The organism is Butyrivibrio proteoclasticus P6B7, from assembly GCF_000622085.1.
Taxonomy (GTDB): Bacteria; Bacillota; Clostridia; order Lachnospirales; family Lachnospiraceae; genus Butyrivibrio; species Butyrivibrio proteoclasticus_A.
Map to the genome: position 1 here is coordinate 288,358 of NZ_JHWL01000001.1, position 57,671 is coordinate 346,028.

At 42.3% G+C, this 57,671-nt stretch carries 39 protein-coding genes and 1 tRNA gene (2 of these 40 only partly in view); all 40 read left to right on the forward strand.

Going from position 1 to position 57,671, the window contains the following annotated elements; all coding sequences use genetic code 11:
• Positions 1-926, forward strand: the final stretch of a protein-coding gene (locus T541_RS0101335) for a thiamine pyrophosphate-binding protein (RefSeq protein WP_026651005.1). Its footprint begins 934 nt before the window's first position; the window shows 926 of its 1,860 coding nt (coding positions 935-1,860); its start codon lies off the left edge, out of view; its stop codon occupies positions 924-926.
• A gap of 689 nt (positions 927-1,615) precedes the next feature.
• On the forward strand, positions 1,616-1,858 hold the full coding sequence (locus tag T541_RS18470; RefSeq protein WP_051538024.1) for a hypothetical protein: 243 nt from the start codon (positions 1,616-1,618) through the stop codon (positions 1,856-1,858).
• A gap of 288 nt (positions 1,859-2,146) precedes the next feature.
• The gene (locus T541_RS0101345; RefSeq protein ID WP_026651006.1) at positions 2,147-8,152 is read left to right on the forward strand and encodes an InlB B-repeat-containing protein; all 6,006 of its coding nucleotides are present in this window, start codon (positions 2,147-2,149) and stop codon (positions 8,150-8,152) included.
• Between the two features lie 291 nt (positions 8,153-8,443).
• A complete protein-coding gene (locus T541_RS0101350; RefSeq protein ID WP_051538025.1) occupies positions 8,444-8,695 on the forward strand; it encodes a hypothetical protein in 252 nt (83 codons plus the stop codon).
• A gap of 86 nt (positions 8,696-8,781) precedes the next feature.
• Positions 8,782-16,911: an InlB B-repeat-containing protein gene (locus T541_RS0101355; RefSeq protein WP_026651008.1), complete on the forward strand. Its 8,130-nt coding sequence runs from the start codon at positions 8,782-8,784 to the stop codon at positions 16,909-16,911.
• A gap of 220 nt (positions 16,912-17,131) precedes the next feature.
• A complete protein-coding gene (locus T541_RS21780; protein WP_034465547.1) occupies positions 17,132-17,581 on the forward strand; it encodes a hypothetical protein in 450 nt (149 codons plus the stop codon).
• Between the two features lie 20 nt (positions 17,582-17,601).
• Positions 17,602-18,378, forward strand: coding sequence for an alpha/beta hydrolase (locus T541_RS0101365; protein ID WP_026651010.1), 777 nt, complete (start codon positions 17,602-17,604; stop codon positions 18,376-18,378).
• 85 nt (positions 18,379-18,463) lie between these two features.
• A complete protein-coding gene (locus tag T541_RS0101370; RefSeq protein ID WP_026651011.1) occupies positions 18,464-20,038 on the forward strand; it encodes a glycoside hydrolase family 28 protein in 1,575 nt (524 codons plus the stop codon).
• Between the two features lie 81 nt (positions 20,039-20,119).
• Positions 20,120-20,620, forward strand: coding sequence for a ribonuclease domain-containing protein (locus T541_RS0101375; protein WP_081779811.1), 501 nt, complete (start codon positions 20,120-20,122; stop codon positions 20,618-20,620).
• Between the two features lie 37 nt (positions 20,621-20,657).
• Positions 20,658-20,933 (forward strand): barstar family protein, encoded by a 276-nt coding sequence (locus T541_RS18480; protein ID WP_034465550.1) that lies wholly within the window; start codon positions 20,658-20,660, stop codon positions 20,931-20,933.
• A gap of 147 nt (positions 20,934-21,080) precedes the next feature.
• Entirely contained in the window at positions 21,081-22,226 is a 1,146-nt protein-coding gene (locus T541_RS0101385) for a glycoside hydrolase family 88/105 protein (RefSeq protein WP_026651013.1), read from the forward strand.
• Between the two features lie 96 nt (positions 22,227-22,322).
• Positions 22,323-23,594, forward strand: a complete 1,272-nt coding sequence (locus T541_RS0101390) for an SLC13 family permease (RefSeq protein ID WP_026651014.1) — start codon at positions 22,323-22,325, stop codon at positions 23,592-23,594.
• Between the two features lie 87 nt (positions 23,595-23,681).
• Entirely contained in the window at positions 23,682-24,956 is a 1,275-nt protein-coding gene (locus tag T541_RS0101395) for a M18 family aminopeptidase (RefSeq protein WP_026651015.1), read from the forward strand.
• A gap of 76 nt (positions 24,957-25,032) precedes the next feature.
• Complete coding sequence (locus T541_RS0101400) at positions 25,033-26,343, forward strand: SseB family protein (protein WP_026651016.1); 1,311 nt, start codon at positions 25,033-25,035, stop codon at positions 26,341-26,343.
• Between the two features lie 81 nt (positions 26,344-26,424).
• Positions 26,425-27,312, forward strand: a complete 888-nt coding sequence (locus T541_RS20455; RefSeq protein WP_051538026.1) for a chemotaxis protein CheX — start codon at positions 26,425-26,427, stop codon at positions 27,310-27,312.
• 24 nt (positions 27,313-27,336) lie between these two features.
• On the forward strand, positions 27,337-27,690 hold the full coding sequence (locus T541_RS0101410) for a response regulator (protein ID WP_026651017.1): 354 nt from the start codon (positions 27,337-27,339) through the stop codon (positions 27,688-27,690).
• A gap of 107 nt (positions 27,691-27,797) precedes the next feature.
• Positions 27,798-28,520 (forward strand): elongation factor P 5-aminopentanone reductase, encoded by a 723-nt coding sequence (gene ymfI / locus T541_RS0101415; RefSeq protein WP_026651018.1) that lies wholly within the window; start codon positions 27,798-27,800, stop codon positions 28,518-28,520.
• A 141-nt stretch (positions 28,521-28,661) separates the two neighbouring features.
• Complete coding sequence (trxB, locus tag T541_RS0101420; protein ID WP_026651019.1) at positions 28,662-29,597, forward strand: thioredoxin-disulfide reductase; 936 nt, start codon at positions 28,662-28,664, stop codon at positions 29,595-29,597.
• A 193-nt stretch (positions 29,598-29,790) separates the two neighbouring features.
• The gene (locus T541_RS0101425; protein ID WP_026651020.1) at positions 29,791-31,113 is read left to right on the forward strand and encodes an SH3 domain-containing protein; all 1,323 of its coding nucleotides are present in this window, start codon (positions 29,791-29,793) and stop codon (positions 31,111-31,113) included.
• Between the two features lie 126 nt (positions 31,114-31,239).
• Complete coding sequence (locus tag T541_RS0101430; protein ID WP_081779813.1) at positions 31,240-33,165, forward strand: RsiV family protein; 1,926 nt, start codon at positions 31,240-31,242, stop codon at positions 33,163-33,165.
• A 543-nt stretch (positions 33,166-33,708) separates the two neighbouring features.
• On the forward strand, positions 33,709-34,239 hold the full coding sequence (gene hpf, locus T541_RS0101435) for a ribosome hibernation-promoting factor, HPF/YfiA family (protein WP_026651022.1): 531 nt from the start codon (positions 33,709-33,711) through the stop codon (positions 34,237-34,239).
• Positions 34,240-34,444: 205 nt separating this feature from the next.
• Positions 34,445-35,635, forward strand: coding sequence for an acetyl-CoA C-acetyltransferase (locus T541_RS0101440; RefSeq protein WP_026651023.1), 1,191 nt, complete (start codon positions 34,445-34,447; stop codon positions 35,633-35,635).
• A 199-nt stretch (positions 35,636-35,834) separates the two neighbouring features.
• Positions 35,835-36,629 (forward strand): enoyl-CoA hydratase-related protein, encoded by a 795-nt coding sequence (locus T541_RS0101445; protein WP_026651024.1) that lies wholly within the window; start codon positions 35,835-35,837, stop codon positions 36,627-36,629.
• Positions 36,630-36,719: 90 nt separating this feature from the next.
• A complete protein-coding gene (locus tag T541_RS0101450; RefSeq protein ID WP_026651025.1) occupies positions 36,720-37,592 on the forward strand; it encodes a 3-hydroxyacyl-CoA dehydrogenase family protein in 873 nt (290 codons plus the stop codon).
• 117 nt (positions 37,593-37,709) lie between these two features.
• Positions 37,710-38,870, forward strand: coding sequence for an acyl-CoA dehydrogenase (locus tag T541_RS0101455; RefSeq protein WP_026651026.1), 1,161 nt, complete (start codon positions 37,710-37,712; stop codon positions 38,868-38,870).
• A 34-nt stretch (positions 38,871-38,904) separates the two neighbouring features.
• Complete coding sequence (locus T541_RS0101460) at positions 38,905-39,696, forward strand: electron transfer flavoprotein subunit beta/FixA family protein (RefSeq protein WP_026651027.1); 792 nt, start codon at positions 38,905-38,907, stop codon at positions 39,694-39,696.
• 28 nt (positions 39,697-39,724) lie between these two features.
• Positions 39,725-40,774: an electron transfer flavoprotein subunit alpha/FixB family protein gene (locus tag T541_RS0101465; protein WP_026651028.1), complete on the forward strand. Its 1,050-nt coding sequence runs from the start codon at positions 39,725-39,727 to the stop codon at positions 40,772-40,774.
• Between the two features lie 612 nt (positions 40,775-41,386).
• Positions 41,387-42,193 carry a hypothetical protein gene (locus tag T541_RS0101470; RefSeq protein ID WP_026651029.1) on the forward strand — a complete coding sequence of 269 codons (807 nt, stop codon included), beginning with the start codon at positions 41,387-41,389 and terminating at the stop codon, positions 42,191-42,193.
• 44 nt (positions 42,194-42,237) lie between these two features.
• Positions 42,238-42,435: a hypothetical protein gene (locus tag T541_RS0101475; RefSeq protein ID WP_026651030.1), complete on the forward strand. Its 198-nt coding sequence runs from the start codon at positions 42,238-42,240 to the stop codon at positions 42,433-42,435.
• A gap of 50 nt (positions 42,436-42,485) precedes the next feature.
• Positions 42,486-43,625 (forward strand): S-methyl-5-thioribose-1-phosphate isomerase, encoded by a 1,140-nt coding sequence (gene mtnA, locus T541_RS0101480; RefSeq protein ID WP_026651031.1) that lies wholly within the window; start codon positions 42,486-42,488, stop codon positions 43,623-43,625.
• Positions 43,626-43,860: 235 nt separating this feature from the next.
• On the forward strand, positions 43,861-44,883 hold the full coding sequence (locus T541_RS0101485) for an energy-coupling factor ABC transporter permease (protein WP_026651032.1): 1,023 nt from the start codon (positions 43,861-43,863) through the stop codon (positions 44,881-44,883).
• Positions 44,884-44,982: 99 nt separating this feature from the next.
• A complete protein-coding gene (cbiQ, locus tag T541_RS0101490) occupies positions 44,983-45,792 on the forward strand; it encodes a cobalt ECF transporter T component CbiQ (protein WP_026651033.1) in 810 nt (269 codons plus the stop codon).
• Positions 45,793-45,804: 12 nt separating this feature from the next.
• On the forward strand, positions 45,805-46,548 hold the full coding sequence (locus T541_RS0101495; RefSeq protein WP_034465556.1) for an energy-coupling factor ABC transporter ATP-binding protein: 744 nt from the start codon (positions 45,805-45,807) through the stop codon (positions 46,546-46,548).
• A 179-nt stretch (positions 46,549-46,727) separates the two neighbouring features.
• On the forward strand, positions 46,728-47,909 hold the full coding sequence (locus T541_RS0101500) for an acetyl-CoA C-acetyltransferase (protein WP_026651035.1): 1,182 nt from the start codon (positions 46,728-46,730) through the stop codon (positions 47,907-47,909).
• A 69-nt stretch (positions 47,910-47,978) separates the two neighbouring features.
• Entirely contained in the window at positions 47,979-49,106 is a 1,128-nt protein-coding gene (locus tag T541_RS18490; RefSeq protein ID WP_034465559.1) for an HD domain-containing phosphohydrolase, read from the forward strand.
• Between the two features lie 167 nt (positions 49,107-49,273).
• Positions 49,274-49,477, forward strand: a complete 204-nt coding sequence (locus tag T541_RS0101510) for a hypothetical protein (protein ID WP_026651036.1) — start codon at positions 49,274-49,276, stop codon at positions 49,475-49,477.
• Between the two features lie 89 nt (positions 49,478-49,566).
• Positions 49,567-50,664, forward strand: a complete 1,098-nt coding sequence (locus T541_RS21300) for an LppM family (lipo)protein (RefSeq protein WP_155839440.1) — start codon at positions 49,567-49,569, stop codon at positions 50,662-50,664.
• 81 nt (positions 50,665-50,745) lie between these two features.
• Positions 50,746-50,819, forward strand: a tRNA-Arg gene (locus tag T541_RS0101520).
• Positions 50,820-51,302: 483 nt separating this feature from the next.
• Positions 51,303-53,024 (forward strand): methyl-accepting chemotaxis protein, encoded by a 1,722-nt coding sequence (locus tag T541_RS0101525; RefSeq protein WP_026651038.1) that lies wholly within the window; start codon positions 51,303-51,305, stop codon positions 53,022-53,024.
• A gap of 302 nt (positions 53,025-53,326) precedes the next feature.
• On the forward strand, positions 53,327-57,671 hold the 5' portion of the coding sequence (locus T541_RS20460; protein WP_051538027.1) for a pectinesterase family protein. Its footprint extends 3,074 nt past the window's final position; the window shows 4,345 of its 7,419 coding nt (coding positions 1-4,345); it begins with the start codon at positions 53,327-53,329; the stop codon falls past the right edge of the window.

Sequence of the window (57,671 nt, forward strand, 5' to 3'; positions counted from 1 at the left end):
TCATGGTAGATATCTCAGAGGCTGAGATGGAGAAACACACACTTCATGTTGATCTCAAGATCCATGCTGATGCTAAGAACTTCCTTGAGAAGATGCTTAGTGCATTAAATGATTCTACAGTTGATTCTACAGCTGCTGGCAATGACCAGACATACTACAGCAACTGCCCAGAGTGGCGCACCCAGTGCCAGAACTGGAAAGAGAAGTACCCAGTTGTATCTCCGGAGCAGAAGAACACAGGCTCAGAGCCAGTTAACGTATATGGCTTTATGAGAACTCTTTCTGAGAACCTTCCAGAGGGCTCACTTACAGCAGTTAGTAACGGAGCTTGCTGCGTAGCAGGTCACCAGAGCTGGTTCATCAAAAATGGAACAAGATTTATCAACAATAATGCTGTAGCCAGCATGGGATACGGCCTTCCAGCTGCAATCGGACTTTGCATAGCAGCAGGTAAGAAGCCGACAGTATGTCTTGAGGGTGATGGAAGTATCATGATGAACCTTCAGGAGCTTCAGACCATTATTACCAATAAGCTTCCTGTTAAGATTTTCCTTATTAACAACAACGGATATCACTCAATAAGACTTACACAGAATAATCTCTTTTCAGATTATTCTAAGGTGGGAATTGGCCCAGAAAGTGGAGACCTTGCATTCCCATCCTTTGATAAGATTGCTGCAGCCTTCGGTTATAACTACATCTCTATTAAGACAGGAGATGAGCTTAATGCTAAGGTCACCGAGGCTATTAACAGTCCAGAGCCTCTCTTCGTAGAAGTCTTCACAGACACAGAGCAGGTTTGGGCACCTAAGAGCTCCGCTCGTCGCGAGCCTGACGGAACACTTACAAGCCCTCCTCTTGAAGATCTTGCACCATTCCTTGATAGAGACGAGCTTAAGAGCAACATGTATATTGATATGCTTTAAAAAAGATTTCGAAATTGGAATTGATATTACTAATATAAGAAGAGCTTCTGTTCAGCTTTGAACAGAAGCTCTATTTTATTCTGCAATATTTGTTATCTCATCTTAGGGGGAGAAGGCAATTTAGGGTAATATCTCCTTTTTTTTCTATATTACCCAGAGGAGACTGCTATAGCTTGGGTAATATTGCTTGTTTTTCCAATATTACCCGAAACTAATTTGGTTTCATTGGGCAATATCAAACAAATCGGCCATATTACCCAGATAACTTATCATTGCCATGGGCAATAGTGTTGATTCTTCTCATATTACCCAAGGAACACCACTACGCCATGGGCAATAGTGTTGATTCTTCTCATATTACCCAAGGAACACCACTACGCCATGGGCAATAGTGTTGATTCTTCTCATATTACCCACAGAACGCCATCATACTCCGGGCAATAATGAGCTCTTTTTCTATATAGGAGTTTAAAAGAGCTGAAAAACCGCTGAAAAGCGCTGAAATAGGGTATCCCCCACCCCCCCACAACATATTGTGTTTATATTCCTATTTTCTGTACATATTTTGTTTATTATCTCTTTATTTTCTTTAGGATTCTTTAAGCCAAATCCACAATTTAAGCCCCTCTTTATGATGTCGGATATGATTGACATTTTTGTAGAATATCAACATGAAAGGAAAATACTATATGGTGAACACAAGTAGAACTCATTCAAGGGAACCAAATAGTGAAAAGAACCGGGCAACCTTCGTAGTAAAAATTGAGTACTGTCAGAACAGAACCTGGCAAGGACGAGTTGTCTGGGCAGACGAAAACAGGGTGGAATTCTTTAGAAGCGCCCTGGAGCTAATCAGGATCATGGATGAAGTTATTAGTCAGGGAGCAATGCTACAGATCCCAGACCAAAGCGAAGAATCCTCCGTATCTTAAACAAATTCTAGTAACTATCAATCAGATCAATCAAACAGATCAGTCTCTAGTAACTATCAATCAGATCAATCAAACAGATCAGTCTCTAGTAACTATCAATTAGATCAATCAAACAGATCAGTCTCAAGCAACTATCAATCAGATCAATCAAACAGATCAGTCTCTAGCAACTATCAATCAGATTTCAATCAAATCATTCAGTCTCAATAATTTAGAAAACAACATCTACAAACTTTTGGCAGGGAACACAAGTTAACACACTCGCAAATCTTATGAGGAGGTTACGATATGTTAAGACAGTGGAACAAATTTTTAGCAATTATCCTCGCGATGACAGTTATAGCAACCACATTCAACTCCAACATGGCAACGGTACGTGTCATGGCTGAAGATGAAGTAGATGAGAGCTATAGCGAGCCAGCAGACGAGGGCGGAGCTCCTGAATATCAGGAATCCAACGATGACAACGGCGGCGACGGCGGCGACGACGGATATTATGAAGGCGGCGATGATTATAGTGATGATCAGGGTGGCGATTATCAGCCAGAAGGCGGCGACGACTATCAGGTAGAAGCTCAGTCAGAAGGACAGCCTGAGGGACAGCCAGAAGGTGAGAACCCTGACGCAGCAGCAACAGAAATAGCAGCAGAAGGAAATACAGTTGAAGGCGAAGAGCCAGTAGAAGGCGAGACAGAAACTGATGAGTCCGCAGAGGCAGCAACACTTACTTCAGAAGATGCAGCTACACTTGCTTCATCAGAAGAGATAGTAATTGAAGTTGTAGAGCCTAAGCTCGTAACAGTTAAATACATTGCAGAGCTTGGCGGAAAAGTTTCTCTTTCAGAAGAGACAGTAGATGTTAATGATAAAGAAGCTACATTCGAAGGATCAACAGCTTCAGCAGTAAGCAGCTACTATCAGTTCGTAGCTTGGGTAGATGGAAGCGGAAACGTAGTATCCTCAGAATCTACATTCGTTCCATCCGACCTTGAAGAAGATGCATCCTTTACAGCAACATTCATGAAACTCACAGAGATGCCAGCACAGAGCTTTGAAGGCTCAGCAGGCGGAATGAACGTATCAGTAACAGCTGACGAAGGCATTTTCCCAGAGGGAACAACAATGTCAGTAACAGCTATATCTGATGACGAAGCCCTTGACGCAGCTAACGACGCACTTGATGGCGAAGCTAAGCAGGCTAAGGGCGTTGACATTACCTTTAAAAACGCTGATGGCCAGGAAATTGAGCCAGCAGATGCAAAATATGTACATGTTTCAATTTCACTTGGAACAAGCCTTGAAGGTGAATCCTTCAGCGTAATCCACAAAGATGATACAGGAAACGCAGAAGTAATCAGCGGAGCAAGCTCAGACGGAGCAAGCTTTGATACAAACTCTTTCTCAATCTACATCGTAGCTTCTGCAGATACAACAGATGAGCGTAAGGTTGAGACCTATATCTTTAAGGTATATGACGGAACTAACTGGAACGTAGTATCCGAGCAGTTCATCAAGACTGGAGAAGTTCTTGAGAATCCTGGAATTCCATCCCTTGGACCAAATCAGGAGTTTACAGGATGGTACGTACAGGGATCATCAACTCCGCTTACTTTTGGACCAAAAGATGATATCTCTGCAAGCGCAGAATATATCGTAGAAGCTAAGATCGTTTACACATATTATGTAACACTTAAGGGAATATCAGGTGAAGTAGTTCAGGTTCTTCACAAATCAGTAGAAAATGACGGAGATGCAAAGGTTACTTTAAATGTATCGGTTACACCAAAGCTTGATACTCAGGCATTCATGGGTTGGAAGAACCTTGCAGACGAAGAATTTGATTATGGCGAAGAGATAAACGCAAAAGATCCTAACAACGCAACTCTTACAGCAATAATCAAAGACGGATTCTGGGTACACTTTGAAGAGAACGATGGTGGTGTTGGCGGCGGCGCTTCCTATACTAAGCCAGAGTTTGTAGCAGACGGTGGATATGCAACAAGACCAGCAAAAGATCCTACAAGAAGTGGATATGACTTTACTGGCTGGTATACAACAGCAGCATGTGACACAGAATTTGCATTTGAATCAACACCAATCCACGCTGAGACAACAATCTATGCAGGATGGGAAGAGGGCAATGCACCATTTACAGTAGTTATCTGGAAGCAGAATATCGGCGACGCTGTAGATGCAGCAGATAGCGCTAAAACATATGATTATGACAGCTCTTTTGTAGTATCAGATAAGAAGATTGGAACAGAGATAACAACAGCAATCCTCAATGGAGCAACAACTAAGACCTACAAGGGATTTACCTATAGGACATTTGAAGTAGAGAATAAAAACGCTTCTGATGGAAATAAAATTGCAGCAAATGGCTCCACAGTTGTAAATGTTTATTATGACAGAAATAAGTACAAACTTGACTTCCAGGTAAGGAAGAATGGTTCGTGGACAACTGTTCATTCTATAGAAGCACTTTATGAGCAGAATATATCTAATCACTTCCCGATTACCGGATATACAGATTACAGATGGGAACCACAGGACAGTGACACCTTCAAAGAGGTTCTTGTAATCATAGATATTATGCCTGCAGAGAATATAGTATTCCATGCAAGTAACAAGGCAGACTATAAACAGATAATGGAATTCTACGTAGAGGCACTTCCTGGGGCAACAAATACAGTTCAGTACAATGGAAAGACCTTTGTAAAGCTTAACTCAGTAGAAGCTCATTACAATTACATTACTTATGAAGAGGACTTCATTCTCTTAAACGGATTTACAAGATTTGGTTCAGTACCTGGCTTCTCATATGTACAGGGAGTAGGTAACGTAGCTCTTTATCATAAGAACGGAACAATCAAGTTCTACTATACACGTAACTCCTACAACTTTACTTTAGAAAGTGCCATTGATACAAATCCAATTCCTAAATATGAGAAGGAATATCAGCTTAAGTACGAGGAGCCATTAGTAGATCAGAAGACAGCAGCAATCCAGTATGCTAAGTCATTAACACCTCCTGAAGGATACGAGCTTAAGACAAATGCAAATTACGAGGCAGTTCTTTGGGCAGATCCAGCAGGAACAACAGAGTTCGACTGGTCCAGAACAATGCCAGCAAGTAATGACGTAAGAGCATACATCGTTTGGACTAAGGCTTGGTACAATGTAAAACTCGATCTTAACGTAGATAACGATCAGGATCCAGCCACAACAGAAGGCTATGGAAGAGTAGAGATCTCTAACAACCAGTCAAGAGACTTCTGGGTACCATATCATGATTCAGTAGATAAAGACTCTATCATGAACAGATTCAAACTTGCCGGCTATGAGCTGGTTGGATGGTTTGTAGCAGAAACAGGTGAGCCTTACGACTACGGCAAGGTATCAGCAGATGTTAACCTCTACGCTAAGTGGAGAAGAACAGGTGTAGTAAAAGTTAAATATGATGAGAATGGCGGAACACTCCTTGATTCTAACAGAGATACAAATAACTACGCTGGAGATTCAACAGTAATAGTTACAGCACCTCCTACAGCTCCAGAAGGAAAGGTATTTGCAGGATGGATGCTCCTTAAGAGCGATGGAACAGATTACCAGCGCCTGTATCCAAACAGCAACTTCGACATTACAGATCAGCTCATAACAGTAATTGATGGAACTAACTACGTAATACTTAGAGCAGAATACGACGATATAGGTCTTAATCCTGACGATAAGTACGTGACAATCACTTACGATTCAAACGGTGCAGGAGCAGCACCAGTTACAGTATCAACCAACGAAGGTGGTCAGAGACTTAGAGTCAATGAAGCTATCACAGCTTGGGATCTTGCTACAGCAACTTCTAATGGTTTTGTAAAAGAAGATTACGACCTGGCCGGATGGAACACTGACAAGACAGAAGCTGATAATGGCGTAGTAATGGTAGCTCTTGGAAAGAAGTACATCATAGCTGACCATGATTCAATAGAAGGCAATACAGACGCCAATACTCTTTACGCAGTATGGAAGAAGCAGACTGGAACATATACAGTTCAGTATTACAAAGATACAACAGATTCCTATAACAAGATAGGTGAGTCAGATCCTGTAACAGTAGAAGTTAAGACAGTTATCACACTTTCAGAAAATGAACTTAATGCGTTCAAAGATGTTGCAGGAACAGGTTACCACGATGGCGAGCAGGTTGGCGGACCATACACAGTTGTTAAAGGAACTAACGTAATCTACGTAGTATACAAAGCAGTAAAGATCACAGTTACAGTAAACGGTACAGAAGAAGAGTACACCTACGATGGAGAGACACATGAAGTCGATGGCGTAGTTCTTAAAGCAGTTGATGAAAATGGTACAGAAGTAGACTTCACAACTAGTGACTACACATTTACTGATGACGTTAAAGTATCAGCAAAACACGTAAGTGAGTCTACAGAGAAGGCTATCGATGTAAACGCATTTACAAGTACTGGTGCAAGATACCATAACGTAGAATTCGTAGCAGGTACAGTTACAGCAAATAAGATCACAATCAATAAGGCTCCATTAACAGTAACTACAGGAACAGAAAGAAAGCTCTACGACGGAGAGCCTCTCGTAGGAACAGCACAGGTAACAGGCTTTGTAGCTAATGAAACTGCAGATATCACAGGAACAACAATTACAGATATATCAGTAGTACCTAACAACTATGATATTGACTGGGAGAATGCAACAGCTCTTGAAGGTGACTACCAGATCACATCTGAGACAATTGGAGAACTTGAGATTTATGCAACTGAGGGTGAAATCATCCTTGAAGCAGCTTCTGATAGCAAGGTTTATGACGGAACACCACTTACAAATAGTACTGTAAAAGCTTATAACCTTCCTGAAGGAGTTGAAGTAATAGCAACAGCATCTGGAACAATCACAGACTTTGGTACAAAGGAGAACGTAGTAGATGATGGCTACGTATTCATGAAGAACGGTAGAAACGTTACAAGAGCATTCCTTAACGTAAGAAAAGTAAATGGTACTCTTGAAATTACACCTCTCACAGTTGAAGTAAAGATCACAGGACATACAGATGAAGTAACCTATGATGCAGAAGTACATGAGGTAAGAGGATATGATGTAGTAATAAATACAGATCTTTATACAGAAAATGACTTCGCATTTGACTTTGATGGAGATGGAACACCTGATACTAAGGATGATGCAATAGCTAAGGGAAGCGCACCAGATACTACATACGAAATGGGACTTGGAGAAGGAAATTTCGCAAACATAAACGAAACTGGAAACTTCACAGTAACATTTAAAGTAGATGATGGATGGCTCAAGATTAAGTCAAGAGATCAGAAGTACATCATCAGAGCAATAACAGTTGACACATCAAGAGACTTTACCGGTGAAACATATTCAGGATTTGGATATGACTTAGAGGTATCTGGATCTAGGACAGTAGTAAATCAGGTTACAGATCTGCTTCAGGAAGCATTCAGATTCCTGGCACCACTTGTAGTAGATGCAGCTGGACCTACTGAAGACGGATATACCTTCGAAGTAGATGGAAAAGAATATACAATAACTGGTCTGTTCGTAAGTACAACAGCAAGAAACGTTGGAACATATGACCTTATAGTAGCTGGTCAGAACAATGCAGTTATTACAGACGCTAATGGCAACATAGTAACAAGTCAGTTTGAGTTTGGAGAGCCAACGGTTGGCGTTCTTACCATCAATCCTATGAAGGTAACAATCAAGACAGAATCAGATTCTAAGGTTTATGACGGATCAGCACTAACCAATTCAGAAGTAACAATTATTCCTGGATGGGGCGTAGGAGATACAATCGAAGTAGTAGCTACAGGTTCACAGACACTAGTTGGAAGTAGCGAAAATACATACGAGATCACATATGTAGACGCAGATCCTGTAAACTATAGTATCGAAGATGATCTTGGAATCCTTGAAGTAACAGAAGGTGGTGGCGGAGATGATCCAGATCCACAGCCAGACCCAGGACCAGGACCAGGCCCAGGACCTGGACCGGGACCAAGCGGCGGAACAACTATAACTGATGCACCTACACCTACAGCACCAGCACCTGCACAGGAAGTTCTTGGAGCAACAAGAGAAGAGCCTGCAGATGGCAGAGCAGTTCTTGGAGCAAGAAGAGGTAAGACAGAAGATGCTACAAATACAACAGCAAGAATCTTCGCAATCATCCTGGCAGCAGCTGTAGCGGCAACAGTAATCGTAGTTGGAAGGAAAAAAGAGGACGAACAGGACAACTGAAAAAAATTAACGAAATAATGAACGAAATACAGATTAATATTATCGCTGTACAAAGTGAAAATTAACGGTTTATAAAATTTTAAGAATTACTGTTAGCCAAGGACTGGTGGGAATTCCCCACCAGTCCTTTATTTGCGCGAATGAAATTTTAATTCCAAATTATGTCCAAAGTGTGAAATATAGTTTAGAATAATACTGTCGGATTTTCTAAAAGAAAATCAAAAATAATCGAAATTATGATGGGTCGTATGATAGGTCTTTTTCTAAAATGGTTACAGTGAGGTTTTTACCATGAGAAAAAGTAACGATTCAAAAAACGATTTCTCCAATAGAACCACGAAGCAGGGGGCTACTTTCGTGGTGAAGGTTGACTACAGCCAGCGCGGTACTTGGCAAGGCAAAGTGGTATGGGCGGACGAGAATCGCACAGAGCATTTCAGAAGTGCTCTTGAACTCATCAAATTGATGGATTCAGCGATCGTTGCCACTAATAGTCAGCTTAATGAGGAGAACGAGGGCGACGCTTCAAGCGGAACAGCATAAGACAATTACATAACAAATAACACCTGAATCTAATAACGCACTTGCAAACATTTTTTATAGAAAACTTTATGAGGGAGGTTTTTCAAATGTTAAAGAAGTGGAACAGATTTTTGGCATTTCTTCTTGCATTGGCATTGATCACAACCATGTTTGGTAGTGATCTTGCTTCAGCGCACGTTTATGCTGCAGCAGAAGAAATAGTAGACGACACATCTTCTAATGATGATATCTGGGAAGACGTTCCAGAAGTAGAAGAGACATCAGAGGATGTAGCAGAGCCTGAGGTTATAGTTGAGGAGACAGATCCTACTATAATCGATGAGACTCCTGCAGAAGAAAATAATGAGGATGGCGATAAGCCAGAATCATTAGAAGGAGAGGACGCAGCTTCAGCAGGAACTGACGTAGCATCAGAAGATGTTACTAATGAGACTGATGATGCAACTGTAGATGAAGACACAGATGCAGCAGAAGCCAGCGATTCATCTTCTCTTGCTTCTTCAGAAGAAGAGGCAACTGAGGCTTCTTCAGAGGCTTCTTCTATCGAGGAAATCGTAGAGGAAGAGGAAAAAGAGCTTCCATTCGAAGAGAGTGATGGTGGTGTTACAGTTAAGGCTGTAGCAGAGCCAGGTGCGTTCCCAGAGGGAACAATCATGGTTGTCAAAGCTCTTACTGAGTCTGAAGCTAAGGCAGCAGCTGACGATGCATTTGAAAATGCGGTAGCTGAGGCTAAGGGTGCTGATATTACTTTCTATTTCAAGGGCGCAGAGATTGAGCCTGCAGAGGGTAAGTCAGTAAAGGTTACAATGTCATTCGACACACCACTTGATGGTGATTCTTATAAGGTTGTGCACGTTGAGGATAATGGTGAGGCAGCCGTTATTGGTGATGCTTCTTCATCAGGTGCAGAATTCACAACCGATTCTTTCTCAATTTATGTTGTTGCAAAAGAAGATGATGACAATGTAGAGCGTAAGATTGAGACCTATACATTCCAGATTTATGAAGATGGTGAGTGGAAAACAATATCAGAGCAGACTGTAAAGTCTGGCGATATTCTTAATAACCCTGGTATACCTGATCTTACTTCTGATGAAGAGTTCAAGGGATGGTTCATATATGAGAATAATGACTGGGGCGCTGAAGTATCATTTGGCGAGAGACAGGAAGCTGATATCGTTCCATACAAGGAGTATATTGTTAGAGCAAAGATTATTACAACATACCATGTTGTATTTATTGGTGTTGGCGGACAGGTTGTTCAGGTTAAGAACGTAACTGTTAAAGCTGGAGAAACACCTGAGCTTACACTTGATGTTACTGTAACTCCTGCAAAGGATACACAGAACTTCACAGGTTGGACAAATAAGGAAGATGAATTCTTCGAAGATGGCGAGCTAATTGATCCATCTAAGGAAAAGAACCAGACACTTACAGCAGTTATTGAAGATGGTTTCTGGGTACACTTTGATGAGAATGATAACGGAACAGGTGGTGGAGCATCTTATACAAAACCTGAATTCGTTAAAGAGGGTGGCTATGCCACAGAGCCAGCTGATCCAACTAGAAATGGTTATAGATTCACTGGCTGGTACACAACTTCAGATTGCAGCACACTCTTTGATTTTGAGAATACTATAATTGAGGATACCACATGGGTATATGCTGGATGGGAAGTTTCTGAAGCTTCATTCACAGTAGTTATCTGGAAGCAGAATATCAACGATAGCAAGACTGCAAATAATTCTGAAAAAACATATGACTATGACGATTCATTTGTGGTTGATAGCTACGAAGCACTCAAGGTAATTACAGATAGCATGCTTGGTGGTGCCCTTAATAAGGTTACATCAGACCCTGAGCATTTTGGTGGATTCCAGCTTAGAAGTGATAAGTATGAAGTTAAGAACGCAGATGCTTCTCTTGGAAATAAAATTTCACCAAAGGGCGATACAGTTGTAAATGTATATTATGACAGAAAACTCATCACATACAAGTTCTATACATGTAATGTGGGAAGGAATGGTGCATATAATATAAAGGCGTATTCACCAGCTTCCATGTCAGGTCTTTATGGACAGCCATTGTCAAAATATACCTATACATGGCCATCTACAAGAGTTTGGCACGAGACAGATGCTGTTGATTCATACAGTGACTGGGGTGGAACGTATTATTACTTAAGCGGAACGCAGATGACTTTCCTGGCACAGTTTAGTACTACAACAGATGTGGATTTCTACAGTACAGATAGTGCTTCAGGATACTATCATTTCTATCATTATAAGCAGAATTTGAATGGTTCATATCCTAATACAGCTACTAATAGCGTGGTTAGTACCGGATCTGGAACATGGTATTTCTCAAATAAGTATGATGGATTTTCAGTAAAGTATTATGCAAAAAGTAGTAATGGACCATGGTCTGAAATAAGTGTTGACGACAGTGTTGTGTATCAAAATACTTCACTTTATATTCGATACGTACGTAATAGTTATAATCTGACAATTGCATCAGTTATAGAGCCTATCGATCCTATGACCGGTAAGCCTGTATCATCTTCAGTAGACGTTCAGAAAGTTTATAGCCTTCTTTATGAAGCAGCTCTTTCTGGTAAGAAGACAGATGCAGAGAACATAGCAAAGAGCTTTGATGCACCTAAGGGATATACAGTTAAGACAAAGGATGGAGTATATCTTTGGGCTGACCAGGCAGGTACAGTTCCATTTAACTGGAACCAGACGATGCCAGCAAATAACAATACAAGAGCATATATTGTTCTTACAAGAGCAGAATACCCAGTAGTTCTTGATCTTAACGTAGATAATGACTTCAATCCTGATACAAAGACTGGATATGATGAGGTTAATACAAATGGACAGTCAACAGGCTGGTGGTCATGGCACGGTGATACAATTGATAAGGATTCTATCACAACTAAGTTTAAGAGACCTGGATATGAGCTTGTTGGTTGGTTTAACGCTAATGGCGAGCCATATGACTATGGTAAGGTAGAATCTGCAGTTACAATCTATGCTAAATGGCGTAGAGTTGGTGGCGTAAGCATTGTTTACCTTGAAAAAGGAACTGCTACAGTAGATGGTGTAGTTGTAGAAGTAACTGGTGAAATGGATCCATCTGCATTAGATACATACAACTATGCAGCGGATTCAACAGTTGTTGTAACTAAGGGACCAAAGGCTCCTGAAAAGTATACCTTTATTGGATGGGAACTCCTTGATAACGAAGGCAATGTTGCAGAACTTTATTATCCAAATGCTCACTTTGATATTGTTGATGATTATATTGTTTCCAGAACAGAGGGTGAGACAGTTATTAACGAAGTATTCCTTCGTCCACTCTTTGAAAAGACTGGTGCAGGAACAGATGATGTATATACATCTATCTGGTATGATCCTGGAAAAGGACAGGGTACAGCAACAGAAGTTTCTACAATTGATGGAAACAAGATTCGTGTAAATCAGGCAGTAACAGCTTGGACATTAGAAGAAGCAACAGCTAAGGGATTCAATTATCCTGGTTATGAGCTAGTAGGATGGAATATTGATCCTGAAGCAGCAGCAAATGGTGAAGTTCTTGTTGCTCTTGGCCAGAAGTATATTATTGCTGATAACGTAAACAGAGAAAACGAAGGTAACCCATATCCTAACTATTTATATGCTGTATGGGAAGCTAAGTTTGGAACATATAAGGTTAACTACTATGTTGGAAGCGTATCAGAGGACAATTATAAGGGAAGTTCTAAGAACTATATAGTTCAAGTTGGCACAAAGATTACACTTACAACAGAGCAGACTGATGATCAGCCTACAATTAACCTTTGGAAGCCTGATCAGGGCTACGTAGATGGCCGTCAGGATAACGAGCTCACAGTTGACGTAGATACATTTGATGCTCAGGGTAATGTAATTCCTCAGGTTATCAATGTAATCTATGATCCTATCGAAGTAACTGTAACCGTTAAGGGTCTTACAAAGACTTCTGATTACACAGGAGTAGAACAGACCTATAAAGAATACGAAGTAGTTCAGATCGAAGGTGAAGGCTACACAGCAGACTACTTTAAGCTTAAGGATGGCTTTGCTGGTGCACATGGTACCGATGTTGATACATATGACATGGGTCTTGAGGGCACAAGCGAAGATGGTGCTACAGCAGATACTTGCAGCTTTGTAAACACTAACGAGAACTTTACTAACGTTAAATTCGTAGTACAGAGTGATGGATCACTTACAATTCAGCCACTTAAGATCACAGTTACAATTGTTGGTGATCAGGTGAATGCTACATACGATGGCAATCCACACAAGGCAGAGGGCTATACAGCAACAGCATCAAGCACACTCTATGATGTAAATGCTGATTACTTTGTATATTCACACAACCAGCAGACAACTGTTGATGAGAATGGTAAGCCATATGTTTCAAGAACTAATTCAGGAAAGTCTCCTATGGAACTTAGACCTGGAGATTTCGAGAACACAAATAATAACTTCACAATCACTGAGTATGATTTAACTGATGGATATGTAAATATTACTGGTTCAAGTGATGAGCTTGTTATTACAATTACTGGTAATCATACAATCGCTGATTATGACAGTGAAGAGCATACAGCAGTTGGATACACATTTGAGTCTTCATCAGATCTTTTCACAATCGATATGCTTAACTGCGATTACGATAGTGAGACTGAGCCTTCAGTAGAAAGAACTGATGCAGGAACAACTAATATGAACCTTTCAGAGGATAACTTCTCTGTAAAGGATGAGTACAAAGATAACTTCTCAAAGATAACAATTAACGTTACAGACGGATATGTAAAGATCAATCCTCTTAAGGTAGATGTTACTGTAACAGGTGACAACATTACTAAGGATTATGATGGAAGTCCATATTCAGCACAGGGATATAATGTAACAGCAAGTAACGACCTCTTTACTAAGGATGACCTTGCTTACACACCTGGCCCAGATACAAGAATTGAGAATGATGAGCCATACGTAGAGGGAACAAACGCAGGCGATTATCCTATGGGGCTTGCAGTAGGTCAGTTTGCACTTAAAGAGAATTCTAACTTTGAAATTAATTCTCTTGACGTAGTAGACGGATTTGTAAAGATCAATGCAATCGAGATCACAGTTAATATTACTGGTAATACAAACACCGGTAATGTATACGATGGTCTTAAGAAGAAGGCTACAGGATTTAATGTAGAAGTTGATGGAAAGCCAAATATGTCTTACGTAGTTGGCGAGGACTTCACATTTACACCTTCAGAAAACGTAACAGTAGATGATGCAAATGTGCCTTACGTAGAAGCTGCTGATGCAGGAACACATTACATGAATCTTGCAGAAGATCAGTTTGTAAACACAAACCAGAACTACAGCAAGGTTAAATTCAATGTAGTAGATGGTTATGTTGAGATTACTCCTATTTCAGGTGTGGAAGTTAAGATTACTGGTAACTATGATATAGTTACATATGATGGTAATCCACACACTGTAAATGGATTCACAGCAACTACTACAGATAAACTGTATAAAGTAAGTGGCGCCAATGTTGATTTCAAATTTAATGGTAACGCTACTATAACAGAGACCAATGTTAAGACTGAAGGTGGTCTTCAGTACAAGATGGGTCTTAAGACAAGCGACTTTGAAAATAAGAACCCTAACTTCACAGATGTTAAGTTCACTATTAGTGTAGATGGCTTCCTTCAGATCAATCCTCTTGGCGTTACTATCACAGTTACAGCTAACAGTGATGAAGTAAGTTATAACAGAGAGAAACATTCAGTTTCTGGTTACACTGTAGAAGCTTCTACTGAGCTCTACGATGTAACAAAAGTAGAATTTGATGCGCCAGAAGGTATGACAGTTGATGAAGATGGTATGCCTATGGTAGAGGGAACAGATGCTGGCGAGTATCCTTTGGATCTTGATAAGTCGATGTTCGCTAATACTGATACTAACTTCAATGAATCATTTGTTGTAAATGATGGCTTGTTGAAGATTAACAAGATTTCAGCTACAGTTGTAATCTCTGGTAATACTGATACTAAGGTCTATAATGCAGGTCCTCAGAGAGTAGAAGGCTACACAGTTGGCGATATCTCTTCAGATTATTATGAAGAAGGAGATTTCGAATTTGTTTCAACTGATGACGTTACATCTGAAGATGGTCAGCCTTACGTAGAAGGAACAGATGCTGATACTTATGAAATGCATCTTACTTCAGCTAACTTCAAGAATAACAACGAGAGTGTTGATGTTTCATTTGAAGTAACTGATGGTTGGCTTATCATTACAGCATCTGAGGATGAGATTGTTGTAACTATTACAGCAGATACAGTAACTGAGACTTATGATGGAACAACATATTCTGTAACTGGCTATACAGTAAAGACAAATAACGATAACTACACAGCGGCAGACTTCACTTATACTCATGGAGACAAGACAGAAGTTGACGGAGACGGAATACCATATGTAGAGGGATCTGATGCAGGAATTTATGAAATGCATTTGTCAAAAGATGACTTTACTAATATAAGTGAAAACTACTCTAACGTAACATTCGAAGTAACAGATGGTAAGGTTATCATCAATCCTAGAAGCGTAACAGTAACTGTTGCTGGTAAGACAGCTTCAGAGCCATACAATGGCAAGTTACAGGAACTTGATGGCTACGAATACGAAATTAAAGATGAGTACTACACAAGAGCTGATTTCGAAGTTGATGAAGATGACGCTCATGCTGAAGGAACAAGTGTTGGCTCATACGACATGGAACTTTCAGAAGATAGCATCACAAATACTAACTCTAACTTCGAAGTAACCTTCGCAGTAACAAATGGTAATCTCACAATCAACAAGCTTGCTATTACAGTAAATATTACTGGTCATGAGGCTGCTTTCGACTTTGATGGAAGCGAACATGAGGCTAGAGGCTATGATGTAAGCTTCGAAGATACAACAGCAGCTTCAACAACTGGCGCAAGTGGATTTGTATACTTTGACGCAGATGAGATCAAGGCAATCTATGATGAAAGCAATATCGTATTTGACTTTGATGGTGATGGAACACCTGATACAAATGATGATGCTGTAGTAACCGGAATTTTACCAGATGGTACTAATGATAAAGACTATCCAATGGGACTTGTTACTGCAATGTTTGGTAACAGTGACGATAACTTCAAAGTATCATTCGTAGTAGAAGATGGTAAGCTCACAATCAGACATAGAGAGAATCCAATTGAAATAGCTATTAGTTCAAATGATGTAGATAGCGTTTACAATGGTTACATCCAGGAATACAGAATCACAGCTAATGTAGGCGTTGAGGATACTCATGGAGTAGCAGCTGTAATCGAGACCATCAAGAATGCAATCAAAGACTTCTTCTCAATTGGAGTATTAGTTGCTCATGCAGAAGATGGCGATGTAGAGTTTACAAAGGACGGTGTAACATACGTATTTAAGGGAGCTGTTGTAGAGACAAGCGGAAGAGAAATTGGATCATATCCGTTCAGACTTGCAGGCGACTACGACATCATGCTTGATGGTGTAAGCGTTAAGTCTGAGTTCACTCTTAACCGTGACAACCTTGGATACCTCAATATTGCACAGGCTCCTCTTACAATCACAGCTGATGATAAGGCTAAGTATGTAGATGAGACAGATCCAGAGTTTACAACAACTATTGTTGAACTTCTTGGAGAAGACGCAGGACTTGAAGTTCCTACATATTGCATCAGAGATGATGGAGATGCTGTAGGACAGTACAAGATTCATCCATATATTGGATATGCTGAGGATGCTGATATTCCTATCGAAGAATTAGATGAAGAAATATTTGCAATCCTTGAGAATTACAATATAGAGTTTGTTGACGGTACACTTACAATTAGTAATCGTCCTACACCTCCTGATAACCCACCTTCAGGTCCAACTGGTGGCGGTGGTGGAACACCTACAACTGATGCACCAGCACCTGCACCAGCTCAGGCAGTACTTGGTGCAAGAAGAGAAGAAGGTAACGGCCAGGCTGTTCTCGGCGCAAGACGTGGAGGAACAGACGATTTAACAAATACTCCTTCAAGAGTAATTGCTATCATCGTTGCAGCCGCTATCGCAGCTACACTCTTTGTTACTTCCAAAAAGAAAAAGGAAGAAGAGGAAGGCTGATAACTAACTTTACCCACTCTTAACATTCTATATAGGGGCCGGCCAGAGTTCTTCTGGCTGGCCTCTTTCTCTTTTGACAAAAGAAATACATAAAATTTATAATTAATTGTGTGGATGGAATTATTCCCAATTGATAATGATCAGTGGCTATATGGCTGATTATGTTGACTTTAGATACGAATTTGATATTAATTTGACAATATGGCGAGGATAACATATTATGGCACAGGCTCTTCTTTTTGCCAGAAATCTTATTTGTATATGCATTGATGGCAATGAGGCTAATGATTATCAGGGCAGGATATACCAACAATACGACAAGGAAGCTATTTCTTTTTCCGGAATTATTGATATGCTTGTTTCTATAGATAATCTTTATGATGAGTGGGATTTCCCACAGGATGCTCTTGAAAAGAGACATTTTAATAAGGAAAAGAGAAGTGGTAAGAGGCGCGACAACACCACACTTAAGATAGACAGTATAGCGCAAAAGAGCTCTGTACAAAATGTTCAGAATCAGAAGGGCGAAAAGGCTACATTCTTTGTTCAGACCAAGTACAGGCAGGATGCCACCTGGCAGGGCGTCGTTGTCCTTAAGGAAAAGGACGAGAGCCGTGAGTTTCAGAGTGCTATGGACCTTATCAGGATAATCGATGAGGTTTGCGGTTAGGGAGATATATTTTTTGCCATATGAGTAAGACTAAGTTTAAGAAGATCATTAAGTGGATATGTTTGATACTATTAGTTGCCTTGATCGGCGCTGGTATTGCTTTTAAGATCTATACAAGCAAATACTACAGGGCTGATGAGGCAACTATTAATGTGATAAAAGAGAAATATAAGGACACAGTAAGATCTTATTCAGACAATAAGGGAGAGGTTTTCCTCCCTGTGGATAAGGATATCAGGGCGGTCATAGTTTTTTATCCCGGTGGAAAGGTAGAATATACTGCCTACGAGGGACTTATGTATGAGCTGGCTGACAGGGGGATTGTATGTCTTTTGCCTAAGATGCCTGAGAATCTGGCGTTCTTTAGATTGAATGCGGTTGAGAGTATTCAGAAGGGCTATGAAGAGGAGACTGCTCTAGCAGATGGTGTAGACTGGTATCTGGCTGGTCACTCTCTTGGCGGAGCTGCGGCAGCTAAGTATCTGTCCAAGAATGTTGATAGTGATAAGAATTATAAGGGGCTTATTCTGTGCGCGTCTTATAGCGTTGATGATCTGTCTGATACAGATTACAGGCTCCTTTCAATATATGGATCTAACGACAGGGTTTTAAATATGATCTCTTATAGACTTAATAAGCGCAATTGGCCTAAGGATGCTACGGAGATCGTTTTTGGTGGTGGAATACATTCTTATTTTGGCTGTTATGGCATTCAGAACGGTGATGGGAAGCCGGGTCTGACTAATCTTGAGCAGATAGAAAGAACTGCAGAGTATATCAGCAATTGGATTGATTGATGAGGATTAGATAGAATGCGGTTAGTAGCAGCTATATGTGTATGAATGCTGCAATTGAATATAGAAAGAATCGGGGAATGAAGGTATGGAATTTAAGATTGTTGATGTGTTTAAGAGGAGCGTTACGATAGAGCTTGAGTCGGATACATGTTTCTGTCAGGAAAAAACATATGATATCCGAATTGACGATAGAATTATTACCACAGATAAGAATGTGGTTTCTGTGACAGGTCTTTTACCAGATCACGAATATGAGATTGTTGTTGAGTTTGACGGGGTTAAGAGTAACAGGTGTTTTAGAACACAGGCAGAGTCTTATCTTCTGAACGTGAAGGCTTTTGGAGCCAAGGGAGATGGGATAACAAATGATACTCCTGCCATTCAGGCCGCTATCAGTGCCTGTCCTGAGAATGGTACAGTTCTTTTACCAGCTGGTACCTACTATGTGACTCCGCTGTTCCTTAAGAGCAATATGACGTTGTGGCTGGATGAGGGAGCAACCCTGCTTGGCGATAATAACAGGGAGCATTATCCGATTATGCCAGGAATGGTGCGCTCTACAGATGAGAAGGATGAGTTCAATCTTGGAACCTGGGAGGGCAATCCTCTTGATTCCTTCGCTTCTCTGATTACTGGTATTGATCTTGAGAATGTGGATATTGTGGGACCTGGAACCTTGGACGGCAATGCCCAGAATGCTGACTGGTGGGTGAATCCAAAGGTTAAGAGAGTGGCTTGGCGTCCTAATATTTTGTATCTTTGCAGATGTAATAATGTGAGAGTTCAGAATATCAAGGTGCAGAATTCACCTGCGTGGAACGTGCATCCTTATTACTGCGATAATCTGGCGTTTCTTAATCTTCATATCCAGAATCCATCAGATTCTCCTAATACGGACGGTCTTGACCCGGAGAGCTGCAAGGATGTGCTGGTGCTGGGAACGGTGATCTCTGTAGGTGATGACTGTATGGCCATCAAGAGCGGCAAGTACTACATGAGCCTTAATCACCACAAGGCTACTGAGAACATGGTTATCCGAAATTGCAAGTTTGAGAAGGGCCATGGCAGCGTGACTGTGGGATCTGAGGCTGCTGGCGGTGTTAAGAATATCAGGGTTTCTCAGTGTATCTTTGATGGAACTGACAGGGGACTTAGAATCAAGACCCGTCGCGGACGAGGTGAGAGATCAGTCCTTGATGATATTGTATTTGAGAAGATTAAGATGAATGGTGTTCACATGCCATTTACTGTTAATATGTTTTATTTTTGTGATCCTGATGGGCACAGCGACTATGTTCAGAGCCAGAAAGAGGCTCCTGTGGATGAGATGACACCTGTTATCGGTTCCATTATAGCGCGCGATATTGTTTGTGAAGACGTTAATGCCTGCGTGCTTTGCGCTGTGGGACTTCCAGAGAGGCCTATTGAGAAGCTTGTGCTTGAGAATATCAAGGCCAGCTTCCTGCCTGAGTCAGAGCAGGTGCCAGAGCGACCTGTAATGATGGACAATTTCCAGGAGATGAAGGGCAGAAGCGTTTATGCCAAGAATGTGTCTGAGCTTGTGATCAGGAACGTGACTATCCAGGGTGCTTCAGATTCTGAGCCAGAGTGCATTGGAGTTGCGAAGACCGACGTGGATGGGCTTAGATACGATGGATGAGTGTTGGAACGCATGCCTTAATGAGAATATCTGAACAGATATTTGAGATGGAAAATACATAAAGGAATATCACATTACATAATGAAAATTATAAAGAATAGAATTAGGAATAGATTTGTCGCAGCAGTGCTGTTACTGATGGTGGCCTTTGCGATGGTGGGATGTCGTGGCAAAGTCACACCAGAGCAGGCAGTCACTGGGGCTACAGAACAGGCTACAGAGTCAGAATCCCAAGAAGCTCAGCTGGCAGAGGATGGCGTTTACACCACCAAGGAGGATGTAGCTCTTTATATACATATTTATGGACATCTTCCTGACAATTTCATTACCAAGAAGGAGGCCAAGGCCCTGGGCTGGCCAGGTGGATCTCTCGAGGGATACGCAGATGACAAGTGCATTGGCGGCGACTACTTCGGTAACTACGAAGGAGTTCTTCCAGAGGATAAGAAGTACCATGAGTGCGACATCGATACGCTGGGCAAGGACAGCCGTGGAAGCAAGCGAATTGTTTATTCGGATGATGGATACATCTACTACACAGAGGATCACTACGAGACCTTTGAGTTGTTATACGAGCCTTGAGCAAGCAGAAAAAGCAATACAAGTTAGGAGTTATTTAGTGGAACAGGTTTTTTATATTGATTTATCAGAAGTACTTACAATTGAAGATTTTCAGGAGGCGCTGGCCAAAGAGCTGCCTCTTCCGGAATATTATGGAATGAATCTGGACGCCTTCAACGACGTTCTTATTGAGTTTGGTTCTGAGTGGAACCTTATCTTTTACAACACAGCCAGGGCGGAGATGTCCCTTGGCAAGTATTTTGTTGCCTTCCAGAGACTATGCGCAGATGCCTGCGAAGAGTTCCCTACAATGAAAATCCGTTTCTTTAATTAAAAATCTTTGCCGTTTCCGTGAAAATCCTTTGACGGAGACGGCTTTTTTTGATAAAATGTAAGCGCTTACATAGAGAACACAATTGGGGAATAAGTGAACCAATATAATACAACAAGAACTGTCTAATCACACAATATCGGGGGTCTTATGACAAGAGAAGAAACTTACAAAATGCTGGATGAATACGTGGATTTCCTGCTTCAGAATTCTGATGCGGAGCATCCATACTGGAATATCGAGAAGGTTCGCAGTGGCAAGCCTAACAAGTGGAACTATGTGGATGGATGCATGATCACCAGCATTCTTTCCTTATATGAAATGACGGGCAAGAAGGAGTATCTTGATTTCGCGGACAAGTTCATGGACTGGTTCGTTCAGGAGGATGGCCAGATCAAAACCTATGATGTTGCAGAGTACAATCTTGATAACATCAATCCTTCCAAGAATCTCTTCAAATTATATGAGTACACAGGCAAAGAGAAGTACAGAAAGGCCATGGACACTGTAAGAGCGCAGCTGGACACAATGCCAAGGACCAAGGAAGGCAACTTCTGGCACAAGAACATCTATCCAAATCAGGTGTGGCTTGATGGCATGTATATGGCTCAGCCTTTCTATATGGAATATGAGACCAGATTCAACAAGATGCAGGGCTGCCTTGATTCCTTCAAGCAGTTCAAGAACGTTGAGAGGCTCATGAAGGATCCTAAGACCGGGCTTTATTACCATGGCTACGACGAGAGTCGCGAGATGTACTGGGCTGACAAGACTACAGGCTGCAGTCCTAACTTCTGGCTCAGAGCTCTTGGCTGGTTTACAGTGGCTCTTGTTGATACTGCTGAGGCTATGCATGAGTCCATGTATTATGAGTACCGCTATCTCCAGACTATGTTAAAAGAGCTATGTGACAGCCTTCTCAAATACCAGGACGAAAGTGGTATGTTCTATCAGGTTGTGGATAAGATGGAGGATGACAGGAACTACCTGGAGACCTCTGGAACAGCTCTTATTGCTTACGGAATGCTTAAGGGCGTGCGCCTTGGATACCTTCCTGAGAGATTTAGAGATGTGGCTATGAAGGCCTTTGATGGAATTACTTCCAAATATCTTTCAAGAAATGAGGACGGTTCTCCAAGACTTGGAGGTATTTGTCTTGTGGCTGGTCTTGGAGGCAAGGACCACAGGGATGGTTCTTTGGAATACTACTTCTCAGAGCCAGTTGTAGAGAACGAAGCGAAGGGTGTAGCACCGCTTATTCTTGCCTATACTGAGATTCTCAGATGCTCTAGATAGTAGTGGATAATCAATTGATTTTGTGCGATAATAGGTTTCGAGTCTGTCCTTTTTTACAGATGAGAAACCTATTTTTAATTGGATTGGAGAATAAAATTGAAAACACCAGCAATTATCTTATTTGTACTTATGTATGTACTTATGATACTGCTTCCTAAGAGAAGAGCCATCGTAGCTCTTTCTACAGCAGCTATCTTTGTTATTGTAGGAATCCTTCCTGTTGGTCAGGTATTTGGAGCCATTGACTGGAACGTTCTTATGATGATTTTCGGAACTATGGTAATCGTAGATTACTTCATAGAGTCCAAGATGCCTAATAGAATTGCAGAATCTCTTCTGCGTATCTCACCTAACGTAATGTGGGTAACAATATTCATGTCACTGTTCTCAGGTATCATTTCAGCGTTCATTGATAACGTTGCAACAGTTCTTATGGTAGCACCTGTTGGACTTGCCATTTGTAAGAAGCTTAAGATCTCACCTGTTAACATGATCATTTGTATCGCTGTTTCATCTAACCTTCAGGGCGCAGCTACTTTGGTTGGTGATACAACATCTATCATGCTTGCTGCTGCAGCTGGTATGGACTTTAACGACTTCTTCTGGATGCAGGGTCATCCTGGTATCTTCTTTGCTGTAGAGCTTGGTGCTCTTGCAACTGTACCTATTATGATGTTTATCTTCAGAAAGGACAAAGAGCCTGTTACTTCAGAGGAAAGAACAACTGTAACAGATTACGTTCCAACAATCATGATGCTTGGACACGTTGTTCTTCTTGTTATTGCATCTTTCTTCCAGAACAAGCCAGAGATCACAAACGGTGTTATCTGTATGGTTTGCGGAATCATCAATATTGTATGGGAGATCTTCTTATCTAAGGGAACTGAGAGTATGAAGCACTCACTTAAGGCTATCGACTACGATACAATGTTCCTTCTTGCTGGTCTCTTCGTTGTAATTGCTGGTATTACTAATGTTGGAGTAATTGACGAGCTTGCTCAGATCATCGCTGATGCAGGAAAGGGCAATGTATTCCTTCTATATACAGTTATCGTATTTGGTTCTGTTGCTATTTCAGCCTTTATCGATAACATTCCTTATGTAGCAACAATGCTGCCAGTACTTGCCAGTCTGTCAGCTGTTATGAATGTAAGTCCACTTCTTCTTTACTTCGGACTTCTCATTGGTGCTACTCTTGGTGGTAACCTTACTCCTATCGGAGCTTCTGCTAATATTGCAGGTGTTGGTATGCTTCGTAAGGAAGGCTATGAGGTTAAGTTTAGAGACTTCATGAAGATCGGTGTTCCATTTACACTTACAGCAGTTGTTATGGGATATCTTTTCATCTGGTTCTTCTACGCAGGTTAATGATCAGGCTTGGTCGTTATCCAGAATAACGCATGTATTCTGAATCGCGTGTTATGCGATAAATAATATAATTTTCGAGGTTTAACCATGAAAAAGACAAATGTAACTACTGAAATGCTTGAGTTTATAAATGAGAGCCCTACTTGCTTTCACGTTGTAGACAACCTTAAAAAGCGCCTGTTATCTGAAGGCTTTAAAGAGCTTAAGGAGACAGATGAGTGGAAACTAAAGGCTGGTAAGTATTTTGTTACCAGAAATGATTCTTCAATCATTTCCTTCAGAATTCCTAAGAAGGATTTCAAGGGCTTCTACATGACAGCAAGCCACAGCGATTCTCCATCCTTCAAGATCAAGGAGAATCCTGAGATGGAAGTATCTGATGCTTACATCAAGCTCAATGTTGAGGGCTACGGCGGAATGCTCTGCGCTCAGTGGTTTGACAGACCTTTATCTGTAGCTGGAAGAGTTATCATTGCAGATAAGAAGGGCGGTATCAAGACTAAGCTTGTTAACGTAGACAGAGATCTTCTTATGATGCCAGCTCTTGCTATTCACATGAACAGAGAAGCTAACAAGGGCTATGAGTACAATGCTCAGAGAGATATGCTTCCTGTATTTGGCGATGTTAACTCCAAGGATAAGTTCTTTGAAATAATTGCAAAGAGCGCAGGAGTTAAGAAGGATGAGATTATCGGACACGATCTCTTCTTATATAATAGAGTGAAGTACACAACCTGGGGCGCAGACAATGAGTTTATCTCAAGCTCAAGACTTGATGATCAGGAGTGCGTATTTACTACATTTGATGGCTTCATCAAGGCTGCAGATTCTGACAATTGTCAGGTTCATTGTGTATTCGATAATGAAGAGGTTGGCTCAGGAACCAAGCAGGGCGCGGCTTCTACCTTCCTTAAGGATACACTTACAAGGATTAATGCAGCTCTTGGAAGAAGTGAGCAGCAGTACTACACAGCAGTAGCTAACAGCTTTATGATCTCTGCTGATAATGCTCACGCAGTTCACCCTAATCATACAGATAAGGCTGATCCTGTTAATAAGCCAGTTATGAACAAGGGAATTGTTATTAAGTATAACGCTAATCAGAAATACACTACTGATGCGGTTTCTGCAGCTACCTTCAAGATGGTCTGCAAAAAGGCTGGCGTTCCATTCCAGACCTTTACCAACAGATCTGATATGGCTGGTGGTTCAACCCTTGGTAATATTTCTACATCACAGGTTGCAGTTAACACAGTAGATATCGGACTTGCGCAGCTTGCAATGCATTCTCCTTATGAGACAGCCGGCAGCAAGGACGCTGAGTATCTCGCAAAGGCTTCTCAGGTCTTTTACGAGAGCTAATATAGTATTAAGCGGCATTTAGAATATCATCTGATAGCCGTTATGTAATAAAGAAAGGTATTTAGGAAAGAAACAGATGGGATTATTTAATTTATTTGGCGGAAAAAAATCTGATGACAATCAGGAGGCTTTAGAGCAGGAGGCACTTAAGAGCAAAGAGAAGGCTCTTGAGGAGCTTAAGGAAGCTCATTCAGAGCTTTCATGGCCTACAATTCAGAGACTCAATCCAGTTAATGTTAAGGACTCTGAGAACGAGGGCATGGAAGAGACTGTAGATGAGGCTAGAAAGGAAGAGATTGGTCCACACATCTATGATGAGGACATTGATATCGAATATATCCAGAGCCTTAACGTACAGGAAATGCTTTTCCTCCTTACAGCCATGGAAGTATACAACAAGAAGGCAGCTATTCCTTCTTTTGAAAAGAACCACAGAAAGGTTTACAACGAACTTCTGGACAGAATCAGAAATGCCAAGACAGTATTCGTTCTTTATGATGCAGCAACAGGCTATCCTTTCGTAGACCACGGCTTTGCTAACATCTACTTTGAGAAGGAACTTGCTGAGAAGGCAGTAGCTCTTTTTGCAAAACAGTACAGAAAGCTTGCTGTAAGAGAGTGCACAGTGGAGAACGACGTGATCGAGGGCAACAAGAAGGGATTCTTCGATTATCTCTACTATATTGGAATTGAGAACCTTATCGTTGATAATGGCGCATACAGAGCTAGATTTAAGAGAAATGAGATCGTAGCAGCTCCTGGAGACTGGGGTGCTAAGCTTGATCAGACACCTACAAACCCAGCTCTTAACTTCGCTATGCTGGACTTCCTTGCTGAGGTTAGATGGCCAGTTAACTACGAGAAGAGACCTGATATCGTAAAGGCTAAGGAGATGCGCATGGTTTCTCTTATCAGAGATTCCAAGTTCATCGTTCCTATGCAGCATGAGGGTGAGGCTGAGAAGCTTGAAAACGGCGGTGTTAAGTTTGGACCTGACACTAAGTTCAAGTTCCTTGTTCAGAAGACTAAGGATGAGAAGCAGTTTATTCCTGTATTTACAGATGCTATCGAGTTCAGCAAGAGACTTCACGGTTCAGGCTGGAACGCAGCTGTGTTTAGCTTCAAGGATATCATCAACTTCGTCAAGGATAAGGACGGAATCCGCATCAATCCTGATGGACAGGGAATCATTATTCCTAAGGACAGAATGATCGCTCTTGAGCTTGCAGGCCAGCAGGTGGATGCTATTAAGGGTAAGAAGCCTGGTAGCGCAGTTCCTACAGGTGTAAGTGCTGAGGATGCAGCTATTCAGAAGACTCTTTCTCAGGCCCTTGCTAGAATGAACGAGAAAAAGGACGAAAACGAGTTTCAGGACTCTGAACAATAAATAGCTTGTTTATGTACGTGTAATAGTCTAAAATTAATATATGCAGTTGGCGTTAGTATTCTTAAATAGGAGCGACACCATATGTTTGATAGATTGATTGGAATGTACATGGTGGAAAAGGGGAAGATTGACAAGAACAAGCTGACCCAGATTTTCCATGAACAGGAGACGAAAAGAGCTAAGCTTGGCATCATTGCTGTGGCTGAGAAGCTTATGACCATTGCTCAGGCTGAGCAGATCAATATGCTTCAGGCTACTAATGATAAGCGCTTTGGTGATCTTGCTATTGAGCGGGGATATCTCACTGACACACAGGTGGGAAGACTTCTTGAGCTTCAGGGCAATGAGTATCTTATCTTTGCTCAGACCCTGGTGGACATGGGGATTATGACCCTGGAACAGATCAATCAGACAGAGGAAGAGTATCAGAGGGAATACGGATTTACTGAATCAGACATGGCTATTCTTAAGTCTGGTGACGTGGAGAAGATAGGCACTGTATTCGCAGAGACTGATAACACTGTCTATAGAGCAATGTTCTCTATGGGCATAAAGAATATATACAGACTTGTGGATCACCACGTATTTGTGGGCAAGGCCTACAAGGTATCGAACCTGAAGGATGAGGTTTTGGGCTATCAGAAGTTCCATGGCGATCAGAATTATACAGTTGCCATTGCAGGCAAGTTTGAAGACGTCAAGAAAATGGCTATAGCCTATACTAAAGAAGAATTTATCGATACAGAAGAGGATGCACTTGATGCAGTTTGCGAACTCATCAATTGTATAAATGGACTTTATGCTACAGAGCTTAGCAGAAAAGATATTTCTGTGGAGCTTGAGCCACCTAACTTCCATGTTACTTATTCAGAGAGTACCGGAAGCGATATGATGGTGATGCCGGTTTATATCTGTGGCGGACAAGTTAAATATCTAATTGCTATTTCTAGTGACTTTGTTTGTAAGTAAGCTTTTGAATGAGGGGGCAAATAGATGAAGAGTGTATTGATAGTAGATGATTCAAGAACATCACGCAGGATTTTAAGAGATATATTAGAAAGAGCTGGTTATAACGTTGTTGGAGAGGCTGTTAACGGACAGGAGGGATTTGACCAGTACGTTAAGCTTACACCCGACATTGTGACAATGGACATTACAATGCCTGAGATGGACGGTATTGAATGTCTTAAGCTAATTAGAAAGAATAATCCTAATGCTAAAGTAGTCATGGTTACCGCAGCAGGCCAGAAGGAAAAGATGATGGAAGCTGTTAAGATCGGAGCGGCAGAGTTTGTTGCTAAGCCATTTGTAGAGGAAACCGTGCTAGATGCTATTAAGAAATGCTGAGCAGATCGGCAGACAATAAGTAAGACATAACAAGCAAAAGGGTTTGATCACAAGTCAGACCCTTTGTTGTTACTTTTAGATTTTAAACTGGGGATGGAAAAAGTTAAATGGGGAGAAAAATTCTTATCACAGGCGCATCCAGAGGGATAGGCCGTGCAATTGCTGAGCAATTTGCGAGCCTTGGTGATGACCTGTATCTTACCTGTATCCATAACAAGGAGAAGTTGGAGAGCTTATCTAAAGAGCTTTCTGACAGATATCACGTGCAGTGCAAGACCTTCGTCTGCGACTGCGGAGATTCCCCAAGTGTAAAAGAGCTCTTTTCACAGATAGGCGATATTGATGTGGTTATCAATAACGCTGGCGTGGCCCACATAGGTCTTTTGTCTGATATGACAGATGATGAGTGGAGAAGGCTTATGTCCACCAATCTGGACTCTGTGTTCTATACAAGTAGAGCTGCCATTCCACTGATGCTTAAGAAGCACAGCGGAAGAATTGTTAATATCACATCAGTGTGGGGAAGCGTTGGTGCTTCCTGTGAAGTGGCTTATTCTGCCTCCAAGGGCGGCGTTAATTCTTTTACCAGAGCCTTGGCAAAAGAGCTAGCCCCATCTGGAATTGCAGTGAATGCCGTAAGCTGTGGTGTGATAGATACTGATATGAATAGAGACCATTTATCAGAGGAAGACCTGGAAGAACTTAAGGGTGAGATCCCTGCGGACAGATTGGGAGACCCTAAGGAAGTGGCTCAGGTTGTGGCCAAGGTCTGTGAGATGCCAGTGTACATGACAGGGCAGATAATTACTGTGGATGGCGGATGGATTTAAATTTATGCTTTACAAAATAAAAATATGTGATAAGATTAAATTGCACACAATCTAATTCAGGAATTAGATAAGGTACGAAATAGTGCTAATTTGGTTTTGAAGATCAATTTGGATATATTGATCTGGATTTAGGAGGTACATATGCGCGATTTAGTTATTATCGGTTCTGGACCAGCAGGTCTTTCAGCAGCTGTTTATGCCAAGAGAGCTGGCCTTGATATGGTTATTATAGAAAAGAATCCTGTAAGCGGAGGACAGATAATCGATACCTACGAGGTGGATAATTATCTTGGAATCCCAGGGGTTAATGGTTTTGACCTTGCCATGAAGTTCAGGGAGCATGCAGATAAGCTTGGAGCTGAGTTTGTAGATGCTACAGTGACCGGAATCGACGTGGTTAAGGAGGGTTCTGATACAGAGGCTCCTATATATAAGGTTAAGACAGATAATGGGGGCATTGAGACCCGCACAGTTATTCTTGCTACGGGAGCACACCACTCCAAGCTTGGAATTCCAGGGGAAGAGGAGTTTATCGGAAAGGGCGTTTCCTATTGTGCTACCTGCGATGGCGCTTTCTACAGAGGTAAGGTTACTGCTGTAAACGGCGGCGGTGATGTGGCTGTAGAGGATGCTATATTCCTTGCAAGATTTGCTTCTAAGGTTTATCTCATTCATAGAAGAGATGAGCTTAGAGCAGCCAAAATCCTGCAGGATGAGCTCTTTGGCCTTGATAATGTTGAGGTTATCTGGGATAGCGTGGTCAAAGAGGTAAAGGGCGAGGATAAGGTTAATAAGCTCCTTATTGAGAACGTTAAGACTAATGAGGAAAAGGATCTGGAGGTAGATGGCATTTTTGTAGCCATTGGAATTCGTCCTTCAACAGATCTTTTTGCTGATATAGTCGAATGCGACGAAGGCGGATATGTAGAGGCTTTAGAGGATGGAGCAACATCTAAACCAGGCATATTCGTAGCTGGCGATTCAAGGAAGAAGAGACTACGCCAGATAGTTACAGCGGTGGCCGACGGAGCCAACGCAGTCACATCAGTTCAGGACTTTCTGGTTGGAAAAAAATAATCGGAAACGCTGGCCTGGATTGAATATTTGTTGCTGCAAACAAACGCTGAAATGCTCTGTCTTTGATAGGGTATGAGGCTGGAAAATGTCGTAATTACGTTACTTCTTTCCCTTTTGGGGTTGACAAAAACGGGATAATGGCGTATATTTTTAAAAGATGTAACAAATTCCGTAACAATTTTGGAGGTATGTTTTGAGAAAAGCAAATATGCAGCTCGCTGCTTTAGGTATTGCGGCTGTCGTATCTTTTTCAAGCTTCAGTATTGACGCGTATGCTTCATCAAACAAAGTAACTAGCGTGTTACCACAGGCTGGTATCACTTATGCACTTGGTAATAATCAAGTATCACTCTCTACATTACAGCAGTCAGTAGAACTTGAAAATTCAGCAGCTGAAGATTCAGCTAGTGCCTCAAAGGCATCTACAGCAGAGGATAACTCTTCAGCAGCATCAACTACAGATGTGACACCAACAGCTTCCAGCCTTACAGATAGCATCCTTGAGGATCTTGAGAAGGCAACAGGAGCAGTAATCAATAATACAACAGAGGGTTCTGAGGAATCTGCAGAACAGTCAGAGGAAGAGTCCTTCAAGTCCCTTGTTATAGCTAAGGTTAATGATTATGTTAACGTTCGTAGTCTTCCAAGCGAAGATGGCGAGATTATAGGTAAGTTGTACGATAAGTCAGTTGGTACCTTTATTGAAGAGGACAACGGCTGGTACAAGATTAAATCTGGTTCAGTAGAAGGTTATGTTAAGGCAGAGTACTGTGTAACAGGCGATGATGCCGTAGAACTTGCCAAGGAAGTAGGAACCAGAATTGCTACAGTAACAACTACTACACTTAAGGTTCGTAACGGCCCAAGTCTTGAGGCAGAGGTGCTTGGTCTTGTTCCTATCGAGGACGAACTTGTTGTTGTGGAAGAGCTCGATGGATGGGTTAAGGTTAACATCGAGGAAGGTGATGGTTACGTATCAATGGATTACGTTACACTTTCCACAGAGTTCGTAGAAGCTGAGTCCAAGGAAGAAGAGGAAGCTCGTCTTGCTAAGGAGAAGGCAGCAAGAGACGCTGCTAATGCCGCTGCTAAGTCAGGTACTTCAAAAGAGTCATCTTCTAGCGGAGATAAGAGTTATAATTCAGCTAGTTCATATACTACAGAGACAAGCTCAATTGGTAGTGCGGTTGCACAGTTTGCGCTCCAGTTCGTTGGTAACCCATATGTATATGGTGGTACATCACTTACAAATGGTGCTGACTGCTCAGGATTCGTAATGAGTGTATACGCTAACTTCGGTGTAAGTCTTCCACACAGCTCAGGTGCTGACAGATCAGTGGGAGCTGCAGTTGATGGACTTGCTAATGCACAGCCTGGTGATATCATTTGCTACTCTGGTCACGTTGCTATCTACATTGGTAATGGTCAGATCGTACATGCTTCAACAGCAGCTACTGGTATCAAGGTTTCTAACGCAGATTACAGAACAGTTCTTGCAGTAAGACGTATCTTCTAATCGCGACATATTGAGAATTTAATCCCTCCACTTAGGTGGAGGGATTTTTTATATGGGTATTTCTGCAACAATTTAGAGGTTTTATCTGTTAATATATTAGACATAGTAAGAGAGGAGTTTTTTGCCATGAAGAAAAAGATATTATGTGTATTATTATCGCTAACAATGACCCTTCCTATGGCTGGTTGTGGCCTTGATAATGTTTTTAGTTTTAGTTATAAAGATGATGCTGCGAATGAAGAAGAGTCCTCTGAGGAGGAAGAAGAGGCTTCTGATGAGGCTAGCGAAGAGGCTTCTGAGGAAGAGGAAGAAGAGGCTGTAGCTGAAAATGACGTGGTGATTGTTAATGCTGATTATAATGATGAGTATCTCTTTGATACTGATGGCAATTTCATCAGGCATCTGGATGATCAGGAAATCCTGGATGTCCTTAAGCTTAGTAATGATGACTCATATGCCCATCTGGAGGCTGCAACAGGGACCATTCTCTTCTACCAGGTGACAAGATATGACAATGGCGTTGCCTCCAGTGAGTTTATAGCCTTTGATTATGAATCAGGAGAAGTTGTCCAGATTCAGGATTGGAGGGAAAAGACATCTTATGGACAAGCTGAGGTATATAAGGGAAAGATTTTCTTTACTGAATCACATGGATCTGACGAAAGTAATTACAGATGCTATGAGATTGATCAGGATAATCTGGAATTCACAGAGAGCGCCTCAGACTATGTGGATGTTCTTGCAGAGGTTAAAGGCTATAACATTAATTGTAAGACCTGCTATGACCATCAGCTTGATGAATATGGTGTTATGCTGGCAAGGAAGGATGATTCCCATTACGCCATCTATAAAGACGGCACAGTGAAAGAGTTAGAAGGACTTACAACAGGGATGTCTTCAAGCTATATGGATCAGGAGAGAGTTCTTTATACACAGTTTGATACAGATACCTATGAGCACCTGGGCCTCTTTGAGCTTGACCTTGAGAGCGGAGATATCAAGCAGATCACAGACAAATACGTTTCTTTGATTGCCTACGAGGATGGCGTGCTGTATTACCTTTTTAAGGATGAGATTGAGTTTGAGGTTTTTGACTGCACTGCATATCGTTATGATGTGGAGTCCGGAGAGGAGACAGCTCTTTATACAAAAAGATCTGTACCTGGCGTTGAAAACTACAGTTATCCTGGAGATTATGCCATTTCCATAAAGGGCGGAAAGGCTTACTATCTTGATTTTGCAGATGGTGAGGTTACCTTCAAGAGGGCTGATGTTGGAGAAGAGGGCCTTGAAAATGAGGAGGATACCGGAGTTGTTGTTAATTCCTACTCTGCCTTTGAATATGGAACAATTGATTATGAGACAACAGCTTCATACTGTGAGAACTGCGGAATTCCATTTACACAGTGCTATGTAGAGTACTTTAATCTGGATTCTAAGTATTCTGAGTACGCAGATGTGATCAATGAAAAGCTCCACGAAAAACCAAAAAATCTTCTTGCTACGTATTCAGAGCCAACCTATGATCACAGTGATGAAGACTGCGAGGAGCATGCTGAGTATCCGCAGGCCTTTAATGAGACAGATACTTATACTATTGAGGATGTGGGAATTCTTGAGGATAAGTACCTCTATGTAACAAGAGGAGGCTACTGGTATGGCGGTGGTGCTCATGGTATGCCAAACAGAGGTCAGCAGTTATTTGATCTTACTACTGGAGAAGAGCTTCATCTTAGCGACTTCTATACAGGAACTGAGGAAGATTTTAAAGAGCTTGTGGCTACCAAGACAAAAGAGGATTTCGAAAGTTACGGTGAGGCGGCATTAGAAGGAGGTTCTCCATATTTCCAGACAACTCCAGAAGATGTGTATAATTCAGCTTATGAGTGTGTTCAATATGCGGAGGATACAGACTATAGCTGGTATTTCCAGGAAGATGGACTTCTTTTCTTCTACTATCCATATGATATGGGATCTTATGCAACTGGTTTCATTGAGATTTTCATTCCTTATGAGGAGCTGCTGGGAAGAAGTACTCTTTCTGAGAACTGATTGTGAATTGATGGCATTAATTAATGTCTGATTGTGGATAATTGATGTGATTATGACGGAATCTACTGTTATTAGTTGACGTATATGACGCAGAATATTAAGTTCATTAATTTTACGGAAGTAAAGAAGAGAATCGAAAATATTTTGTTTTCTCCGATATGCACATAAATGCAAAAGTCAACATATATTAATAACTTTTTTTTCACACATTTTTTAGAAGTTATCCACAATCCACATTTTGAAAAGGGCGATTTTTGGACTTTTGCACAAAGTTATCCACATTGTCCACAGAAAACCACTTTTTACAAGTAAATTTTATGCAATAGAAAGCAGGAGATATTTTTTGTGCATAATGCACAAAACAGTTCTTTTGAAACATTTATAAATATCATTTTAGGGATTATAAATTGCATGACCTCTTCATAAGATGGTATAATATCGTATAGACAAAAGGCGGTAGATTTGCTAAATTGTCTTAAATATTCGCATAGAGATAGTTCTTTTCACAGAATTATCCGATGCGGCAGCAAAGGGGATGATTGCATGAAATTCACTATCGTTGGTAAGAACATTGATGTAACACCTGGCCTTAGAGCCGCAGTGGAGGAAAAGATCGGAAAACTCGAGAAGTACTTCACACCAGACACACAGGTTAACGTTACACTTAATGTGGACAAGGAAAGACACAAGATTGAGGTTACCATTCCCGTTAAAGGTAAGATCATTCGTGCAGAACAGGTCAGCAATGATATGTATGTATCAATTGACCTGGTAGAGGAGGTTATCGAAAGACAGCTTAAGAAGTATAAGAGCAAACTGGTAGATAAGCAGCAGGCTGAAGCCAGCAACTTTAAGAAAGAGTACATCGAGACTGATTATATGGATGAAGAAGAGATCAGAATCGAGCGTATGAAGAAGTTCGAGCCTAAGCCAATGTATCCAGAGGATGCATGCGTACAGATGGAACTCTTAGGTCATAATTTCTTCGTATTTGTCAATGCGGATACCGATCAGGTAAACGTAGTATACAAGAGAAAAGGCAACACTTATGGCCTTATAGAGCCCGAGATTTGACATTTAGTTAAATAAATATCAAATTATAGAATTTTTATAAAATAGCTCCCAATTGGGAGCTATTTTTGTTGCATTTGCCTAAGTGCTATGTTACAATTGATTTGTTCTGATAAAAATTTATCAATCAGAATTTTCTAACGGTTTCGCAAGGAAAAGTTAATAAAAAAATGGACATAGACATGTCCCAAAATGGAGGTAATACTTTATGGCACAGAAAGTAGTTTTAGCAGGCGCAGTAAGAACTGCTATCGGCAAGATGGGTGGAGCTCTTTCAAACACACCAGCTGCAGAGCTTGGTTCTATTGTTATTAAGGAAGCACTTAACCGTGCTGGCGTTAAGCCTGAGCAGGTTGATGAAGTTCTTATGGGTTGCGTTATCCAGGCTGGTCTTGGACAGAACGTAGCTAGACAGGCTTCTATTAAGGCTGGTCTTCCTATTGAGACTCCTGCAGTTACTCTTAACGTAGTATGCGGTTCAGGTCTTAACTGTGTTAACATGGCTGCTGACCTTATCAAGGCTGGTGAGGCTGATATTGTAGTAGCTGGTGGTATGGAGAATATGTCTATGGCTCCTTATGCACTTCCTAATGCACGTTTCGGATATCGTATGAACAACGGTACAGTTGTAGATACAATGGTAAACGATGCTCTTACAGATGCTTTCAATCACTATCACATGATGATCACAGCAGAGAATATCTGCGATAGATGGAACCTTACAAGAGAAGAGCTCGATGAGTTCTCAGCTAATTCTCAGCAGAAGTGCGAGAAGGCTATGGCAGAAGGCAGATTCAACGACGAGATCGTTCCTGTTCCTGTAAAGGTTAAGAAGGAAATGGTTGAGTTCAAGGTTGATGAGGGTCCTCGTGCTGGTACAACAGTTGAGTCACTTTCAAAGCTTAAATGCTGCTCAGGTAAGGAAGGCGGACTTGTTACAGCAGGTAACGCTTCTGGTATCAACGACGGTGCTGCAGCAATCGTTGTTATGAGCGAAGAGAAGGCTAAGGAACTTGGCGTTAAGCCTATGGCTACATGGGTTGGCGGTGCTCTTGCAGGTGTTGAGCCTGAGGTTATGGGTATCGGACCAGTTGCAGCTACTAAGAAGGTTCTTAACAAGACAGGTCTTTCACTTGACAATATCGATCTTATCGAGGCTAACGAGGCATTTGCAGCTCAGTCAGTTGCAGTTGCTAAGGACCTTGGATTCGATATGAGCAAGGTTAACGTTAACGGTGGTGCTATCGCACTTGGTCACCCAGTTGGAGCTTCAGGATGCCGTATCCTTGTTACTCTTCTTCACGAGATGGCTAGAAGAGACGAGGCTAAGAAGGGTCTTGCTACTCTTTGCATCGGTGGCGGAATGGGTTGCGCTACAATCGTTGAGAAATATGAGTGATATAGGGATTCAAACTGAAGCAGTCTTCCGTGCTTGCACGGTTAAGACTGCTTTAGCTTGAAGACCGAACAGACATGAGGAAGTAGGCAGATATGCCGGATTCCGAATGCATGTAGCATGACGAGAGCGTTAGCGCAGTCATGCGTATGTCACGAATAAGTAGTGGGAATCACTACAACATATATAGGAGGAATTTAAAATGGGTTTTGTTAATTGCGAAGTAAAAGAAAACATCGCTGTTGTAACAATCAACCGTCCTGAGGCGCTTAACGCACTTAATTCTCAGGTTCTTGATGACCTTGCAGCAGCATTCGATAGCATTGACACAAACGTTGTCAGAGCTGTTGTTCTTACAGGCGCAGGTGAGAAATCATTTGTTGCTGGTGCTGACATCGGGGAGATGAGCACACTTTCTAAGGCTGAGGGCGAGGCTTTCGGTAAGAAGGGTAATGATATCTTCCGCAAGATCGAGCAGTTCCCAATTCCAGTTATCGCTGCAATCAACGGATTTGCTCTTGGCGGTGGATGTGAGATCTCAATGAGCTGCGATATTCGTATCTGCTCAGACAATGCTATGTTTGGTCAGCCAGAGGTTGGTCTTGGAATCACACCTGGATTTGGTGGAACACAGAGACTTGCTCGTCTTATCGGCGCTGGAATGGCTAAGCAGCTTATCTACACAGCACGTAACATTAAGGCTGACGAGGCTTACAGAATTGGTCTTGTTAATGCAGTATATCCACAGGAGGAGCTCCTTCCTGCAGCTGAGAAGATGGCTAGCCAGATCGCTGCTAACGCACCTATCGCTGTTCGTGCTTGCAAGAAGGCTATCAACGATGGACTTCAGGTTAACATCGATGAGGCTCTTGTAATCGAAGAGAAGCTCTTTGGTTCATGCTTCGAGTCAGAGGATCAGAGAGAGGGAATGGCTAACTTCCTTAGAAAGAAAGACGACCCAGCTAAGGTTAAGGTTGTAGCCTTCAAGAATGCGTAACTAATCGCGTACTTCTTTGTTCTGGTTTCAATATGTGAGAGTAGAACATAGTTAGAATACAAAATACACAATAAATAGGAGGAACACAAAATGAAAGTAGCTGTAATTGGCGCAGGTACAATGGGATCAGGTATTGCTCAGACATTTGCTCAGGCTGAGAGCGTTGAGAAAGTATATCTTTGCGATATCAAGACAGAGTTTGCAGAAGGCGGATTTGCTAAGATCAAGAAGGGCCTTGATAAGCAGGTTGCTAAGGGAAAGAAGACTCAGGAAGAGGCTGATAAGATCACAGCTAAGATTCAGACAGGTCTTAACGACATCTGTGCTGATGCTGATCTTGTAGTTGAGGCTGCTCTTGAGGTTATGGACATCAAGAAGAACCTTTTCAAGGAGCTTCAGGACAACATCGTAAAGAACCCAGATTGCATTTTTGCATCTAACACATCATCTCTTTCAATCACAGAGATCGGTTCAGGACTTGCTAAGCCTATCATCGGTATGCACTTCTTCAACCCAGCTCCTGTTATGAAGCTTGTTGAGGTTATCCAGGGTGCTAACACACCAGATGAGTACGTAGAGAAGATCAAGAAGATCTCTGAGGATCTTGGAAAGACTCCTGTACAGGTTAACGAGGCAGCTGGATTCGTTGTTAACAGAATCCTTGTTCCTATGATCAACGAAGGTATCTTCGTATATTCAGAGGGGGTTTCAGATATCGCTGGTATCGACACAGCTATGAAGCTTGGATGTAACCATCCTATGGGACCACTTGAGCTCGGTGACTACATCGGACTTGATATCGTTCTTGCTATCATGGACGTTCTTTACTCAGAGACAGGCGATTCTAAGTATCGCGCTTGCCCACTTCTTCGTAAGATGGTTCGTGGTAAGAAACTCGGCGTTAAGACTGGAATTGGCTTCTACAATTACGCTGATGGAAACAAGGTTCCAACAGATAAATGATAATCACTTGCTGAGGTTTTTTCGAAGCTAGTGAGTATTATTGTTCTGGCGAGTGCTTTAGCACGAGAGCAGAACTTCATTGTGAATTATTAAATAAAAGATTTGGAGGAAAAAATAATGGATTTTCAGCTTGATCAGCAGCATGAAATGGCGAGAGCTCTTTTCAAAGATTTTGCAGAAAAAGAAGTAAAGCCAAACGCAATAGAGGTTGACGAGACAGAGGTTTTCCCAATGGAAACCGTTAAGAAGATGCAGAAGTATGGTTTCATGGGTATTCCTATTCCTAAGGAGTATGGCGGACAGGGATGCGATCCTCTTACATACGTTATGTGTGTAGAGGAGCTTGCAAAGGTTTGTGGTACAACAGCAGTTATCGTATCTGCTCACACATCACTTTGCTGCGATCCTATTCTTACATATGGTACAGAAGAGCAGAAGCAGAAGTACCTTGTACCACTTGCTAAGGGCGAGAAGCTCGGTGCATTTGGTCTTACAGAGCCTATGGCTGGTACAGACGCTCAGGGCGTTCAGACAAAGGCAGTTCTTTCAGATGATGGTAAGGAGTGGATCCTTAACGGTTCTAAGTGCTTCATCACAAACGGTGAGGTTGCTGATGTTTACATCATCATCGCTTACACAGATATCGTAGAAGATAAGAAGGGTAGAAAGCAGAAGAAGTTCTCAGCATTTATCGTTGAGAAGGGAACACCTGGTTTCACATTCGGAACAAAGGAGAATAAGATGGGTATCCGTGGATCATCCACATACGAGCTTATTTTCCAGGATTGCCACATCCCAGCAGAGAACCTTCTCGGCACACGTGGTAAGGGATTCCCAATCGCTATGCATACTCTTGACGGCGGACGTATTGGTATCGCTGCTCAGGCTCTTGGTATTGCTGAGGGTGCCCTTGATAGAACAGTTGAATACGTAAAAGAGAGAAAGCAGTTCGGTAGAGCTATCGGCGCTTTCCAGAACACACAGTTCCAGCTTGCTAACATGGCAACACAGTGCGAAGCTGCAAGACTTCTTGTTTACGCTGCAGCAGATGCTAAGAAGAAAAAGGATGTTTACTCTGTAGAAGCTGCTAAGGCTAAGCTTTTCGCAGCAGAGGTTGCTATGGATGTTACAACTAAGGCTGTACAGCTCCATGGTGGTTATGGTTACATCAGAGAGTACGAAGTAGAGAGAATGATGCGTGATGCTAAGATCACAGAGATCTACGAAGGTACATCAGAAGTTCAGAGAATGGTTATCTCTGGTGCTCTTTTAAAGTAATCACTACTAATTAAATTATAGAAGGAGAATAAAAATGAAAGTTGTAGTTTGCATTAAGCAGGTCCCTGATACAAAGGGCGGCGTTAAGTTCAAACCCGATGGAACATTGGATAGAGGTGCAATGCTTGCTATCATGAATCCTGATGATAAGGCAGGTCTTGAGGCAGCACTTAGATTAAAAGATCAGTATGGCGCAGAGGTTACAGTACTTACAATGGGTCTTCCTAAGGCTGATGCAGTTCTTAGAGAAGCTCTTGCAATGGGTGCTGACAAGGCAATCCTTGTAACAGATAGAGTACTCGGCGGTGCTGATACATGGGCAACATCATCAACAATTGCTGGTGCCCTTAGAAATATCGATTATGATCTCATCATCACAGGCCGTCAGGCTATCGATGGTGATACAGCTCAGGTTGGTCCTCAGATTTCTGAGCACCTTCACCTTCCTGTTATCTCATACGCTGAGGAAATCAACGTTGATGAGAAGGCTGGAACTGTAGAAGTTAAGAGACAGTTCGAAGACAGATATCACATTGTTAAGGCTAAGATGCCTTGCCTTGTAACAGCTCTTTCAGAGCTCAATGATCCAAGATATATGACTCCTGGCGGAATTTTCGATGCATTCGAGAAGGAAGTTACAGTTTGGGGCAGACCTGATCTTAAGGATGTTGACGATTCTAACCTTGGACTTAAGGGCTCACCTACACAGATTGCTAAGGCTTCTGATAAGGTTAAGAAGGGTCAGGGCGAGAAGGTTGTTCCTGATTCAGCTGATGAAGCAGTAGATTATATCGTAGGTAAGCTTACAGAGAAGCACGTTATTTAAAAATTTTTATCGGTAAAGGAGAAAAGTCATGTCTTTAGAAGAATATAAGGGTGTATTTATATTTGCTCAGCAGGTAGACAATGAGCTTTCAAGCATCGCGCTTGAGCTTCTTGGTAAGGCAAAAGATCTTGCTAACGACCTTGATGAGAAAAAAGTAACAGCTGTACTTCTTGGTAGCGATGTTAAAGGTCTTGCAGACAAGCTCGCTGAGTACGGCGCAGATAGAGTAATCGTAGTTGATGATCCAGCTCTTAAGGATTACAGAACAGAGCCTTACACACACGCTCTTGCATCAGTAATCGATGAGTTCAAGCCTGAGATCCTCCTTGTTGGTGCTACAGCAATCGGTAGAGACCTTGGCCCTAGAGTATCATCAAGAGTACATACAGGTCTTACAGCTGACTGTACACAGCTCGAGATTGGTGACTTCCCACTTGAGCCATCACCAGCTAGAGAGACAAAGCATAAGCAGCTCCTTATGACAAGACCTGCATTCGGTGGTAACACAATCGCTACAATCGCTTGCCCAGACTTCCGTCCTCAGATGGCTACAGTTCGTCCAGGCGTTATGCAGAAGATCGATCCTATTAAGGGCGCTAAGGCAGAGGTTGTTGAATTCAATCCTGGATTCGAAGAGAACAACTGCTACACAGAGATCCTTAAGATCGTTAAGGAAGCTTCTTCAGTTGCTGATATCCAGGCTGCTAAGATCCTTGTATCTGGTGGTCGTGGAGTTGGTTCTGCAGAGAACTTCAAGATCCTTGATGACCTTGCAGAGGCTCTTAACGGAACAGTATCTTGCTCACGTGCTGTTGTAGATTCAGGCTGGAAGCCAAAGGATCTTCAGGTTGGTCAGACAGGTAAGACAGTTCGTCCTCAGCTCTACTTCGCAATCGGTATTTCTGGAGCAATCCAGCACGTTGCAGGTATGGAAGAGTCAGACATCATCATCGCTATCAACAAGGATGAGAATGCTCCTATCTTCGATGTAGCTGACTACGGCGTAGTTGGAGATCTTAACAAGATCGTTCCTGCTCTTACAAAGAAGATCAAGGAAGCTCTTGCTGCAAAGAACTAATATTCATTAGTGATAATCAATCTGCCATTCCTTTTGGAATGGCAGATTTTTTGTGCTTAAATCAGAGTTATGTTTACAATTCTAATTTGATTTGATAATATCTAATACATTCTAATGTTTGTTTCAAGCGATGGCGTTCTGCTATCGAGCAAATCCCATTGGATTAGGCTTATGGTGAAGGTGTAGATGTTCGTAAAATACTTGCTTCGGAGCATGTTTAAGAGAATCTGAGAACCACCGACAGATTTAGTGGAGTATTCGGTGTTTTCAGGAACATGTGGAGAATACACTAATGGAAAAATAACTATTATCGGGGATATAACAATGCTATTAAATATGCACCGAAGAATAACAAATGTGATTCGGTGCTGGATCATATATGCATGTAAAAAACCGAGAATAGTAGGAGGTATTTCGGTAAGTAAGATAGAGAATAAGAAATACACCGAGAGAAGGGTGTCGGTGTTCGGAGGATTACTAAAAAGAAATAAAACCATCCGAAATAATGCGCCAAAAAGTCGGTGCATTAGCTGGAGACCTATTAAAGACACCGAAGGATAGAAAAAGAGAATACTAAAGAGGATACTAAAGAGGATAGAAAAGAGGATACAAATGATAAAAGCAGTATTAGATAAATTACAGATTGAGCATAAATCGCTAATTTGCATAAAACAAGAGCTTGAAAAGGAGGTTCAGAAAGCTCCGGAAGGCTCTTTAAGGGTGGATAGATGTCATAATGACATATACTTCCGATGTTATAAAAAAGAGGAGAAACATGAGCATAAGAATGGCCAATATATTCATAAAGACAACAAACAATTGGCAATTGATCTGGCTCAGAAGGAATATAATAGAAAGGCGCTGACAGGAGTCACAAAGCTTGAGAAGGGCCTGGATAATCTGTTGAAATGTTATGAACAAAATAACCTCGAAATAATATATAATGGTTTGGGTGAAGTTAAGAAAAGTATGATAACTCCCATTGTTCTTCCTGATGATAAATACATTGATAAATGGAAAAAAGAAAAGAAGACAGATATCAACACCTATGAGAATGTAACCAATATATTCTCGGAAATTGGTGAGCACGTCAGATCAAAGTCAGAAAAGATCCTGGCGGATAAATTCATGATGGAAGGCATACCTTACGTCTATGAGCCCAATGTTGTTCTTAAGGATGGTTCTCAGATATTTGCGGATTTTGCACTGTTAAATGTAAGAACCAGGCAAGATTATTATCTTGAACATTTCGGCATGATGGATAATCCAGAGTATGCACGGCGTGCAGTTCAAAAGATGGAAATGTATTATCAAAATGGGTATTATATGGGAAAGAATATAATCTATACTTTTGAAACTAGCGATATAGGACTCGGAAAAGACGTTATTGATAGAATTGTTCGAGAATACTTAAAATAAACTAATGGCTAATTAGTTTCAAATATGATTAGAAAGGAACACAAATGGATAAAAAACAGAAATTACTTGATCTTATAGATAAGGCAGGCAAAGGCAGCATCGAGGCCGCAGAGGCCATAGCACTTGGCTACTACAACGGCGATTTCGGTGAAAAGAACTATGCAAAAGCCAAGAAGTGGGCTTCCTACGCAGCCAAGCACGGAAGCGAAGCAGCAGCTGAGCTTATGGGCAAACTTCAGTAAGCAGCACAAGCAATTAATGAGCAAGTACTAAAACACAGGAGACAACGCATATGAAAAGCATTCTTGATTACGAAACAGTAGCACTTATAGATGAAGACGACGCAATAGAGATCATTGACCAGACCCTTCTTCCAGGCACCACCAAGATGATCAGACTTCACACAGGCCAGGAGATCTGGGACGCAATCTACCTTCTTCAGGTAAGGGGGGCGCCTGCAATTGGCGTAACAGCAGGCTTTGGCCTTTATCTTCTCATGAAGCACTCACAGGCCGCCACCTATGATGAGTTCGTAAAAGAGCTAAGAGAAAAGAGCGACTTCCTGAATTCTTCAAGACCTACAGCCGTGAACCTTTCATGGGCACTTAAGCGCATGGAGAACCATGTGAAGGGCTTTTATGGGGAACTTACAGGAACTAGCATTAATGCACAGGAACAGCCAAGCGCTGACAATAAAGAACACAGCTCCTTCGAGGCAATCCTTCCTCAGCTCATTGCCGAAATGCGCGCAGAATCAGAGCGTATCAAGGAAGAAGATATCGATGTTTGCAGACGTATCGGTGAATATGGCTTAACGCTCATTAAGGATGGCTATGGTCTTCTTACTCACTGTAACGCAGGCCAGCTTGCTACCTGCAAGTACGGTACAGCTACAGCACCTATGTATCTGGCTCATGAGAAGGGCTATAACATCAAGGTTTACTGCGACGAGACAAGACCACTTCTTCAGGGTGCAAGACTTACAGCCTACGAGCTTCATTCAGCAGGCATTGATACAACACTTCTTTGCGACAACATGTCAGCTTCTCTTATGAGAACAGGCGCCATCAATGCAATATTTGTGGGCTGCGACAGAGTTGCTGCCAACGGTGATGCTGCTAACAAGATCGGAACCAGCATGGTTGCGCTTGCTGCCAAGAGATACAACATCCCATTCTATATATGTGCACCAACCTCAACTATTGATATCAACACCCCTACCGGAAAAGAGATCAATATTGAGCAGAGAAAGCCTGAGGAAGTTACAGAGATGTGGTACAAAGAGCGCATGGCTCCAGAGGGAGTAAACGTCTTCAACCCAGCCTTTGATGTAACTGACAATGATCTCATCACAGGAATTGTCACAGAGCATGGCGTTCTCACAGCGCCATACGATCAGGCAATTAAAAAGATATTTGAAAACAAGAAATGATCGCATAAAACCTGCCACTAATTACACTGATAATTAGTGGCATTTTTATGCATTTATAACCCCCTAGGGGGCTTGTGAGCCCCAATTTGCAAGCTTTATAATTATTGTGTTGCCAAGGTGTGTAGGCCCACATTTTTCGTCCGGTGATTTGTGCGTCGACACACCCTTTTCACGAAATGCGGAGCTTAATAGCTCACAAATATAAAAACAAAAGGCGTGGGGGAGGTAAATTATTATGCATATGGCAGATGCGCTGGTAGTACCAGCAGTTGCAGGAACAATGTACGTTTTATCAGGAACTGCAGCAGGAGTTTCAATCAAGAAAGTAAGGGAAGAGAATGATCCTAAGAAGATTCCTGTAATGGGAGTTATGGGGGCATTTGTATTTGCAACTCAGATGCTGAACTTTACAATTCCAGGAACAGGTTCATCAGGACATCTTTGCGGAGGCATGATGCTTTCAGCAATGCTTGGACCATTCGCTGGATTTATCACAATGATCGGAGTACTCCTGGTTCAGGGATTATTATTTGCAGACGGAGGTCTTCTGGCACTGGGCTGCAATGTCTGGAACATGGCCTTTTACGGGTGTTTCCTGGGGTCCTTCCTATTCTGGCGACCAATGATGAAAAAAGGTGCCAGCAGAGCTAAGATTATTATTGCTTCAATCCTTGGATGTATAGTAACATTGCAGTTAGGAGCATTTTCAGTAACATTAGAGACTTTAATATCAGGTGTAACAGAGCTTCCATTCTCTGCATTCCTTGCAGCTATGCAGCCTATCCACCTGGCTATCGGCCTTGTTGAAGGCCTTATCACAGCAGCAGTTCTCGTATTCGTATACGAGGCAAGACCAGAGCTTCTGTGGGGCATTGGCGGCGAAGACGTAGTTAAGGAGAAAAAGGAAGGCAAGCTTTCCTTCAAGAATACAATTATCGTCCTCGCAGTTCTTGCAGCAATTGCAGGTGGAATCGTATCTCTTTTTGCATCAGCATTCCCAGATGGCCTGGAGTGGTCAATGGAGAAGGTTGCTGGAACATCAGAGCTTGAAGCAGCAGGCGGAGCCTATGATGTAGCCGCAGGAATCCAGGATACAACATCACTTCTTCCAGACTACGCATTTAAGGGAAGTGAGGCAGCCATCGGCACCAGCTTCTCAGGAATAGTTGGAGCCCTTGTGGTTGTGGCCCTCATGGTTGGCCTTTGCTATGCATGCAGATTCTTCCTTAAGAAGAACAAAGAGGATAAGGCTGCCTGATAAGCCGCATTTAAGATAGAAATCCAGCGTGATAGATGCTGGATAGCCATCATGAATGACAAACTAGAGTCTCAATATTAATCTGGATGAATTATTCACATGGCGTCAATTGATAAGCAGTTAAAAGAACTAAATAAAATCCAGGACTTACAGCAGCGTTCTCAGTGGATGAATATCCTTCACCCACTGGGGAAGCTGCTTCTTAGCGTTTTCTACATAATAATCACAGTCTCATTTGGAAAGTACGATCTGGTTCCGCTGATCATCATGAGCATTTACCCGATCTTTGGCTTCATCCTTGGAGAGCTGTCCTTTAAAGACGGCCTCTACAGAATGAGACTGATCCTTCCACTGGTACTTCTGGTGGGCATATTTAATCCATTTTTTGACAAGAACATACTCTTTTACATAGGTGGCACCGCAGCTGAAACAGGGGCTGCAGTTCAGGGAGGCTTTGCAGTAACAGGCGGCATGGTATCCATGGTAACTCTGATGCTAAAGGGTTTTTACTCAGCGCTGTCGGCCTATATCCTCATCGCCACCACCTCCATCGACGATATCTGCTACGCTCTAAGATGTCTTCACATGCCTAAGATGATCGTAATAGTCATCATGCTGATTTACAGATACTTTGGCGTCATGGGAGCAGAGGCAGAGCGCATTATCACAGCCTACAAACTAAGAGCCCCATCCCAGAAGGGAATTCATTACAAAGCCTGGGGCACGCTGGTGGGCCAGTGGCTACTTCGCAGCATGGACAGAGCAGAGGATGTGTACGAGAGCATGCTGCTTCGCGGCTTTAAGGGGGACTTTTTTACCAGTAAAAAGAGCTATGGGCTCTTAGATATACTCTACGTCATAATCTGGACCATGATCCTGGTCCTGATTCGCAGCAGAGTTATTATTTGATTGGAGAACGCTATGCACACAGGAATACACGGAGAAATACTAAGAATAGAGAACCTGAGCTTCACCTACGAAGACAACAACCATGTCCTTGATGACATCAACCTTGTTGCACACGACGGCGAAAGCATCGGAATCATCGGAGCCAACGGAATCGGAAAGTCCACACTGATGAAGCTTTTAGTGGGACTGCTTCTTGATTATCAGGGAACAATTGAGGTGGCAGGCCATCCTGTTAATAAAAAGAACTTAAACCATGTCAGGGAGCATATCGGCTACGTTTTCCAGGATTCAGATAGTCAGCTCTTTTTATCCACAATTGAGGACGATGTGGCCTTTGGCCCTAGGAACTACGGGCTTTCAGAGGAAGAGGTAAAAGAAAAAGTGGATGCAGCCCTGGCTAAGGTTCATATCAGCGACCTTAAGAACAAGCACATTTACAAGCTTTCCGGAGGTGAGAAGAAGCTGGCGGCCATAGCCACGATCCTTGCCATGGAGCCGGATATTATCATCATGGACGAGCCTTCAATTGCGCTGGATCCAAGGAACAGAAAGAACCTGATCAGCATTCTTAACGATATCCATTCCCTTAAGCTGATCACATCCCATGACCTGGATTTCATCATGGATACCTGTGAGAGGACAGTCCTTTTGGACGATGGAAGGATAATTGCCAACGGCAAGACCTCGGAAATCCTGTCTAATAAAGCTCTTTTAGAGGATCACGGACTGGAACTTCCGCTGAGACTTCAGAAGTAAGAGCTTTGTAAATTACAAAATCAGAAATAATGATCACTACGAATTGACGACATAACGTACAAAGCATTGAGAACAAATCAATAAAATGATAAAATATTAATGGTATGTACTAGCATACGTTAACTGGATCTATTGCAGATCTACACATATAATTCAAGGCATAAACGGAGGAAAAAAGTATGGCAAGAAAAGTAGTTTTGGCAGGAGCATGTAGAACAGCGATTGGAACTATGGGCGGAACACTTAGCACAACCCCAGCTCCAGCACTTGGTGCAATTGTAATCAAGGAGGCGCTTAAGCGTGCAGGCGTTAAGCCAGAGCAGGTTGATGAAGTATACATGGGCTGCGTTATTCAGGCAGGTCTTGGACAGAACCCAGCCAGACAGTCAGCAATCAACGCTGGAATTCCTGTAGAGGTTCCAGCTACAACAATAAACGTTCTTTGCGGATCAGGTCTTCACTGCGTAAACCTGGCTGCTAAGCTCATTGGAATGGGCGATGCTGACATCATCGTTGCTGGTGGTATGGAGAACATGTCAATGGCACCTTACCTTATGCAGCAGGGTCGTTACGGATACCGCATGGGATCTGGAGAACTTCAGGATGCAATGATCAAGGATGCCCTTACAGACGCATTTGGCGGCTATCACATGGGTATCACAGCTGAGAACATCGCTGAGCAGTGGCATCTTACAAGACAGCAGCTTGATGAGTTTGCTGCATGGAGCCAGAATAAGGCTGAGAAGGCTATTGCAGAGGGCAAGTTCAAGGAAGAGATCGTTCCTGTAGAGATCAAGAAAAAGAAAGAGACAATCATTTTTGACACAGATGAAGGCCCACGTAAGGGCGTTACCGTTGAGGGTATTTCTGGACTTAAGCCAGCATTTAAGAAGGACGGCGGTGTTGTTACAGCTGCTAACTCTTCAGGTATCAACGACGCAGCTTCTGCAATCATCGTTATGAGCGAAGAGAAGGCAAAAGAGCTTGGAGTTAAGCCTCTTGGAACATGGATTGCCGGTGAGCTTGCCGGTGTTGAGCCTAGCATCATGGGTATCGGACCTGTTGCTGCAACCAAGAAGGTTATGGCTAAGGCTGGTTACTCAATTGGAGACTTTGATCTTATCGAAGCAAACGAAGCTTTTGCAGCTCAGTCAGTAGCTGTACAGCATGATCTTGGATTTAGCAATGACGTGCTTAATGTAAATGGTGGCGCTATTGCTCTTGGACATCCTGTAGGATGCTCAGGCAACAGAATCCTTGTATCACTTCTTTACGAGATGCAGAGACGTGACGTTCACAAGGGACTTGCAACCCTTTGCGTCGGCGGTGGAATGGGATGTGCAGCGATTGTTGAAAGGTGAGATAGGAAATCTTTGATTTCTGTGATCGAACCTTGTTCTGGCGAGTAACTTCATTATTGGAGGGTACAAATGGCAGACCGCTCAATTCTTGTGGTAGATGACAACGAAATCAATAGAGGCATCTTGGGCGAGATCTTCAAGGACAAGTACAACATCCTTGAGGCTGGCGATGGAAAAGAAGCCATGAAGATGATGGAAGAAAATGAGGACAAGTTGGCCGCGATTCTTCTTGATATCGTAATGCCTGAGATGGATGGTTATGCTGTTCTGGAGGCCATGGCTGAGAAGGATAATCTAAACGATTCCATCCCAGTCCTGATGATCACGGCAGATACCTCTACAGAAGCAGAAAGAACCAGCTACCAGAAGGGCGCTGCCGATGTTATCCACAAGCCCTTTGATCCGGTTATTGTAGACAGACGTGTTTCCAGGAACATTGAGCTTTACGACCATAAGAACAATCTGGAGACCCAGGTTGATGATCAGACCCGTGTTCTTAAGAAACAGTTCATTTATCTTAAAAAGCAGGAAGAGCGCCTTCGCAGCAGTAACGAGAAGGTAATCGATACCATCGCAACCATAGTTGAGTTCCGTAGCATGGAATCCAGCTATCACCTTAAAAGAATTAAGGGCTTTGTCCGCATCCTTGCGCTGACAGCCATGAATAACTATCCTGAACTTGGCCTTACGCCTCATCTTATTGATGTTATTACCCAGGCATCAGCCATGCACGATATCGGCAAAATATCTGTTCCTGATTCAATACTTCTTAAGCCAGGGCGACTTACTAACGAGGAATTCGAAGTGATGAAGTCCCATACTACAAGGGGTAGCGAAGTTATTGAGATGTTAAAAGATGTCCAGGATAAAGAGTATTATGAGATGTGTAAGGACATTTGCAGACATCATCATGAAAGATATGACGGCGGCGGATATCCTGACAGGCTTAAGGGTGATGAGAACTCAATTGGAGCCCATATAACGGCCCTTGCGGACGTATATGACGCTCTGGTAAGCGACAGAGTATATAAGGCAGCATTCCCAATGGATAAGGCCTATGACATGATCAAAAATGGAGAATGTGGTGTCTTTTCACCAAAACTCATGGCCTGCTTTGAGTTTGCAAGACCTGATATGGAGAAGCTTGTTACCCAGACCAAGGCTGCAGAAGAAGCGGAGAAAAATGGTCCCGTGTAATGATGACAAATATGAAGAAGCCATAGAAATATGGCTTCTTTTTTATGGGGTGAAAAAACCGTGAAAATTCAGTGATTTCCTTGAAAAACAAGCCGTCTTCCTTTACAATAAATTCGTTGTCTGTTTTTATTACAGATATTAAGTATTGTTGGTAAGGAGTGATTAGTATGAAGTTCTTTAAAGGTAGAAATAATGGGGATAAAAAGGCAAGAGCTAAGGTTATTGCACTGGTTATCGCTCTTGTTTTCTTTATATCTGTTGTGGCAGGTCTTTTCACAGCTTCCAGAATCAGAAAGCAGAAAAATGAAATGGATGAGCTTGATGCCTATGAGACCACAGAGGATGTGGCTATGGCAGAAAAGGCAGCATAACTCAAAAGAGATAAAAAGAGAGAAAAATAGATTCAATGTTTAGGGGCATTGATATATAATTTACTTCAGAACGGATTTTTGGAGGATATATGAAGACAAAGGTTAGGGGATTATTTGTACTTTTAGTATGCGTATTGTGCCTTTCTGGCTGCGTTAGATACGATGCTAACGTTAAGATCAAGAAGAATGGCAAGGCAGACGTGGCAGTTACTGTAGCTATGTCATCAGCGCTTTCAATGGATGAATACGCTGATTATTTTGATGATGAATATGATGATGAGTTTAGCTTATCCAGCGGATTTACAGACGAGCAGATCGAAGAATTTGAGGATCAGGGCTTCGAAGTTGAGAAGTATAGAAAGGATGGCTACAACGGCTATACAATTTCTAAGAAGGATGTAGATATCGAAGAGTTTGACGGTAATGATGACCTCTTCGATAAGAAGTTTACCATAGAAAAGGATGGTGACATTTACACCATCGACTGGAAGGTATTTGATGCTGACGAAGAGGAAGAAATGCTTATGATGTCCAGCTATATGATAGCTTCCGGTGGATATATGAAGTTTACTATTGAGCTTCCTAACAAGCCTATGGAACACAATGCTACAGAGGTTTCTGATGATGGTAAGACTCTTACATGGGATCTTCTTTCACTGGATGATGATCAGACCGTGTATGTTAAGTACAGAGCAGGCGGAAGCGGGGCACTTGTTCCTATCATCATTGCAATTAGTGTGCTTCTTGTGCTGGCTATCATTGTAGTTGTTATAATTCTTGTCCTTCATAATAGAAAGAAGCAACAGCAGCAGATGTACGGATATGATCCATATACTCAGTACTACGCGCAGCTTGGACTTCAGGGCGAGAGAGAAGTGTTCCAGCAGAATCAGCAGAACCAGTACCAGCAGCAGAATCAGTTCCAGCAGAATCAACAGAACCAGTTCAACCAGAACCAGTTTGGTTTGCAGAATCAATTCCAGCAGCCACAGAACCAGCAGTTCAATCAGAATCAACAGTTCTACCAGAACCAGTTCCAACAGCCGCAGAATCAACAGTTTAATCAGAACCAATTCGGCGGCCAGCAGAATATGAACAATCAGCAGAATGCAAATATTCAGCAGAATGCGAATAATCAGCAGAATGCGAATGGCCAGCAGAACAACAGCCCAATTCAGTGGCAGTAATTAAAGAAACATGAAAAATCATGTTGACAAAGCACTAGTCAGTGCATATAATATACTTTGTCGCATAAAGCGACAGAGCTTGTGCGTGTAGCTCAGCTGGATAGAGCGTCTGGCTACGGACCAGAAGGTCGTGGGTTCGAATCCTGTCACGCACACTGTAAAGGAATCTCGTAAGAGGTTCCTTTTTTATGATATAGGAAATTTCTCCGAAATTCCTATATCATAAAAAACGCTCCGCTATGGATGCGCACTACTGTGTATGACATTTCACTAGGCTCGAAAAAACCTCGCCAAGTGATCTGCACATCGCGCGATAGGTAAATGTTGCATAAATGCAACCGCGCTCGGCGCGAGCATGTTGCAAGCAACATGATTTTTTGTTAATTCTTTTGCCCGATCCACGCGGTATTGATAATACTTCTCATCTATTTCCCAGCTAATTAAGACAGCTCTTTTACCAGATCCCCAGTTCATAAAATCTTTATATAAATTAACTCAAACATAAGAATTTGTGAATATTTTGAATGCTATAATACGTTTGAAAGAATACGCAAGACCGATAACTAATAAGGGACAAATTTGCTTATAAATATCTTCACTTTGTTTGTACACGTGTAGGTGAGAGAAGGAGGTATTACATGGCACCCAAGGAGCGTAATGGAAAACTGGTTGTAAAACTGATCATAGCCGCAATCGCAGCTATTGTGGCAATTGCTACAATCCTTACTGTTATAAGTGCAGTTAATCTGAAGACTACTTACGATGACATGGTTGAAGAGGAGCTTCGCCTTGCCACAGTTCAGCTTGGCAGTGAGATGTCCAACGTCTGGGATGGTGACTGGACTTATGTAGATGGCGTTCTTTATAAGGGTGAAGAAAATATCATGGAGGAATACCAGACAATTCTGGAAGAGATGAAGTCTTCCACCGGAGTTGAGTATTCTGTTTTCTACGGCAATGAGCGGGTTCTTACAACCCTTTCTGAAAATGGTAAGCTGCTTACTGGCTTTACTGTGTCTGACGCAGTTTTCAATGCTGTTGTAGGACAGGGCCAGGAGAAGTACACACCAGGTGCTATTCCTGCCGGTGCATCCACCAAGTATTATTCATACTATGCGCCACTTGCCAATGATGACGGAACCAACGTTGGTATGGTTTACTCTGGAAGAGAAACCGAGGACGTTGACGCTAAGGTTAGAAGCAGCATTATTTTGATGATTGTGCTGGCTATTATCTTTACAGTAGCTCTTTCCTGCCTTGGATATTTTATCGCCATTAAATCCTCCGTTAAGATGCGCGCCATTGCTGATGAGCTGGGAGTTCTTTCTCAGGGTAATCTGAAGCTCAATATCGATCCTACATATATTGCCAGAAACGATGAGATAGGTCTTTTGGCAGACGGTGCCCAGACCCTTAGTAATAAACTTGGCGAAGTTATTAAGACCACAATGGATATGTCTGCTGAGCTTAAGAGTGCAGGCGCAGAGCTGGCTGATTCTGCTAATCAGGCTTCTGCAGCATCTGGACAGGTAAGCCAGGCCGTTGACGATATTTCCAAGGGCGCTGTTAACCAGGCTGAGAGCGTAGAGACAGCAGCTGGTAATACACAGGATATTGGACATAATATCGATGAGGTTGCAGACAATGTTCAGCAGCTTAATGGCTACGCTGAGCACATGAAGACCTCCTGTGAGGCTGCTATGTCTGCTCTTAACAGTCTTATTGCTCAGAGCTCAGAGGTTCAGGCATCGGTAAAAGATATTGGTAATACAATCGATTCTACTAATGAGTCGGCAAAAGAGATTTCTAAGTTCTCTGAAGCTATCACAGAGATCGCATCTCAGACCAACCTTCTTTCACTTAATGCAAGTATCGAAGCTGCAAGAGCTGGAGAAGCCGGTAAGGGCTTTGCTGTAGTTGCTACCGAGATCGGACAGCTTGCTGTTCAGAGTAGTAATTCTGCAGAGGAAATCAAGAAGATCGTAGAAAAGCTGGTTGAGGATTCAGAGGCTTCTGTAGCAGTAATGCAGAGACTTAATGATGACTTTACTCAGCAGGAACATCATCTTGATGATACCAAGAACAACATGCAGGATATGGCTGACAACGTTGGAAATGTGGCAGACAGTGCAGACAACATCGCACAGCACGTTGAGGAACTTAATAGTGCTAAGGATCAGCTTACAGAGATTATTTCAGATCTTTCCGCTATATCAGAAGAAAATGCTGCATCATCAGAAGAGACCAATGCTTCTATGCAGGAGCTGAATGCAACCTTTGCAATTATCAGCGAGTCTGCATCTAAGCTCCAGGGCCTTGCTTCTGACATGACAGATGCTATCAGCTACTTTAAGCCTTGATGAGTATAGATGGATAAAAGATCTATTTAAACCATCCATAGCAATAATCATGAAAACGCTATCATAGAGTAATGGGGAGGGCTTCCAAAGGGCAGCCCTCCTTTTCTTTGTGCAAAAGCACCAAAATCAGCCCTATAACTTTGTTGATTAATAAGCTAATTTCACGAAAGAAACTGCAGAAAATATCTTGTTTTCGCCGGCACCCTTATGCTAAGATATAGGCACATTCAAAAATGATGTAAGCGCTTACATCATTTATGGGGACAAAAGGTCATATCATGTGAATTTTTGGGAGGATAAGCATGAGAAAAGGGTTACGTATGGGGAAAACCAGGGCTAAAGCTGTGGCTACCGCTATGGCTTTGGCGCTGGGAATTTCCAATCTAAGTGGCATTTTGCCATCTTCAGTTGCCTTTGCAGAGACTGGCGATGATTCTGCAGATCAGGGCACATCCAAGGAATCTACCACGGAGAACACAGAAACTCAGGGTGGATCAGCTGAAAACACTGCTGATCAGTCTTCTGATGCCCAGAAATCTGGTGGTCAGAGTACAGACGACAAGACATCTGACAACGCCAAGTCTGGTGATGAAATTTCTGAGGGCAAGAAATCGGATGATACTACATCTGGTAATAAGACAGATGATAGCAATTCAGACGACAAGAAAACAGACGAGACATCTGACGATAAGAAGACCGACGAGGCAGCATCAGACGATACTACAACCGATGACACCACAGCAGATGATACATCCAAGGATGAAACATCTGATGATAAGTCAGAGAAGGAAGATTCTGACAGCAAGAACCGTGGCACATCAGGCTCTGACAGGAACTTTGATGACAACAAGACCGACGTCTGGGACTTTGGCGCAGAGAATCTGGGAGATTCCTATAACAACAGACTTGATGAATACACGATCAACTCTATTTATGGAGAGAGTGTTGCAGCAGGCACAGTAGGTGTCAGCTTTGCCACATTCTCTATTGATGATGACGATTTTTACTATTCATCCAACAAGAACAATAACAGAATCATTTCTACTAATGAGAATCTCACAAGACAGCAGAATAATTCATATAAAGACTTAAATGGCAATGTGTTTACAGGTGCCATCTATTCTAATTCTTCAGGTAATGTAAACAACTACTTGGCCCTTAAATGCCAGGCTGGAGACATCATCACTTTCTATGTTTCAAGTAATGGTACAGATTCAACTTATGTTTTTGAAAATGTAAACGACTCTAGTGACAAGACAGAGTATCAGTACGTTTGCGAGAGCAAGGCTGTTAAAAAAGCTGTCTTTTACCCTTCAAAGACTGGTACCTATAAGCTCTATTCCCAGAACGAGAAGCTTACAGTCTGTCGAGTTATGAGAGAGCACGCTACATTTTCTGATGTAAACGGCGTTGTGGAAGGCTATGAAGGAGATAGCTCTTTTGACATAGTATTTACCTGCAAGGCCAATGGCAGCGTGGTTAAGGCTACAGTTACAGACGGCAAGTTCAGCGTAAGCCTCGCAGAGGGCTTTGATTATGAGATGAGCCTTGAGGGTGCTGACGAGTACGTTATTACTTCTGATAAAGAGATCAACATTAGTGGCGACACAGACCTTACAGTTACCGTTGCTTCTGTGGATCTTGTTAGTGTAAGCGGAACTATTGAAGGAATCGACGTTGAGGACGCTGAGGATTTTGTAACCAAGGCCGAGTTTAAGTTTGAACCTGATGATCAGGATTCAGTTTATGTGCCTGTAATGGCGCTCATCAACGATACCAAGGACGGCGACGACAAGGCAACAATTACCTTTGAGACCACCCTCCAGAAGGGCGTTTCATATGAGGTTACAGTGGAAGGCGCCGACGACTACGAGCTTCTTACAAGCGAGATTTCTTTTGCCAAGGACACTAAGGACGTTGTCCTTAAGCTCCAGAAGAAGGACACAACTAAGTTGGCAGTGGAGATTAAGTGTGATGGCTATGAGCTCAAGGACTTTGCCGAGGCTACCTTCACCTTCGTGCTGATTGATCCAGACAATGACTACAAGGACACTGATTATTCCTACTCATTTACCGGCAAGGACATTGCAGATGGTAAGGCAGCTCTCCGTCAGGGTCAGTACCGCGTTATGGTAAAAGAACTACCAACTGGCGTGACCTTTGATGAAGAGCATTCAAGAGATGCATTCATTGACGAGAACCACGTAACAGACGGTGTTCACACAGTTATCGTCCCATTTACAGTTGCAGATAATTCAAAGATTTCATATAAGAGTACGGTTACCGTTGGTAAGGGCCGTGACTACGAGACAATTTCTGAAGCTCTTGAAGCTATCAGAAAGATGGACAGATCCGATGATCAGAGGGTTGTAGTATCAATCGACCCAGGCGATTATCAGGAAATGCTGGTGGTGGACGTTCCAAACGTAACCTTTAAGAATTCCAAGGCAGGAGGAAGCATCGTTACAACAGACAGCGGTGTTGGTATTGCCGGCGACAGCGTTCGTATCACAAGCTACTACGGACATGGCTATTCTTACTATAGTATGGGAAGCGACTGCAAGTACGATGCAGAGCTTTTGGAAGTAAATAATTATAACGGATATAGCTCTTTTACCAACCCAGGTGGTTCAACAACATCAGGCAGCTACTGGAATGCCACAGTTGTGGTAAGTGCTTCCGGATTCGAAGCCTATGACGTTATATTCGAGAACTCTTTTAACCAGTATCAGTCTGAGCTGGCAGCAAAGGACACCATCATTAAGGAGTCTGGAGCAAAGGAGAAGAAGGGCGCTGCTAGAAGTGACATGGCAGCAGGTGACACAGCAGTTCAGTACAAGGATTATGTAGAAAGAGCTGCAGCCATCGCCTTTACCAACAATGTAATTGATGTTTACATGAATCACTGCGCATTTATCGGACGCCAGGATACCTTCTATGGCGGACAGGGAGCGGTACTTGCTCTTTATGACTGCGATATCTATGGCGGAACAGACTACATCTTTGGCGCCATGACAGCAGTATTTGCCAAGTGTGATCTTGTGTTTAATACTTCCGATTCAGAGAAGGACTACGGATATATAACTGCAGCTCAGCAAAAGAGCGCCAGCACCCGCGGCTATCTTATGTACAACTGCACAGTTACAAGCACACAGCCAGGTGTTAACACAGCATCAGCAAACGCTTCCAAGCCTGGATACCTTGGAAGACCATGGGCGAAGGATACTTCAGAGGTTGTGTTCTTTGACACAATCATTGATGCCACATGCGACCAGTACAGCTCTTTGTCTGAATCACTTATCTATCCTATTGGATGGAACGACAGCCTTAGCGGAACCACACTTAGAAATGTTGAGTATGGAACCTACGAGGCGTCCAAGGTGGATAACTCTTCAAGCAGAGCAAGCTGGGCACCAGTAAGTACAGCTGCGCAGACTACAGATGGCAAGGATATTGCAGTTTCCACCTTCCTTGGAAGCTGGGATCCATTTACAGAGCACGGCGACGATATGACAATTAAGTTCCCTGATGGAACAAGCCAGGAGCAGCCTTCTTCCAGCGAGGAAACAAGCGAGACTACAGTATTTGCCTTAGAAGGTTCAGATGTGGAGACCTTCGGCACAGCTGATTCTAATGAAGGAAGATCGGAAAAGGCTGGAACAGAGAACTTCTTTACAGTGATATACAGTGCTAAGTCAAAGGTTGAGGATAAGAATAAATCCTTTGATGACTATGAAGCAACCAGAAGAATCAACTTTGGCGGTGTGGTTTCTACTACAGCCAACGCAATTAAGTTTACAACTACAAAGGCAGCTACCGTGAAGGTTTGGTGGGCTGAAGGCAATACCAATAACCGTCAGATAGCAATTCTTAATGCTGCTGGAGAAACGGTGGCCAAAACAGAAGGAGACCGCACAAAAGATGCGCTTTATATTTCATCCTTTGAGCTGGGGGCTGAAGGCACATACTATCTTGGATCTATTGTGGGCAGTAACTACATCTTCAAGGTAGAGGTAAGTTATGAACAGCAGGATGAGACGAGAGATGCCTGGGAGGATGTTCAGGCACCTGTAATTAAGAACGTTGCAGTTAACAAGGACAACGCTTCTAAGATCGATGTTACAGTGGATGCTTCAATTGGAGTAAAGGGCGCTGACAAGCTTGTGGTTACAATGCTTGATGCAGAGGGCAATGTGGCAGGAAGTGCAGACTCCACTAAGTACCAGGATGAGACAGTTCTTTCTATCGCTCCTAAGGTAAGTGGAGACTACAGATTTGTTGCTAAGATCACAAGAGAAGATGAGGAGACTGCTAAGGAAAGTGCTCAGTCTGAGGCGTTTTCATTTACCCTTCCACTTACAGCTCCTTCTATCAAGAGCGCAGTAAACAAGGGCAACGGAAGTGTAACTTTTAAGTTCTACTCAGTGGCTGAGGCTGTGGATTATACACTTTATTTAAAAGATCTTACGGATGACAGCGCAGCTCTTTCAAAGGCTACATACGTACCTGAGAAGGTGGTGACTAATACTTCTACAGAGTATTTATATACATTTGTGGGATTAACTATTGGGCACGAATATGAGTTTTCAATTTGTGCAAACAGAGGCGAGGATATGTCAGAGGCATCAAAGGTGAATATCACAGTAA

Excerpts from the sequence above, each read along its gene's own strand:
- T541_RS18470 (WP_051538024.1), top strand. The coding sequence starts at position 1,616 with ATGGTGAACACAAGTAGAACTCATTCAAGGGAACCAAATAGTGAAAAG.
- T541_RS0101345 (WP_026651006.1), top strand. The coding sequence starts at position 2,147 with ATGTTAAGACAGTGGAACAAATTTTTAGCAATTATCCTCGCGATGACA.
- T541_RS0101350 (WP_051538025.1), top strand. The coding sequence starts at position 8,444 with ATGAGAAAAAGTAACGATTCAAAAAACGATTTCTCCAATAGAACCACG.
- T541_RS0101355 (WP_026651008.1), top strand. The coding sequence starts at position 8,782 with ATGTTAAAGAAGTGGAACAGATTTTTGGCATTTCTTCTTGCATTGGCA.
- T541_RS21780 (WP_034465547.1), top strand. The coding sequence starts at position 17,132 with ATGGCACAGGCTCTTCTTTTTGCCAGAAATCTTATTTGTATATGCATT.
- T541_RS0101365 (WP_026651010.1), top strand. The coding sequence starts at position 17,602 with ATGAGTAAGACTAAGTTTAAGAAGATCATTAAGTGGATATGTTTGATA.
- T541_RS0101370 (WP_026651011.1), top strand. The coding sequence starts at position 18,464 with ATGGAATTTAAGATTGTTGATGTGTTTAAGAGGAGCGTTACGATAGAG.
- T541_RS0101375 (WP_081779811.1), top strand. The coding sequence starts at position 20,120 with ATGAAAATTATAAAGAATAGAATTAGGAATAGATTTGTCGCAGCAGTG.
- T541_RS0101385 (WP_026651013.1), top strand. The coding sequence starts at position 21,081 with ATGACAAGAGAAGAAACTTACAAAATGCTGGATGAATACGTGGATTTC.
- T541_RS0101395 (WP_026651015.1), top strand. The coding sequence starts at position 23,682 with ATGAAAAAGACAAATGTAACTACTGAAATGCTTGAGTTTATAAATGAG.
- T541_RS0101400 (WP_026651016.1), top strand. The coding sequence starts at position 25,033 with ATGGGATTATTTAATTTATTTGGCGGAAAAAAATCTGATGACAATCAG.
- T541_RS20455 (WP_051538026.1), top strand. The coding sequence starts at position 26,425 with ATGTTTGATAGATTGATTGGAATGTACATGGTGGAAAAGGGGAAGATT.
- T541_RS0101410 (WP_026651017.1), top strand. The coding sequence starts at position 27,337 with ATGAAGAGTGTATTGATAGTAGATGATTCAAGAACATCACGCAGGATT.
- ymfI (WP_026651018.1), top strand. The coding sequence starts at position 27,798 with ATGGGGAGAAAAATTCTTATCACAGGCGCATCCAGAGGGATAGGCCGT.
- trxB (WP_026651019.1), top strand. The coding sequence starts at position 28,662 with ATGCGCGATTTAGTTATTATCGGTTCTGGACCAGCAGGTCTTTCAGCA.
- T541_RS0101430 (WP_081779813.1), top strand. The coding sequence starts at position 31,240 with ATGAAGAAAAAGATATTATGTGTATTATTATCGCTAACAATGACCCTT.
- hpf (WP_026651022.1), top strand. The coding sequence starts at position 33,709 with ATGAAATTCACTATCGTTGGTAAGAACATTGATGTAACACCTGGCCTT.
- T541_RS0101440 (WP_026651023.1), top strand. The coding sequence starts at position 34,445 with ATGGCACAGAAAGTAGTTTTAGCAGGCGCAGTAAGAACTGCTATCGGC.
- T541_RS0101445 (WP_026651024.1), top strand. The coding sequence starts at position 35,835 with ATGGGTTTTGTTAATTGCGAAGTAAAAGAAAACATCGCTGTTGTAACA.
- T541_RS0101450 (WP_026651025.1), top strand. The coding sequence starts at position 36,720 with ATGAAAGTAGCTGTAATTGGCGCAGGTACAATGGGATCAGGTATTGCT.
- T541_RS0101455 (WP_026651026.1), top strand. The coding sequence starts at position 37,710 with ATGGATTTTCAGCTTGATCAGCAGCATGAAATGGCGAGAGCTCTTTTC.
- T541_RS0101460 (WP_026651027.1), top strand. The coding sequence starts at position 38,905 with ATGAAAGTTGTAGTTTGCATTAAGCAGGTCCCTGATACAAAGGGCGGC.
- T541_RS0101465 (WP_026651028.1), top strand. The coding sequence starts at position 39,725 with ATGTCTTTAGAAGAATATAAGGGTGTATTTATATTTGCTCAGCAGGTA.
- T541_RS0101470 (WP_026651029.1), top strand. The coding sequence starts at position 41,387 with ATGATAAAAGCAGTATTAGATAAATTACAGATTGAGCATAAATCGCTA.
- T541_RS0101475 (WP_026651030.1), top strand. The coding sequence starts at position 42,238 with ATGGATAAAAAACAGAAATTACTTGATCTTATAGATAAGGCAGGCAAA.
- mtnA (WP_026651031.1), top strand. The coding sequence starts at position 42,486 with ATGAAAAGCATTCTTGATTACGAAACAGTAGCACTTATAGATGAAGAC.
- T541_RS0101485 (WP_026651032.1), top strand. The coding sequence starts at position 43,861 with ATGCATATGGCAGATGCGCTGGTAGTACCAGCAGTTGCAGGAACAATG.
- cbiQ (WP_026651033.1), top strand. The coding sequence starts at position 44,983 with ATGGCGTCAATTGATAAGCAGTTAAAAGAACTAAATAAAATCCAGGAC.
- T541_RS0101495 (WP_034465556.1), top strand. The coding sequence starts at position 45,805 with ATGCACACAGGAATACACGGAGAAATACTAAGAATAGAGAACCTGAGC.
- T541_RS0101500 (WP_026651035.1), top strand. The coding sequence starts at position 46,728 with ATGGCAAGAAAAGTAGTTTTGGCAGGAGCATGTAGAACAGCGATTGGA.
- T541_RS18490 (WP_034465559.1), top strand. The coding sequence starts at position 47,979 with ATGGCAGACCGCTCAATTCTTGTGGTAGATGACAACGAAATCAATAGA.
- T541_RS0101510 (WP_026651036.1), top strand. The coding sequence starts at position 49,274 with ATGAAGTTCTTTAAAGGTAGAAATAATGGGGATAAAAAGGCAAGAGCT.
- T541_RS21300 (WP_155839440.1), top strand. The coding sequence starts at position 49,567 with ATGAAGACAAAGGTTAGGGGATTATTTGTACTTTTAGTATGCGTATTG.
- T541_RS0101525 (WP_026651038.1), top strand. The coding sequence starts at position 51,303 with ATGGCACCCAAGGAGCGTAATGGAAAACTGGTTGTAAAACTGATCATA.